Genomic DNA, 57,671 nt, shown 5'->3' with positions numbered 1-57,671 from the left:
ATCAAAGGGAGAAGACAGTCATGAAGATGATCGCACTCAGTGCTGCAGTCCTTTGCATCGCGGCATCCGGCGCAATGGCCAAGGGCCACGATCAGGGCAACACGGCGGTTCCCGGTGCAGAAGACGTCGGCTCAGGGACTGTGGCCAACGCCCAGGCCCTCGGTGGAGCGAAGGGCAACCGGCCCAATGACAAAGGCCCGTCGGCGGCCAACCTGGCGGCCGAAATAGCCGGCCGCTGATCGACAGTCGCCGCGTAACAACAGCAAAGGCCCGGTTCAAAACCGGGCCTTTGCACTTAGGGCTCAATACCAAATGAGAGCGACGCCCAGTGACTTTGCCAGACGACGCTGCCCGGCCCGTCCGCAGGTTCGATTCTCACGGCGTTGAGAAGATATTGACCCGCCCCAGGCATCGGAACCTCCGCGTAACCCTCGCCGTCCGTTTCAACCAGGGTTCTGGTCGTGTCACTCGGTGCCGTTCCGCCGCTTGGCAGGTGGAACAGCGCGATCTGAATGTGCGGCGCGGCGGCGCCTTGCCACGTCAACCGAACGGTGAGGGTTCTTTTACCGGCAACGAACGGTGTGCCATTGACGACAATCTCAAACGGCATGCCAGTCGGGCGATCGACATCGCTGTCGCCGACAGGGCCGACCTGGACCAGCACCCGCGCATTTCGTAGATACTCTTCGGCGATGCCGGAACCTGGCAATCCGCGTTCGCGATGGCGGTCCGCGATTTCGGAAAGACCTTCATAGGCGAGGTAGTCCTCGAACTCCGGCATCGTGTCGAAAACGATGTAGGCCGGGTGCGTTTCAACGGTCAGGACATGCAGACCGCTGCTGGCGAACGTCACATTGTTGATGGCCGGACGGTCGCCCAGCCTCGATGCAAGTGGTTTTGAGTCCCTGGGCGAGAAGTGCGTCATCGATCTGATGGTCGTGTCGAGATAGGGCAGGGCGGCACCGGACAGATCCTGCCCGACCCTGAGGTCGGCGGAGACGCTTTCGCCGATCACGGGCCCGCCCTGACCGGCGTCGATCCAGAACTCATGTGCATCGAGCGGTTGCGATGTCGCAACAAGGGCGATCAGGGCAAGCTGCGCAACGTATCTGGCGGAAATGGGTTTCAACGCATGGCCTCCGTGTTTCTCGTGGAAGACACGCACAGACAGGCTCAAGAGTTTCAGATGTCAGACGTCGTTGAACTGCGCCGCGGCGACGATCGGCCCGGTCGGCGCACCTGACGGCGATCCCCCGGGTGGCTCCTCGGAGACGGCGATGGTGCCGGTCCGGACGCCCGGCGCGATGTCGTCCGGCACGCGAATCCGCGTAATCCCCTGGTTCTCGAGGAGGCCCAGCGAAACGGGTGCGTCGGCCCCCTCCGCGATCAGCCAGAGTTCGTGCACACGCCCCTCCGGAACTGTGCCCGAGACACGCTCGATCACGATCTCATGGGTGGCGGGAATTACGCCGGCCACCATCACCTGCGAGCCGTCTTCGGAGGCAAGCTCCGCCTGGAAGGCCACGGTCAGGTTCGCTTCCGGACCGAACGTCTCACCGAACAGAACGAACAGGAGCAGCCCCGCCGCCACGGCCCCGCCGGCAAGCCAAGCCCAGAACGCCTGTGCGGGGCGACGTGCCGGCGGTTCGCCGACGGACTGAAGGACGCGGTTCCGAAGCGTCTTCGATGGCTCTACCGCCTCAACGGTATCGGACAATGACGACAGTCGCGCTTCCCACGACCAGACGAGCACCTGAAGCTCGCGATCCATCGCGAGCCGCGCCTCGAAAGCCCGCCGCTCGTCGTCGTCGAGCAGATGAAGGACGTACTCCGCCGCCAGGGCATCATCGTCATGTTCGTCTTCGGACTCGCTCATCGCGTCAGACAGTCTTTCAGTTTCATCAGGCTGCGCCGCAGCCAGGTTCTGATCGTGTTCAGCGGCACGTCGAAACGCGCCGCCAGATCCTTGTAGGTCTCCCCCTCCAGATAGGCCGCCCGAACGGCGTCGGCCCTGTCGCTTTCCAGTTCGCCCATGCAGGCCTCGATGCGCGCGCGCTCCGAGCTGGCGATCGCCGCGGCCTCGGGGCCCGGCCCATCGTCGGCGACAAGCGCCATCGCGTCGTCGCTGCCGGTCTCAGGCCGTCTTTTTCGAAGCCGGTCGATCGACATGTTCCGCGTCACGGTAATCAGCCATGTCATCGGGCTGTGTCCCGTCACCGCGTAGGTATCGGCCTTCTGCCAGACCCGAATGTACACGTCGTGCAGGACATCCTCCGCTTCGCTTCTGTTATTCAAGACCCGCAGGCAGACACCGAAAAGCTTCGCGCTGGTGGCATCGTAGAGCAAGGCGAGCGCGTCCCGATCGCGCAACGTGATGCGCGCCATCATGTTTTCGATATCGGCGCTCGTGGTCATGGTGTCTCGATGTGGTCTCTCGCCACCACCATTTGGCAGTGCGACGTGAAAGTCAAACAGGCGAACGCCGCGCCGACGGAATTGCTTCCGCGACGCGGCGCCACTCGCCACCCAAAGATCAGCGCGCTACTGCGCGGTGATCACACTCATCACGAGCTTATCTTCGACCCGGATCGGCCCGTCCTCTTTCGCCCCGAGGGTGTACTCGAAGACGCCGGTCGCCATGCCGCCGGCTTCGCTGTGCACCATCAGCATCAGCATGTCGCCCGGCGTCACGGCTTCGGTCAGGATCGCCGCGACATCGGTGTTTTCACCGGCACGCAGCGGCGCGTATCCGACAACCGGACCAGGCTTCATGTCGGCATCCGTCCGATGCACGACCAGCCAGCCGTTCTCACCTGCTGTCACCTTCTCGGCGGTGACAATGCCGCTTTCGACGGACTGGTCGGAGGCCATGACCATGGGCGCCATTCCATGACCGCCCGCGATTGCGGCGCTGACGGTCATGGTCGAGGAGACAAGGATTGCAAGGAAAGTGCGTTTCATGTGGTGTTTCTCCGTTTTGGACAGACGAAGCCACGATTGGTCGTGCGGAGAAGTTTCGCGGAGAGGAAGAATTTTTCCGTGCCGGTGACAGCAGTATATTTCCGCCGGTTCGCACACGCCTGCGAAGTTCCGCAACTGGCGCGCGAACCCTCCGCTTCGCACTGGTCCAAAGTGACCGCCCAATGTGCTGCCACTGGCCCGAACAAGAACGGGGTGATCGTCGGCGGGTTGCTGGTTCTGGCCAACTCCAGAGAACCGAAGCCGCAGGATCTTCTGGGTCTCACTGTGATTCCAGTGTTCCTGTGAGTCTTTTTTGAAACCTTTGCGCCTGACGTATCGTGTCTCTTCTTGAAGCCAAAGGGAGAGACCCAGATGCCCGGAAATAGAGACAAGTCCAATCGTCTTCCGCCTGACAAGACAACCCGGCAAGAATATGAAGCGCTCTTTCGTCGAGACCTTCTGGAGAAGACCGATACTGTGGCGAAGCGGAACGAGGAAATCCTGAGCCATGCGCATTAAGACGTTTTCCCGAACAATGGCGAGGGTGATTTGCTCGGCTCTTGCATCGGCGTTTCTTGCGGCCTCTGCTGTGCAGGCGCACGAGGTCCAGCCGGTGGTTATGGACATGACCATCGGTGCCGAGACCGTCAAAATATCAGCGGATTGGATGATCGAGACCGCAATTTCGGGTCTCGATCTGACCGATCTTCAGAACACCGCCGAGGCACAAAACGACAGTGAGTATGACAGGCTTCGGGCACTGCAACCGGACCAGCTCGCTGAGGCCGTGAAGGCCGCCTGGCCTAGATTCGTATCGCAGCTCGAACTCTCAACAGGAGGCGAGCGCCTTCCACTGACGCTCGAGGACATCGAGGCCGGCGATGTTGGCAATCTGGAGATAGCCCGGCTCTCCACGCTTCGGCTGTCAGCCCCATTGCCTCCCGGGGACGCGCCCCTCGAATTCCGCGCTGCGCCTGAACTCGGACCCTTCGTGGTCCGACTGGCCGGCGTGGAGAGTGGCTATGCGGAGTTTCTTGCGCCGGGCATGTCATCGGGCGCGATCCCGCGCACGGGTGGCGAAGACCAGACGGCCAGCGCGGCGTTCGTCGATTACGTCGCCGTGGGTTTCGATCACATCGTCCCGAAGGGACTCGACCACATCCTTTTCGTGCTGGGCCTCTTCTTCCTCTCGACCCGCATGGGGCCGCTCCTATGGCAGGTCTCCGCCTTCACCCTGGCCCACACCGTGACGCTTGCCCTCGGCGCACTGGGCATCGTGCGGATCCCGCCCTCGGTTGTCGAGCCGCTGATCGCGGCCTCCATCGTCTACGTGGGCGTCGAAAACGTGTTCTTGCGCAACCTGTCCCCATGGCGCCCCTTCGTCGTGTTCGGCTTCGGCCTGTTGCACGGTCTCGGGTTTGCATCGGTTCTCATGAACTTCGGTCTCGGCGGTACAAACTTCGTGCCGAAGCTTGTCGGCTTTAATGTTGGAGTGGAGGTCGGGCAGCTTGCGGTGATCGCCGCCGCTTGGCTTGCGCTGAACTTCTTCTTCGGCCGGTACGAATGGTACCACCGCCGGATCGCCGCACCGGTGTCCGTTGCGGTTGCAATCATTGCCGCTTTCTGGGTGTTAGAACGTACGGGCATTGTCGGCACCGACGGGCCGTGGGCGCTGTTCAGTGCTCTGACAGAGGGTGGATTCAATCCGATCTTGGTCACGGCGACTGCAGTCATTCTTGCGGCGGGGCTTGCCGGAATTCAGATGCTTTCGGTAACCATGCAAAAGTTCCGGGCGTTCGCCGGAATGCTCACCTCGTTCATCATGTTCCTCTCGCTCGTCGCGGCCTTCACATCCGGCGCATGGACCATGTGTGTTGTTGCAGCCTTGGCATGGGTGTTGGCGCTTCGGGTCCATTCACTTGCTGGACGATATCAAGCCGTCGCACAGATTTTGTGCGACTTCGCAAGCACAAGAAAATAATGCACCGGGTCCAGGCTCATCGCTTCCCCGGGATTAGGCAGGTGCCATCAATGCAGTCTTTCGCATACATCCATCCGAACTCGGCCAGCGGCTTACCGATCAAGATAATGGGACGCCCCATCGCTACTTCGGGAGATATCGCGCGTAGGTTCTGCTGTTCGCCCCGGGCAAATTGAGCTTAAAAAGGTAGACAAAGCGCTAATTCACCTGATCTGCGCCAAAACGGCTCAGAGCGGCCATTCGGTCGTCGGCGCAGCATTTTCAAGTCTCAGGCAACCGCAAGGCGGGACGAAGCCGCCACTTGCACTTGGAACTCAACTCTTCCGAAAGCTGCTGAGCTGCCCTTCTGGCGGTCAGCGATCATAGCGCGCGAACATGCTATTCTGGCTTCGAAGCAATGTGGCGGTTGTCTGAGAACGTGGTTAGCGACTGTGGGGAGGCGGCGATGGATAGTAAGATTCCGAGTTCAGTTGAAGAGACACTAGACCCACGCGATTGGGAGGAACTGCAAGGGCTGGCGCATCGGGTCATTGACGATGCGATCGCGCATGTACGGGACGTGCGCGATCGCCCGGTCTGGAAAGATATGCCCACTCAGGTACGGGAAGCGTTTGCGGCGCCGCTGCCAAACCAGCCGCATCCGCTTTCCGAGGTTTATCGGGAACTTCAGGAAGAGCTGATGCCCTATCCGATGGGCAATATCCATCCGCGGTTCTGGATGTGGTACATGGGGGCAGGCAGCTTCAGCGGCGCCTTGGCTGAGTTCATTGCTGCTATCGATGGCTCCAACCTCGGTGGCGGAAACCACGCGGCAGCCCTGATCGACCGGCAGGTCGTGGCTTGGCTGAAGCAGATGATGGGCTTTCCTGAAAGCGCCGGGGGGACACTGGTCAGCGGCGGTTCGATGGCCAATATCATCGGGTTGACCGCCGCGCGCAACGCAATGGCAGGCATCGATGTTCGAACCGAAGGGGTAGCCGCGATGCCTCAACAGCTTCGCTTCTACGGCTCCGATCAGATACATAGTTGCCATCAAAAGGCGGTGGAGCTTTTGGGGCTGGGCAACAAGGCGCTGCGGCGGGTGCCGGCCGGACCAGATTTCCGGATGGATATCAGCGCATTGCGTGAAATGATCACCGAGGACCGCCAATCCGGCCACCGTCCTGCCTGCGTCATCGCGACCGCCGGTACGGTGAACACAGGCGCCATTGATGACCTTCGCGCGATCAGCGAGCTCTGCAGAGTGGAGGGGCTTTGGTTCCATGTGGACGGCTGCATCGGCGCGTTGGCCGCAATCGCGCCAGAGAACCGGCACTTGGTCAGCGGGTTGGAAGCAGCCGATTCAATCGCTCTCGATCCGCACAAATGGCTCCACGTGCCCTTTGAGGCCGGTTGCGCGCTAGTTCGGGACGCAAACACGCATCGGAACACGTTTGCGGTGCATCCAGAGTATCTTGAGGAAAAACCGCGCGGCATCGCGGCGTGCGAGTATCTGCATGACTATAACCTCCAAACCTCCCGTGCGTTCCGGGCGTTGAAAATATGGCTGACGCTCAAGGAGCATGGAGTCGAGAAGTTTGGCCGACTGATCGACCAAAACATCGCGCAGGCCCGCTATCTCAGTAGCTTGATCGAGCGCGCACCAGATCTGCAACTGATGGCGCCAACGACAATCAACATCGTCTGTTTTCGCTACTCCCCCGGGAAAATGCAGGAGCCGGCGCTGCGTGAATTGAACACCGAGATCATGCTGCGGATGCAGGAAACCGGCATCGCCGCAGTTTCTGACACCTATGTTTCAGGACATCACTGCCTGCGCGCGGCAATCTGCAATCATCGCACCAAGCGCGCTGACCTCGATCTGCTGATTAGAGAAGTATCGCGGATCGGTTCCATTTTGACGAACTGCGATGGGGTTGATGCGATGCGGGAAAAGTGAAGGAAAGTAGCCGAATGAACTGGCCGGTATCGCCTGGCCCCAAGCTGCCGTTAGTGAGGTGGCACCATTTGCTGCGGTCCGGACCTTCTTTTCGGACATTCGCTGCGCCAACACTCCCGGTTGGCATTGGCCCGGAGGCAGGGAGGTCACCAACCAAGATCTCGCACTCAGTTCGGGCGATTTTCTTGGGGTAAAGACCAGCCAGATCTCACGGGCGCTGTCGATGCCGGCCCAACGACGTATCCCAAGACGTCAGGAATTCCTCGCGCTTGAGAGCGTCTAGGAAGGTCAGAAGACCGGGCGTCAGGCGGATCGGCAGGAAGGTGCCACGTGTGTCGCGAATATGTCGTTCGATCTGCGAGTGCGGCACCTGTGACGGGATCAGGGGCAGCAGTGGCGTCTCTTCCGCAATGATGCGCTGCCCCTCTTTCGACAGCAGAAAGGCCATGAACTGTTCCGCAAGATCGGCGTGCCGAGCTGTTTTCGGGATGAACGCCGTTCGCGACATCACAAGATTGTAGTCGTCGAAGAAATGCAGACGCAGATGGGATGTGTCCTCTGTCAGATCAGAGGCGTAGGACCCGATCACGTTGATGGCAAAGGCAAGATCGCCTCGTGCCGTGGCCGCGACCATGTCCGAGGTGCAACAGTATGTTTTCAGGTCTGCGCGCCCCAGCACTTCGAACAGGCGAATGGCCTGAAGCCCCTGCAGGCTGTCCTGCGTGGAATAGAGATAGCCGACGCCGGATTCGCGGATGTCATAGCTGCCGATGCGGCCACGAAACCTTTCCTCGTTCTCGCGCACGAATGTTGCCAGATCGCGGTGGCTTCTGGGCAGTTCCTCATCTGAGACGGCTCTGTGGTCGTACACGACGACGGCGGGTTCGAACGTGAATCCAAACAATTCGGATCGCCATGTCGCCCATGCGGGCAAAGACACGGAGGAAGGAAGGCTTATGCGCCGCGCCAGCCCCCGGTTGACCAGATCAACCTGAAGATCCATCGCCGAGGAAATGACCACATCGGGCCAGTTGGCCCGGTCTAGTTCCAACATCGACCTGTAGAGGTCGACGGTCTGGAACTCGGTGTACTCAATCTTGAGCCCCGGCATCCGCGCCTCAAACGCTTCCAGAAGCGGCGTCATCGCGGGTGTGTCCGTGGCGCTGTGGATCGTCAGGGTCTGCGCCTGCGTCGCGCCCGCCGAAAACACAGTGCAGAGCAGCACGAGCAGGAGTGGGATAATCCGTCTGAAGATCAGCGTCACATCCAGGCCGCCGAGGGTCGAGCGTCTCAGTTGAAGGTCTGCGGAATGGCCTTCGGCGACCGCCTTCACGATCGACAGGCCAAGGCCCGACCCCTTGGTCTTTTCGGACAGAGAGGTGAACCTTTCCATCGCTTTTGGAATATCCGCCTCAGCGATACCTGGTCCTGCGTCCTCCACACTGAGGCGGACGTTCTGGTCGTCGGCGTCGAGCGTGATGGCGATCGTATTGTCCCTGGGACCATGAAGAAGCGCGTTTTCGATCAGGTTGCGCAAGGCCTCGCGTACTGAGAGGGGATCACCTTCGACAATGTCATCTCCCTCGGCGATCCCATCGCCGTTGAACGACAGCGTGACATTGCGCATTCGGCTGTCGCGCAGGCTTTCCGCGAGGGTGTCACGCACCAATGGCTTCAGCGCGAGCGGTCGGAGACTGGTCCGGTCCGAGCGGTGAATGACCATCGCGTTGGCAAGAAGCTGGTTGGTCAGCCGCACGGTGCGCAGAGCCTGACGGTCGGCCTTGATCAGGCGCGCACGCATCTTGTCGAGGTTCTCCGCATCCGCCGCGAGCGACAGATGACCCTGAAGCGCGGACAGAGATGTCCGGGTCTGATGCGCGACATCCGCGATAAACGTCTCGGTCAGGGCACGGCTGCGCTGCAGCCGCGCGATAAATCCGTTGATCGCATCGAAGAGTCCGGAGATCTCGCGCGGGGGCGTGCCACCGACCGGCGCCAGATCTCCGGGTTCCCGGCGGCCAAGGTCGGATGCGATCTGTCTCAACGGGGCGAGGGACGTTCGAATTGCGACCCAGACGAAGCCCAGTCCGATCAGCGAAAGCCCGGCGAGCCCGGCAAGTCCGGCGGCAAAGAAGGACCACTGTTGCGCATTGCGCGACTCAACGGTTTGGCCGATCTGCACCGCGACCCATTTGCGCCCATCGGGCGCGTTGAGCTGGCGACCCTGAAGCACGAACCTGAAGGCGGCATCCGTGTAATCCACCTCATAGAAGATCGGTTCAGCTGAAAGTGTTGCGTCCGATGGAAGGGGAAGGTCCGGGGTGCCGGTGATTTCGCGCTGGCCCGGAACGAAAACCCGGTACTGCACGCGATCCAGGGGGTTGAGAGACAGGATGTCCATCGCCGAATTGGGCAAATCCACCGTGGCCCCTTCCGGGCCGACGGACATGCGCTCGAGGATCGACAGCGCCGCACCGGCCAGAAGCAGGTCATGCGTCCGATTGGCTGCCTCGCGGGCGTAAGTCCAGAGCAGAACCGAAATCAGCAAAAGCAGGATCACGAACCCAGCCGCCATCGTGATCAGAAGCCGTCGTTGCAGCGAATGGCCGAACCGATCAGTCGTCATCCGCTACATACGCCATATACCCGAGTCCGCGGGCCGTCTTGATGACCAGCGGAGAGCCTTCGAGCTTGCGCCGAAGCCGGGTCACGAGTTGCTCGACCGCGTTCATGCTGGGCGCTTCCTCAAAGGTGTAAAGCCGGTCCGCAACCTCCTCCTTGGTCAGCATTCGGCCCATATTGTCGATCAATATTTCAAGAAGCTGGACTTCGCGCGCGCGCATTTGGGCATCCTGACCATTGATCGTGGCGCGTTTGGCCGCGCGGTCAAAGCAAAGCGGTCCGGCCGAAAAAACATTGCTGGCGCTGCCGGCGCGCCTTCGGGCCAGAACGCGGCACCGCGCCGACAATTCCCGAAAGTCGACCGGCTTGACCATGTAATCGTCAGCCCCGGCGTCCAGGCCGATGACCCGGTCGTCGATTTCGCTGCGCGCGGTCAGGATGATGACAGGGGTTTCGTCCGCGCGCGTCCGAAGCGAGCGCAGGACCTCATAGCCGTTCCGTCCGGGTAGGTTCACATCCAGCAGGATGATGTCGAACTTGAAGTGACGCAGAAGCTCGTTCGCCTCGTTTCCATCCCGTTCGCGGTCGACCGAATGTCCCTCTGCCCGGAGCCGATCAACGATCGTCTCCGCCAGCTCGTCATTGTCCTCTACCAAAAGCATTCTCATCAGAACAGGATAGCAGTGCCGCCCTGACGCGGGAAGCGTGCGTGCGCGCGCCGGCGGGCGAGTCAGCGTCAGGTCAGTTCTGCGTCAGCGACTTCTCAGACTGGTTCGCGATACAGCAACAGCCGGGTGAGGACCCGGAGGACACTCATCCTGGGAGGAACACCATGTCATTCGCACGTCTCGGTGCCGCGCTTTGCGTCGCTGCATCTTTCGCGGCACCCGCATTCGCACAAAGTGAAATCAACAAGCCGGAGTGTGTCGCGCCGGCCAATCCCGGCGGCGGCTTCGACCTGACCTGCCGCATCGCGCAGACCGGATTGACGCCCCATGTCTCCGAACCGATCCAGGTGACCTTCCTGCCAGGCGGGATCGGCGCCGTCGCCTACAACCAGTTCAACACCACCCGCACGGACGACGGCTCGGCGATCGTGGCCTTCTCGACCGGGTCGCTTCTGAACATCGTGACCGGGAAGTATGGCGAGTTTACTGAAAAGGATGTCCGTTGGGTCGGGACGGCAGGTGCCGATTTCGGCGCGGTGGTCGTAAGGGCCGACAGCAAGTACCAGGACCTCAAGCAGCTGATGGACGATTTCTCGGCCGACCCGGCTTCTGTCGTCGTCGGCGCCGGCGGTTCTGTCGGCTCGCAAGACTGGATGAAGGGCGCATTGCTGCTGCGCGAGGCCGGGGCTTCGCCGACGGACATGCGCTATGTCGCCTTTGATGGCGGCGGTGACGCGATTGCGGCGCTGCTCGGCGGTTCGATCGAAGTCTATACGGGTGACGTGGGCGAAATGGTGCCGCATATCGAGGCCGGCCAGATGCGCATTCTCGCGGTCATGTCGCCGGAACGCCTCGACGCCCCCTTCGCGGACATTCCGACCGCCATCGAAGAAGGCTACAACGTCGAGTGGACGATCCTGCGCGGCTTCTACATGGGCGGCGACGTGTCGGACGAAGATTACCAGAAATGGGTCGACGCGTTCAAAGCGGCCTACGCCACCGAAGAGTTTGCGCAAGTGCAAAAGGAAAAGGGCCTGCTGCCGCTCAACATGGCCGGCGATGAACTGCAGGCCTCCATCGAAGAGCGCGTGCAGAGGCTGCGCGACATTGCGACCGAGGCCGGTCTGATCAACTGATCCAACCTCCCCTGCCGGCCCGTTTCGTCACAGATGCGGGCCGGATTACAGTTTCACGCCCCAGAAAAACGAGGAGGCCTCGATGGTCGACCGCATTTTTGCCGGGGTGCTTCTGGTCGTGTCGCTGGCGTATGCCGTCATCGCCTTCACCACTATCAAAGCCCCCTTTCAATACGATCCGCTCGGCCCCGAAAGCTGGCCGCAAATCCTGTCGCTGGTCGCAATTGCCTGCCTGCTCGTGATCCTGTGGAAGCCGGACGCAACCGAGATGGGCGTGGCCCGCGCGACCTGGTTCAGACTTGGCGCGACCATCGTGATGCTTCTTGCCTACGCAGAGCTTTACGAGCCCCTGGGGTTCATCCTGTCGACGATCCTCTTCGGAGCCGCCCTCTGCTCGATGCTGGGCGCGGGAATGGCGCGGTCAGTAACCTTTGGCGTTGCCGCGGGCATCGCGGGCTATCTTCTCTGCGTCACGCTGCTGGACCTCAACCTGCCCGAGGGCGAGCTGATCGAGTGGCTGCTCGAACCTGCCCCACAATCTGAAGGAACCTCGTAATGGAGACCGTCCTGACAGGCCTTGCGACGGGTTTTAGCGTCGCACTTGATCCCTTCAACCTGTTTCTCGTCCTTGCGGGGTGCTTCGCCGGCACGCTGATCGGAGCGTTGCCGGGTCTTGGCCCCATCAACGGCGTCGCGATCCTTCTTCCCATCGCCTATGGGCTTGGCTTCAGCCCGGAATCTGCACTGATCCTGCTGGCGGGAATCTATTACGGTGCCGAGTATGGCGGGCGTATCTCCTCCATCCTGCTGAACGTTCCGGGGGATGCGGGCGCAGTGATGACAACACTCGACGGCAACCCGATGGCCCGCGCCGGAGAGGCAGGGCGCGCATTGTCACTATCGGCAGTGGCCTCGTTTGTGGGCGGGACTTTCGCAGTGATCCTGCTTTCCCTCTTCGCCCCGGTGCTTGCTGCCTTTGCGGTCACCTTTTCGCCTGCCGACTACGTGGCGCTGATGGTGTTCGCCTTCGCTTCGCTCGCCTCACTGGTGGGCAAGAGCACGGTCAAGACGCTGCTTGGCGCGACGATCGGCCTTATGCTGGCCACCATCGGAATCGATGCCAACACGGGCGTACCGCGCTACACGTTCGGCATTCCCGACTTTCTTGCCGGCATCGATTTCCTGATTGTGGTTGTGGGCCTCTTCGGCATGGCCGAATTGCTGACGCTGGTCGAGCATCAGGTTTCGGGCAAGCTGAACTCGCTGCCAGTCGACAAGAGCTTCGTAAGACTGGCCGACCTGGCCAAGTGCAAATGGGCGATCGCCCGGGCCTCGGTCATCGGGTTCTTCATCGGTGTCCTTCCGGGCACCGGCGCTTCGGTGGCTTCGGCGGTGGCCTACGGCACCGAGAAACGCATTTCTGACACCGAGAAGACCTTCGGAACCGGTGACCCAAGGGGCCTGGTCGCGCCTGAAGCGGCGAACAACGCGGCCGCGGGCGGTGCGATGGTGCCGATGCTGACGCTCGGCATTCCCGGCTCGGGCACGACTGCGATCCTGCTCGGCGCCCTGCTGATGTTCAACATCCAGCCCGGCCCGACGTTGTTCAGCCAGCGCCCTGAAGTGGCATGGGGCCTTGTGGCCTCCATGTATATCGGCAACGTGGCCCTGCTGGTCATCAACCTGCCACTGGTCGGGCTGTTCGCAAGAATGCTGACAATCCCGCAGCACTACCTGACGCCATTGATTGCAATCCTCGCCTTCATCGGCATCTACACCATCGTCGGCAACCCGCATGACCTGTTCCTGATCACACTGCTCGGCATCTTCGGCTGGTTCCTTCGAAAGCTCGACTTCTCGCTTGCTCCTGTCATCCTGGGTTTCGTGCTGGGAAGCCTGTTCGAGAACAACCTTCGTCGGGCGTTGTCGATCTCGGGTGGAGACTGGGGCTACCTAATCGCGGATTACAAAAGCGTCACGCTTTATGTCCTGGCCGCGCTGATCGTGATTGCGCCGATCTGGCTGGCGCGGCGGGCGCGGCTGATGGAAGGCGACAACCCCTTGGACCAGGGTTGAGCTTTCTGCGCGAAACGCAACCCTTCGTCACCACGTTGGTGGCGGGGGCGGCGGGGGCGGCCTTGGCCGCCCTCGCTGGCATTCCGGCGGGGGCTCTGATCGGCAGTACCTTGGCCGTTGTGGCGGTGTCCGCCCTGAAGTTCCGCGTCGGCCTTCCCAATTCGCTCCGCGACCTGGCCTTTGCAACCATCGGCGTTTCTCTTGGCTCCGGCGTGGACGAACGGTTGATCGGTCAAATCGGAACCTGGGGCATAAGCCTTGCCGTCCTGATGTTGTCACTGATTGCGACGCTTCTCGTTGGGCGGCTGATCCTGGCGCAGTTCTTCGGCATGGACAAACAGACGGCGACGCTCGCCAGTTCGCCCGGCACCATGTCAAACGCGATCGCCATCGCGGTAGAAGGGCATGGCGACGCGACAGCTGTTATGTTCCTGCAACTGACACGGCTTCTCGTGCTTGTCATTGCGGTACCACCGCTCGCAACCATGCTTGGCGACGCGCCAACCGCAGGGGCCGTGGGGGCGGCGGAAGTGACGCTGCCCGTACTTGCCTTGCTACTGGCTGCAGCAATCCTGCTGGGCAGGATCGGGGGGCACCTTGGGCTGCCTGCTGCCAGCCTCCTGGCCGGAATGGTCATTAGTGCTGGAGGCCACGCGGCGGGCTTGATCCACGGCACCGCGCCCGGCTGGATCACCTTTGTTGCCTTTGCGCTGACCGGCGCCGTGCTTGGAACGAGGATGAGCCTTGTCACGCTCCAGCAAACCAAACGCTTTGCCGTGGCGGGTCTGGCGGTGGTCGGCGGCGCGATCCTCTGCTCCCTGGCCTTTGCGGCGCTGACCAGTGCAATGACCAACCTATCCTTTGGTCAGGTTTGGATCGCCTACGCACCCGGCGGAGTCGAAGCCATGGCCGCCATCGGCCTTTCGCTGGGTTATGATCCGGCTTATGTCGCGGTGCACCATTTTGCCCGGATCTTTGCGCTTGTCGTCATCGTTCCAGTCGTCCTGAAGTTGGCGGACAGGTGACGGGTCATCCACGGGGACTTTGCCTGCTTGCCCGCAGTGGATTGCTGCTTCATCCCGCATAGCGGCCATTTCGACCGAGCGCAGCGAACGTCCGCTTCCCGCCCGTTCTTGGCAGGTGCCAACTACGGCAGTCCAATTAACCGCAAACTGGGGAGCGGTTTGGTCCGGGGGCTAACAGCGATGTAATATCCACCCACCGTAGCTGCGCACTTGTGCACTAGCAATCAGGGCGCGAAGATCGGCAAAGCGGACATCGCACGCGTCGATTTCAGCCTGAAACTCCACGGCACGTTCGCGAAAGTGCTGCTGCATGACCCCGTCGCGCGCTTCCTTCGCTGGTCTCAGTTTTGTCTCGTAGATGTCGTCGAGCTCGTCCTTTACATCGACGATTTGCTCTCCGATGCTGTCGCGTCGGGCCTTGAGATTGTCTCGCCGATCGAGCGTCTGTGCTAGGCCCAGCGAGCCTAGGAAGCTGTTTTTGGGGATTTTCTTGGACTTTTGGAAAAATCCTGGCGCGGCATCATCATACCAGTCGCCAAGTTTATCCATGACCTGCTCCTGGTCATCCTGCAGTTCAGCTTTTAGTTCCTTTAGCGGCTTCATTTCTTCGTGAAACGCTCGCACGATCGCTACCGCCTCGTTCAGTTCGGTCCGCAGATCTCGGTCGAATAGTCGCGCTTCCCACTGAACTTGGTCGCGATCACGCACAAGCTCCGCGCGGCGGACGGTCTGTGCTTCAATCTCGGACTCGAGGGGCTTGATGAACTTCTTTTCGAACGCGCGCCATGCCGCGCCCGAGACATAGATTAGAATAACCCGCGGACATTCTTCTTGGCCGCGTCATTTCTCGTGATCGCTCAGGAATGCAAATGGCAGCGGCGAGCGGCCGGTCTGTGTCCGTGTTCGATCCGTTAAAATGGGGACAGAACACGTCGTCATTGTTTTGACGCCGACGCCCCAATTTTCATTGACAATGGCTTTTCGAATGTGAAGTCGTCGTCATATCTCGCGCGGAGGAAGTTCATGAAGCGGTCATGGAACTGCCTCGTGTGATCGTGCGCAAGGATGTCGGCCCTTTCGACGTCCTTTTCCCTGATCGCCTCAATCATGTCGTAGTGATCCGAACTGAGAAGACGGTCCGTCGTCGAAGACTGGATGTAGTCGAAGTGCATGTGAAGGATACGGCGCCCCTCGTCGAGCAACTGACCATAGCACTTGGCGAGATAGGGGTTCTTTCCCGCCTCGGCGATGGCCATGTGGAAATCGCGGTTGCTGGCGGACATGGCGAGGTAGTCGTTGGCGAGGCAAGCGTCATCGAAGGACTTGGCCAGCACCAACATTCGCTTGATGTCCCGATCAGCACGGTTTCGCGCTGCAAGCCGAGTATTGATCCGCTGGAGGAAATCCAGCGCCTCGACGTAGCGCGGGAAGCCCGCAAGGTCGATCGGAGCAACAAGGGTGGATCGATTTGACAACATCTCCACGAGGCCATCGGCCGAAAGGCGGACCAGCGCCTCGCGGATCGGTGAGCGCGACATCCCGAATCTCTGCGACAGCACGGTCTCGTCAAGCGGGGATCCGGGCTCGAGCGCCAGCGTCAGGATCTCTCTGCGAAGTTCATCGTAGACGTGGCGGGCACCCAAGCCTTTTGCCTGTTTCGGGGCAGTTTTCGGATTTCCGTCCATTATTTCAGACCTCTGCCAAGGCTCCGGTTGTCCCAGAATAGCGCCGAAGTATCGCCACCCCAAGCCTATTGACATGTCGGCAAGTTGTCGACACCATTCTTGCATACAACTTGTCGACACAGGGAGAATGACATGAAGCTCGCGTTGAAGGCACTTCTGGTTTCAACAGCTCTGGTGGCCTCATCACAGGTCGCGCACGCGCAAGTTGCCGGCGACAGCCGGCTCAAGACAGTTCAAGATCGCGGCAAACTTCTTTGCAGCGGGCACAATGGCTCGTTCCTCGGGTTTGCGGAAGTCGATGATCAGGGCAACTGGAAGGGTGTCGACATCGATCTGTGCAAGGCCCTGGCCGCCGGTCTCTTTGGCAAATCCGAGGGCGCCCTCGAGATTGTGCCGATCAGCTGGGCGCAGCGGTGGCCGGCGCTTCAGTCGGGCGATATCGACGCCGTCATCAAGGTTTCGGGTTGGACACAGAGCCGCGACACAGAGCTCAACCTCGCCTACAGCCAGCCCTACTTCATCGGCGCGTTCCAGGTCATGTCACATGCGAGCCTCGGCGCACAGACGCTCGCAGATCTCGACGGGGGGTCGATCTGCGTGGCGGCGGGCACTTCGACTGAGCGCGCGCTTGCGACCTATCTCGAAACCAAGGCCATCCAGGCCGAAGTCCTGACGTTCGAGAACGGCGACGAACTGCGCAATGCCTATTACGAGGCCCGCTGCGACGGCATGGTCGAATGGGCGCCGAGCCTGGCCGCGTCCCGTGTCGACGCGCCGGACGGCGCAGATGCGCACACCATCCTGCCGGACGTGCTCGACCTCGAGGCGGAGGGCATCATCGTGCCGGAGAATGACGCCGACTGGCTCGACGTGCAGAACTGGATGCTGAGTTCACTCTGGTTCGCGGAAGCGAACGGCATCACTTCGGCGAATGTCGACGAGATCAAGGCCAACCCGCCTTCGGCCACGATCGAGAAGTTCCTCGGCGTGACGCCTGGTTACGGCGAGCGGCTCGGCCTGTCCGATGACTGGGCCTACAACATGATCAAGGAGGTCGGCAACATGGCCGAAATCTACGATCGGAACTTGGGATCCGGATCTCGCTACAACCTGCCGCGCGGGATCAACGCGCTTTATTCCGATGGCGGCGTTTTCTACCCGCTGATCGTCGACTGAGGCTGACGGCTTCTTCGGCGCGGGCGCCGCTCGGGGCCCGCGCCACTTAGTCCAGTCACCGCGCGTGCAGATCAGGGAGAGTGGATCATGGCTGCCATTCTGAAGAACAGGCGCATTCGCGACAGTGTCCTGCAAGTCGCTTTCGTCGCAACGATCCTTCTGACGATTGTCGTCGCCGCGATCACGGCGCGGGCCAATCTCGATGCGCAAGGCCTCACGTCCGGTTTCGGTTTCCTGGAACGCTCCACGGGCTGGCGGATCAGCTTTTCGCTGATCGAATACAGCACCTCCTCGCCCTACTGGAAGGCCATTCTCGTCGGCATCCTGAACTCGCTGTTCCTTGGCGCCATTGCCCTGCCTCTGGCCACTGTCATTGGCGTCACGGTCGGCGTGATGCGGACATCTGGCAATGGAATGGCCGAGCTAGTGGGAGTGACTTACGTCGAGACGTTCCGCAACGTCCCGCTGATCCTGCAGCTTCTGTTCTGGTATACGCTCCTGCTTGCCCTGCCGACGCCGAGGGACGCAACGCTGATTCTGGGCGGCATCGCGTTTACCGGACGCGGCATCTACATTCCCGGCCTGAACGTCACCGGTGGGTCGGCCTTCGTGGCAACGGTCGTTGTGATTGCCGGCGCGGCATTGGCACTGTGGCTCAAGGCGCGGCGCTGGCCCGACCTCAATCTCGTTCATGCTCGCCGTGAGCGGCGGGTTCTCTGGGGCGGTGTCGTCGGGCTCGCGGTCGTCGCGATGTGGATCGGCCGCATTCCGGAAACCTCTCTCATGTCCATTCCCGAGCAACGCGGACTGAACTTCCGTGAAGGTATCCGTATCTCGCCGGAACTCATGGCCTGCATCATTGCCATTTCGATCTACGGCGGCGCCTATATCGCCGAGATCATTCGCGCCGGCTTCAACGCCGTCCCGAAGGGACAGAGCGAAGCCGGCCGCGCACTGGGTCTGACGAACTGGCAGATCTTCAGCCGCATCCGCCTGCCGCTCGCAGTTCGCATCGTCATGCCGACACTGATCAACCAGTATGTGTGGCTATTCAAGGCAACGACGATCGGCATCGCCATCAGCTTCACCGACTTCTTCATGGTGATCTCGACCGCGATCAACCAGAGCGGCCAGACACTTGAACTGATCGGTATCCTCATGGGCGGCTTCCTGATCATCAACTACTCCATCGCCTGGGTGCTGAACCGCGTGAACGACGCGATCAAGCTCAGGGGCACGCAGCTGAGGATCTGACGCCATGTCGTTTGCAGCCGATTTTCCCAAAGACTCCGCCTTCAACAAGGCGAAGGCGCGCTACTTCGCCACCCCGACGGATGCGGTCGTAAGCGCTCTCTTCGCGGCATTCGCGGTCTGGATCCTCTGGTCGCTGGCCAACTGGGCGCTGTTGCACGCCGTCTTCGGTGCGAACCAGCGCGATGCCTGCATGGCGACCGAGGGCGCCTGCTGGTCGGTCGTCTCCACCCGCTGGCGTATCGTGCTCTTCGGCCTCTATCCGTTCGAGGAGCAGTGGCGCTCGGCGATCGCCTGCGTGGTCATGGTGGTCGTCGCGGCTCTGTCCTGCGTGCCGTGGTTCTGGTCGGCGCGGCGCCTGCCGCCGCTCTGGATCGCGGGCTTCGCGATCTTCTATGTCCTCATGCGCGGCGGCTGGTTCGGGCTCAGGGAAGTCACCGAGCAGAACTGGGGCGGGCTGTCGCTGACAATCTTCATCTTCGCCGCCGTCAGCCTTCTCGGGATGCCGCTGGCCATCGTCTTCGCCCTGTTGCGCCGCTCCGATCTGCCATGGATCGCCCGCACGATGGCGCTGGTGATCGACGTCATCCGGTCGCTGCCGCTCTTGTCGATCATGTTCACCTTCGCGATCGTCATGCCTTTCGTCCTTCCGGACTGGGCCATCGGCGACAAGCTCTACCGGGTGATCGTCGGCTACGCGCTCTTCTTCGCCTGTTACCAGGCCGAGATCATCCGGGGCGGCATGCAGGCCCTACCGGCCGGCCAGGAAGAAGCCGCGAAGGCGCTTGGGCTGACCTACTGGCACCGCATCGGCTACATCGTCCTTCCGCAGGCGTTCCGCAATGCACTGCCGCCGACGATCAACCAGTTCGTCATAACCTTCAAGGAGACCTCGCTGGTCACGATCATCGGCTTCTTCGACGTGATGGCCTCGGGCCGCGCCGCCTCGGGCAACGCCGATTGGAACTTCGCGACGATCGAGATGTATGTTTTCGTCGCGCTCATCTTCTTCGTCTTCGTGTTCACGCTGTCGCGCTACGGCGCCTATCTCGAACGCCGACTGGGCGTCGGCCGTCGCTGAAGGAGCAATCTCATGTCCGAACCGGCAATCCGCATCGCTTCGATGAACAAGTATTACGGCAATTTTCATGCCCTGAAAGACATCGACCTTACGGTAGCGCCGGGCGAGAAGGTCGTCATCTGCGGCCCCTCGGGCTCCGGCAAGTCGACCCTGATCCGGTGCATCAACCGGCTTGAGGAACACCAGTCCGGCACCATCGCGGTCATGGGCACGGTGCTTGACGACAATGTCGATCATATCGACGAGATCCGCCGCGACGCGGGGATGGTGTTTCAGAACTTCAACCTGTTCCCGCACATGACGGTTCTCGAGAACTGCACGCTCGCGCCGGTCCTTGCGCGCAAGATCGACCGCGCCGAGGCCGAGGCGACCGCAATGAAGTATCTTGAGCGCGTCAAGATTCCGGAACAGGCGCACAAGTATCCGGGCGAACTGTCCGGCGGGCAACAGCAGCGGGTCGCCATCGCGCGAGCGCTCTGCATGTCACCCAAGATCATGCTCTTCGATGAACCGACCTCGGCACTCGATCCGGAGATGATCTCGGAAGTCCTTGACGTGATGGTCGGCCTCGCGCAGGAGGGCATGACCATGGTCTGCGTCACGCACGAGATGGGCTTTGCACGACAGGTGGCGGACCGCGTGATCTTCATGGCCGATGGCGAGATTATCGAACAGGGGTCGCCGGCGGAGTTCTTCAACAACCCGCGGAACGAGCGCGCCAAGGCATTTCTCAGCCAGGTTCTGGGACACTGACGATGACCGACCGTCCCAATATCCTGCTCTTCATGGTGGATCAGCTGACGTCCTTCGTGCTGAGCGCCTACGGCGGGAAGGTCTGCAAGACTCCTCATATCGATGCCTTGGCAGCGCGCGGAACGGTCTTTGAAAACGCATACTGCGCCTATCCGCTCTGCGCGCCCTCGCGCTTCGGAATGATGGCCGGAAGGCTGCCTTCGCGGATCGGCGCTTACGACAACGGTGCGGAGTTCACGGCCTCGACCCCGACCTTCGCCCATTACCTGCGGCTTCACGGCTACTACACCTGCATCTCCGGCAAGATGCACTTCGTCGGGCCGGACCAGTTCCACGGATTCGAGGAGCGGCTGACAACGGAAATCTATCCGGCCGACATGTCCTGGACGCCCGACGCCGATTTCCGCGATTTCAACAAGGACGAGGAGCGCGCCTATACCTTCGGCGTCAGCACCATCGACACGGTGCGCGATGCCGGGCCGGTCGCGCGGTCGATGCAGATTGACTACGACGAGGACGTCATCCACCACGCGATCCGCGAGCTCTATACCCGTGCGCGGGGCGAAGACGCGCGGCCCTTCCTGATGACCGTGTCGCTTACCCATCCGCACGATCCGTATGTCATCACGCGTGACTATTGGGACCGGTATGAGGATGGCGAGATTGACGCGCCCCGCGTGCCGCACATTCCGGTCGAAACACGCGACCCGCATAGCCAGTCGCTCTACTATCACTACGGTCAGGACAAGTGCGACTTGAGCGAGGCGGATTACCGCAACGCCCGTCGCGGCTATTACGGCATGATCTCCTATGTGGACGATCTGTTCGGGCGGTTGATGAAGGCGCTCGCCGACAGCGGCTACGCCGAGAATACCGTCATCATCTTCGCCTCCGATCACGGCGACATGATCGGCGAGCGGGGCATGTGGTTCAAGAAGACACTTTTTGACCCCGCCATTCAGGTGCCGCTCATCATCGCGCATCCCGGCTGTGAGGCGCGCCGGATTGCCGCGCCAGTGTCATTGCTCGATCTCTTCCCGACCATCCTCGACATGGCCGGGATCACCGGCGAACAGATCAAGACGCCGCTGGATGGCAGGAGTCTGACGCCGGCTTTGCGCGGGGAGGAGATCGACGGGCCGGTTTACGTCGAGCATATCGACGGCGGCACCTCCGCGCCGCGTGTCTGCGTGCGCGACGGGATGAAGAAGCTGGTCATCTCGCGGGCATATCCGCCGCAGTTCTACGACTTGTCGAAAGACCCGCTCGAGCGCCAGAACAACGCAGGCAAGGGCGATCCCGACGAAGCGCGACTTGCCGCAATGGCGGAAGCAGCCTGGCCGCTGGATACGCTTCTCGGCAACGTGATATCCTCGCAAGTCGCCCGGAAGCTGATCGACACGGCCCTCGCGACCGGACGTGAAGAAATCTGGGACTTCACGCCGAGACCCCTTCGCCAGAACTCCAACTACGTGCGCCGGGGCGATGCGTTCCCGACCGTCGAGCGGCGCGGCTACCTCCACTACAAGCAATGAAGGATGTTCCCATGAAACTCACCGGCGTCATGCCCGCACTCGTCACGCCGTTCGACACGAACGGCAACATCGACTTCAAGGCCTTCGAGACCCACCTCACCAACCTGCGCGCGGCAGGGGTTTCGGGCTGGGTGCCCTGCGGGTCCTCGGGCGAATACAACCTGATGAGCGACGAGGAACGTGTCGAGGTTCTGAAGTTCGTCAAGGACTTCGCACGCGAAGGCGAGATGCTCATTGCCGGCACCAACGCCCCGCATACGAAAGGCGTGATCGCCAATACGCTGAAGGCCAAGGAACTGGGCTATCAAGCGGTGCTCCTGGCGACACCGTTCTACACCAAGCCGACCGATGCCGAACTTCTCAACCACTTCCGCGCGGTGCTCGATGCGACGGACATGAACATCGTCCTCTACTCCTATCCTGACAAGGACGGGATCGAGATCTCCTTCGATCTGATGGATGAACTCGCCGACGATCCGCGCATCATCGGCATCAAGGAAAGCTCCGGCTCGCTTCAGCGCGCCATCGGCATCGCGACCCGCTATCAGGACCGCATCCAGCTCGTGTCAGGCTCGGACGATATCGCGCTCGACTTCATGCTCTGGGGCGCCGACAGCTGGATCTGCGGTCCCGCGAACTGCATGGCCAAGGCGGTCTGCGACCTCGATCGCACATACCGGGCCGGCGACCTTGCCGCTGCCAAGGCGAAGATGGCGACGCTCTACAAGGCGATGAACATCCTCGAATCCGGCAAGTTCGTGCAGAAGCTGAAATACGGCTGCGAACTGCAGGGCACGCCCGTGGGCGAATGCCGAATGCCGCTCGGTCCGCTGACGGACGCGGAAAAGGCCGCCTTCCGGCAGGCGATGGAGCCGATTCTCAACTGGGCTTGACACAACTCCGAGGGCGGTGTGCCGCCCTTGGTCCCGCATCCCTTCAATGAGGCACTCGGTGGTCCAGCCATCCAACTCTCCCAGAACACTCGTAGTCGGTGCCGGCGTGATCGGTGCCGCCATTGCCTACGAGTTGCAAAAACGCGGCCGTTCGGTGACGCTGATCGACCGGGACGCACCCGGCCGCGGCGCGTCCTTCGGCAACATGGCCTCGATCGCTGTGACGGAGTTCATGCCGGCCTCACGCCCCTCGGTCTGGCGGCAGATGCCCGGCTGGATGCTGGATCCCGAGGGGCCGGTCTGCGTGCGGCCTTCCTACCTGCCGAAACTCGTGCCGTGGTTCTTGCGCTTCCTCGCAGCGAGCCGGCCCGCGAAGCTGCGTGAACTGGAGGCGCAAGGGGCGGCGCTCTGCAAGCGCGCGCTTGGCGATACGCAGACGCTTCTGTCCGAGATCGGTGCGGCGGCTGAGCTTACCGAAACCGGATGCCTGTCGCTCTACGCCAATGAGGCCGAGTTCCGCGCCGACCGTGACCACATCGAGATACTCGAACGCTTCGGCTTCGACCACGAGATCCTGGGCGGCAACAAGCTGCGCGACCTCGAACCCGAACTGGCCAAGGGCATCGAAAAGGCCGTCCTGTTTCCCGACAACCGTTCGCTGCGTGATCCTTACGCCTTCGTGTTGAAGCTCGTCGCGCGCTTCTGCTCACTTGGCGGCATCGTCCGACGCGCCGAGGTCACGGGTTTCGAACGCGGCGCGGGCATCACGGGTCTGCGCCTCGCGGACGGCGAGATGGTGGAGGGGCAGGAGGTGGTGCTCTGCGCCGGCGCCTTCACGGCGAAGCTCGCGAAACTGCTCGGCGAGCCGATCCCCCTTGAGACGGAACGCGGCTATCATACCCAGATCATGGCACCGGGGATCACGCTTGCGCATTCGATTATTTGGCCTGCACGCGCCTTCATGGTGACGCCGACCGCGGGCGGAATCCGGGTGGGCGGCACGGTCGAGATGGCCGGGCTTGGCGCCGCGCCCAACTACAACCGCGCCAAGATCACCGTGAAACGCGCGAAAGAGGCGCTGCCGAAACTGCGTGTCGAACAGGCGACGGAGTGGATGGGGCACAGGCCCGCCTTGCCGGACACGGTGCCGATCATCTCTGCCTCGGCCAGGACGAAGGGCGTCTACTACGCCACCGGCCACGGTCATCTCGGACTGACCTATGCCGCCACCACCGCGCGGCTTATAGGGCAGCTCATTGACGGGGAGCGGCCCGATCTGGACCTTTCCCCCTACCGCATAAACCGGTTCTGAAAGGAGCAATATCATGGCCGAGAAGGTTTGCCTGATCGTCGGCGGAGGTCGCGGCATGGGAGCCGCCACCGCGAGAGAAATGCACGCGAAGGGCTACAAGCTCGCTTTGATGTCGCCTTCCGACAGTTGCGAGAAACTGGCGGCGGAGCTTGGCGGTGTGGCGCGCCGCGGCGTGGCCGAAAGCGCCGAGGATATCCAGGGCGTCTTCGATCTGGCCATGACCAGCTACGGCCGCATCGACGCCGTTCTGGTCCATGTGGCCGGCCCGCCGAAGGGTGACCTGCTCGAGATTTCCGAGGAGGACTGGGATCGCGCCAATGCGATGATCCTGAAGCCGGTGATCCGCATGGCCAAGCTCGTAACCCCGGTGATGGAGAAGCAGGGCGGCGGCTCGATCGTCTGCATCACCACCTATTCGGCGTTCGAGCCAAGCCTGATGTTTCCTACATCGAGCGTCTACCGCGTCGGGGTATCGTCCTTCGCCAAGCTCTATTCCGACCGCTACGGCCCCGCGAACATCCGCATGAACTGCCTTCTGCCGGGCTTCACCGACAGCCTCGACCTGCCGGAGAAATACGCCAAGATGTCGGCGCTCGGCCGCCTCGCCCGCGCCGAAGAACAGGGCAAGGCCGCCGCGTTCCTTCTCAGCGAAGATTCCAGCTACATCACGGGCCAGAGCCTTCGGGTCGACGGCGGCGTGACGAGACATATGTGAGTCACGATGAACGGCCAGATATTCGTTGATGGCGATTATGTCGCTTCCGCTTCCGGTGCGATGTTCGACGTTGTCGATCCGTCTAACCGCGAAGTGTTCCACCGGGTGCCGCGCGGCAATTCCGAGGACATCGACCGCGCCGTGCGGGCCGCGCGAAGGGCTTTCGACGAAGGCCCCTGGCCGCGCATATCCGGCGCCGAACGCGCCGCGGTCCTGCGCCGGATGGGCGACCGGATCGCCGAACGCCGCGACGAACTTGCGCGGCTCGAAGTCAGGGACAATGGCAAGCCGCTGCCCGAGGCGCTCTGGGACGTCGACGACACCGCCGGCGTTTTCCACTTCTACGCCAACCTGGCCGAAAGGCTGGACAACCAGACCGTGCAGGAGATCAAGCTCGGCGCGGAGGGCTTCACCTCGAAAGCGGTGAAGGAGCCGATCGGCGTGGCGGGCGCGATCATCCCGTGGAATTTCCCGCTCCTCATGGCTTCCTGGAAGGTCGCACCCGCGCTGGCGGCCGGCTGCACGGTGGTTCTGAAACCCTCTGAGCTGACGCCGATCACCGCACTGGAACTGGGCGGGATCGCGCAGGAGGCTGGATTGCCGGCGGGCGTTCTGAACATCGTCACCGGTTTCGGCCCTGAGGCCGGGCAACCGCTGACGGAGCACCCCGGTGTCGACAAGCTCGCCTTCACCGGCTCGGTGCCGACGGGATCGCGGATCATGGCGACCGCCGCGAAGGACATCAAAACGGTGAGCCTCGAGCTTGGCGGCAAGTCGCCTCTGGTGGTCTTTGCCGATACGCCGATCGACGAGGCAGTCGAGTGGATCATGTTCGGCATCTTCTGGAACCAGGGCGAGGTCTGCTCGGCCACCTCTCGGGTGCTGATCGAAGAACCGATCTACGAGACGCTCATGGCACGACTGGCCGATGAGGCACGCAGGATCAAGATTGGCCACGGTCTGGACGAAGGCGTGCTGCTTGGCCCGCTTGTCAGCCCGTCGCAGCACGACAAGGTTCTGGCCTGCATCGAGCGCGGCAAGTCCGAGGCGCGGCTCGTCACCGGGGGAGGCGTTCCCAAGGGCCTCGAAGGCGGCTGTTACGTCGAACCGACGATCTTCGCCGACATGGACGAGGATGCCTGGATCTGGCGCGAGGAGATCTTCGGACCCGTCGTCTGCGTGAAGCCCTTCAAGACCGAGGACGAGGCGATCCGCATGGCCAACGATTCGCGCTTCGGACTCGGCGCAGCCGTGATGTCCGCCGATCTCGACCGCGCCGAGCGCGTGGCCCGCGCTTTTCGCGCCGGGATCGTCTGGATCAACTGCTCGCAGCCGACCTTCACCGAGGCGCCCTGGGGCGGCTACAAGCAATCCGGTATCGGCCGCGAGCTCGGTGAGTGGGGCCTGATGAACTACCTCGAAACCAAGCAGATTACCACGTTTGACCGATCAAAGCCCTGGGGCTGGTATCTGAAGGATTGACGTCGTGGCGACGCTGAAGGGTAAGACGGTCCTCGTGACCGGTGCGACGGGATCGATCGGACAGGCGATTGCCCGCGAACTGGCGCGCGAAGGGGCGCGTGTGCTGCTGCAGTTTCGCAGTGACGTGAGGGCCGCCCAGTCCTTGGCCGCAGAAATCGGTCGCGGCGCGACGTGCTTCGCTGCAGATCTCAGTGATCCGCTGGCACCCACGCAGCTTTGGTCGGAAGCCGAGGCCGCGGCAGGCCGGATCGACGCGCTGATCAACAATGCCGGCATTCTGACACCATCTTCCGTCGAAGATCCGCTGGAGGACTGGCACCGGGTCTGGCATGGCGATCTTCAGATCAACCTGCTAGCCGCCGCCGATCTTTGCCGCGCTGCCATCCGTCATTTCCGGGCCCATGGCGGCGGGCGGATCGTCAATATGGCCTCGCGTGCGGCCCAGGGCGGCTACCGGACCGAGGCGATGTCCTACGGTGCGACCAAGGCCGCGCTGGTGAACCTCACTCAGAGCATCGCGCGGGGCTTCGGCGCCGAAGGCGTTCAAGCCCTCGCTATCGCGCCCGGTTGGGTGAAGACCGAGATGTCCGACGCCTACGTCGCCAAGCACGGCGCGGCCGCCGCGCTTTCGGGCATACCCATCGGACGCATGGCCACGGTGGAAGAAATCGGCGAGCTGGTGGCCTTCGCGCTCCGCCCCTCGCAAGCATCGCTGTCCGGCGCGGTGCTCGACGTCAACGGCGCAAGCCAGATGAGGTAACCGCATGACACGCTTTCAAGGAAAGACCGCCATCGTGACCGGCGGCGCGGGCGGGATCGGAGAGGCGATCTGCCGCCGTTTGGCCGCCGAAGGGGCACTTGTGCGCATCGTCGACACCGCCCATGCGGCTGCGCAGAGCCTTGCCGCCGAGATCGGCGGGACCGCGCACGATGTCGACCTCACTCAGCCCGACGCGATCCATGCCTTCGTCACCGGCATCACCTCGGGACACCAGCGTATCGATGTGCTGTGCAACAATGCCGGTCTGATGCGGCGCGGGCCGCTGATGGAGCTGTCGGCCGAGGACTGGCGTCTCTCTTTCGCGGTGAACATCGACGCGCTCTTTCACATGTGCCAGGCCGTCGTTCCGTTCATGCAGCGCCAGGGCGGCGGTGCCATCGTCAATACGGCTTCGCAATGGGGGCTGCATCCCGCGCCTGGACACATCGCCTACAATACGACCAAGGCCGCCGTCGTGGCATTCACCCAGAATCTTGGACGTGACTATGCCCCTGACAAGATCCGCGTGAACGCCGTCGCACCCGGTGAGGTCCGAACCCCGATGCTGGAGAGCAATCTTGCGCGTAGCGGACGCTCCCTTGCCGATCTGAATCGGCTGGTTCCATATGGGCGCATCGGCGAGCCCGAGGAGATCGCGGCTCTTGTCGCGTTTCTGGCAAGTGATGAGGCTGGCTATCTCTGCGGCTCGGTCGTCGAGATCACCGGCGCACAGGCCGTCGCATAGGAGGAAATGATGCGCTGGACCCGTAGTCTGCAGACCGTTGATGTGCACTGTGCAGGTGAAATCGGCCGCGTGGTGACGGGCGGCGTGTTGAACATCCCTGGGGCGACGATGGCCGACAAACTGCGCCATCTGAACGAGGTCGACGACAGCCTGCGCCAGTTTCTGTGTTCCGAGCCGCGCTCTGCGCCGGCAGGTTCGTTCTGCCTGTTGGTTCCCGCGTGCGACCCGGCGGCTGATGTGGGCTTCCTCGTCCTGCAGCCGGATCAGGCGCACGCCATGTCCGGGTCGAACGCAATGTGCGCCGTGACGGCAATGCTGGAAACCGGCATGAAGCCGATGGTGGAGCCCGAAACGATTGTGACGCTCGACACGGCAGCAGGTCTGGTGAAGGCGCGAGCAACCTGTGCGAACGGTAAGGTGACGAGGGTTTCACTGGACATGCCGCCTTCGTTCGTCGCCAAGAAGTCGGCCACAATCGACACAGAAGCGTGGGGAAGGATCACCTACGACCTGTGCTTCGGTGGCGTGTTCTATGCACTGGTCGACGTGGGCCAGGTCGGATTGACGATCACGCCCGAGAACGCACGAGAACTGGCCACACGCGGGGTCGCCCTTCGAAACCTGATCGCCGAGGTCGAGCAAGCGCCTCACCCTACCACGCCGGCGCTCAACGGGCTCGCCTATGTCATGTTCCGTTCCGAAGAGCCGGATGGCGCGCTCCGCACCTGCACCACGCTCAGGCCCGGACGCGCGGATCGCTCGCCCTGTGGCACCGGGTCGAATTCGAACATGGCCGTGCGACACTTGGATGGCCGCGTGAGACCCGGAGACGTCGTCGTCTCGCGCTCGATCATCGGGGGAGAGTTCACGACCGAGTTTTTGGAGGAGACGCAAGTCGGTCCATACCGAGCAACGAAGAACCGCGTCTCGGGGCAGTGCTGGATCTATGCGATCACCCAGATCGGGCTGGATCCGACCGACCCATTCCCGACCGGGTTCACTCTGTCGGATACGTGGGGCGGGTAATCTGGGTTCCGCCGCACGGCGCAAATCTGTCGTAAGTCTGTTGTTGCTCGAGAGGGACCATCGGCAGCTTGCTACACATTCTGCGGGACGAACAAGTGTCCGAAAACAGCTTGCCGCATCGCAGCAACCGATATCCTCATTAGTATCCGCGAAGGGACGAGTGCCCCCTTCCATGGCTCCTCCCCCGCAACGTCGCCGATTGCGCAACGACCTTTCAGAAACTGACCTTTCTCGGCGTCGAGATGATCACCCTTCCGGACGGGCGCCTCAACACCTTGCAGCTGGGCATGCGCTCCATCCTGAGCGAGCAGTTCCTCGACGACCTCGCCGACAAGACCCGGCGCGGTCTGAAGGGGCGCGGTGAACGGCAAGTCCGCGGGCGGCAACGCCTACGGCTACACGGTCCTCCGCCGGTTCACTGACGCGGGTGACCCGATCCGGGGCGACCGCGAGATCAACGCGCGCGAGGCCGCGATCGTCCGGCGGATCTTCAAGGCCTATGCCAGCGGCGTCTCGCCGAAGAAGATCGCCCAAGAGCTGAACGAGGAGCGCATTCCCGGGCCCCGCGGGGGTCCCTGGGGCACCTCGACGATCCACGGCAACCGGGAGCGCGGCACCGGGATCCTGAACAATGAGCTCTACATCGGGCGCCTCGTCTGGAACCGCCTGCACTACCTCAAGGATCCCGACACCGGCCGTCGGGTCTCGCGCCCGAATGCGGAGGACGAGCTTGTGGTCAGCGAGGTGCCGCAGCTGCGGATCGTCGATGTGCGGCTCTGGCAGGCCGTGAAGTCCCGCCAGGGCAAGCTGATCTCCAAGGGGAGCGGCGTGCCGATCTGGGACCGCCGCCGCCCGCGTACGCTGTTTTCCGGCCTGATGGAATGCGGCTGCGGCGGCGCGGGGTTTTCCAAGGTCTCGAAGGACAGCTTCGGCTGCTCGGCCGCGCGCAACAAGGGACGGGCGATCAGCACCAACCGGACCGTGATCCGGCAGACGGATCTCGAGGCCCGCGTCCTCGACGCGCTTCAGCATCACCTGATGGACGAGGAGGCCCTGCGAATCTTCTGCGAGGAATACGCGGCCGAGCGCAATCGCCTGGCCGAAGCGGCCAGTGCCGGGCGCGCCGGCCTCGAGAGGGAATTGCGACAGGTGACGACCGATCACCGCAAGCTCGTCGATGCGATCATCGCCGGCGTCCCCGCGGACCAGGTCAAGGACCGGATGATCGAACTCGACCAGCGGCGCAAGGATCTCGAGCGCCGCCTCGCGGTCGCCCCGGCCCCCGACCCGCTGCGGTATCACCCGTCGATGGCGCAGGCCTACCGCGCGCGCGTCGGCGCCCTCGTGCGCGGGCTGACCGACCCGGATCGGATGGAGGAGGCGAAAGAGGCGCTGCGGGGGCTGATCGAGAAGATCGTGCTGGTGCCGATGGCGACGCCGGAGGGCGGGACCGCGCTCGGGATCGACCTCCACGGCGCGCTGGCGAGCCTGTTGCGGCTGGCGTCGGGCCTGCCGGTCGTGGCGGGCGCAAATGCCGGAGGATCCGCGGGAGCGGATTCTCAAGGCATTGATATTTCGGAAGAATTAGTGTTGGTTGCGGGGGCTCGCATTGGCCTTGACCGAACATACGCACACCTTAACTTGCAACTTCCACTCGCTAAAGAAGATTCTTAGCGACCCCATCAATGATGGCCTTAAATTCGTTCTCGTGAGCCTTGACAACAAAAGAAATCAAATCCATTCGCGCCTTCTCCTCGCTTAGATCGACGGCCAAAGCCAAATCCCTAAATTCACTATGCTTCTCGGCGGCTGCGGCTTCATTCAAGCACTCCGCGAGAACTGCTCTGTCAGCGATACCCCAATTATTTGCCAATTCTTCGGCTCTGCCATCCTTTAAATCAGAAACAATGGCCTGAGCTTGTTCAACGATCCATTTTTCTGGCCACACACCGCCAGGAAGATAAAATACACGATCCAAGATCCAGGACTTCACATCGTTCTTTTCAACTTCAGTGCTTACTTCACATGCCGCTTGAGCAACCTTGACTGCATTGTCGATTTCTCCATTTTGGTCTCCGTCTAAAACGCAAATACAATTGTGAATATCCTCAAGCCTGCGTGATGAAAGCTGACGAATGACCGCAGAATGAGATCCAATCGACTTGAGTCGAACTCGCTTCCGCAGGCTTGCGGGCAATACTGACTGAATAATTTCAACGGCCACACGGTCTTCAACAAAGACATCTAGCTCGTGCGCATCCGGGCGCCCCATTTTGCCACAAGCAAACTCCGCTGAAGCGCCGGAAGTTATAAAAGTCTTCCCCAGAACATTTTCTATATGAAAGCGGGCCTCTGGCGGAACGCTTCTCAATACACTGTAAGAATGCGTCGAGCATATGATCTGACATTTCAGCTTGTAACAGAGTTTCTTTAGCTCGTGGATCAGACGAACCTGCGCTTGCTCATGCAATCCGAGTTCAATTTCATCTACAACCAACAGCGCCCCTTCGCCTGCCGCAAAAAGTGCAGATAATATCTCAAAAACAGACCCTTCCCCAGCACCCATATTGAATCCCGAGTAAGTTATTCCGTTAACGGAAGCCACCGGAAGCGTATACTTGGTGTGCACATATGCATCAAAATCCGCGTATGGCTTCCCGACTATCCTACCGGCAATTTCAGCTATCATCTTTCGATCCGGCTCACCCATCTTCCCCGGCTTAAACTTGCTACGATACGACTTGTGCGTACTGCGCTCATAATGTGGAACAACTCTCTGTACGCCAAAGTAAATGACATTTCGCCGCACCCTACTATCGTAGTCGTTCCACTTTCCGCCTTTTTTCTTATTTCTAGATTGCCTCTGCAACCCAGGTTTTGCCCCCTTCCAGTTATTGTGTCTAATAGCGTAATATATATTTACTCCGTCCACGGGGCTTTCAGCGCTTGATTGCACAAAAAAGTCGTGAAATGTATAATAACTCTTGTTCCGAAGGGGAGGAATAAACCCCTTCCTCTCATTGTGAAATGCACAGGCTGCCAGAGCAAGCATTGTCGATTTACCCGAACCATTACCGCCAGAGAAGACAGTAATGGGATACCTAAATTCCACAGAAAATTCCGTGAGCCCTCGGATATGACCCTTCTCAAGGGATATGCTGCATAGAGACGCCCTTGTATTGTCGCTCTCAAACCAATTAAAATTTTTTTTATCTAATTGTGAGATCTTGTATGCCATGTACGTTGCCGGAATCTACAATACAACGTCAATGTTCCCCGTGATCGCAACCCTGTCAAGTATGCGTCTCCACATGCCTCATTCTCTCAAGGCTCTCTCCTTGGCCGAACTGCTCATCAGGCAGATTTCTGCAACAATCAAGTTTCATCGTGGCGACCATTCGGGTCGGAGCATTGGTAACGGGGACGCCCGGGTCGAGAGTTATTGAGCGCGCGGCCTCGTCCGTGGAAGAGTGGTCCCGATTGTTTGCGCTTTCTGTTACGCGCTGCGGTTTCTGTCATCATTATGTGACATCGCCGCGGCTGCATGCTTCAGTCTGCGGCAAGCGCCCCGGCAGCCAACATTATCCTGGTCGGTGCAAATCCGACTTGCCCATCTCTCTGGAGTGCTCGATCTTGGTAGCCTACATCAGTCCTGACCGAGACATCATCGGAACCACTTCCCGAGTGGACCCGAAGGACGAGGGTTTTTTGGGCAGCGGCCGGTGTTTCACGACTTCATGCCAGATGGGATTCAGTCGCTGCCCCTAGCTAAGGCCCGGGGCAGCGACCCACATTCTATAAGGATCACGGCAAGCCGCCGCGCCAATGCGACGATGGCACGCCTCCTACCGCGGCAACCAGCACCCTGTGCAGTCTATGTACTCAGCCATGTTGAGCGCCCAACGCTCATTATGACCGTAGCTGTCAGGCACAACGCGCGGCGGGACGAGTACTGCTCTGGAGCGTGGCGCCGCTGGCGAGGGAGGAGGTTTTGTTCAAAGCTCTCAGAATCGTTCTTCGAATACCGACTTACATGGCACTGGCGTTTTTCTTCGGGCGCCCTAGGTTAGCGGGATGACAGATCCGCTTTCAAACGATCGCCAAGAACAAGCATTCTTTGGATGTAGCAGAGAACGGGCCAGGCTCGGACGAACCGTTGCTGCATTGTTGAGTCGTGGCTTCGACAGTGAGACCGCGAAGCGTATCGAAGACGAAGGGTTAAGCTTGGCGGCGCTTCAGCGAATGAACGACGTCGAACTCCAAAGTGTAGGTCTGGACCAAGTACAGATACAACTGCTTAGAAGCGGCCCTCGTCCAGCAATTCCGACTGCGAATATCACGCGTGCCCTTTGGCAAAACCGCTGGACCTGCTGCGTCTGTCGTAGCCCAAACTTAGCAGTAATTGCCCATCACATTGTGCCTTGGGCAAGAAGCCATGATCACTCTGTGGACAACCTTGCCGTACTATGCCTCGAACACCACGCCCGAGCGCATTCAACGGGAACCCTCGAACAGAACCTGACGCCAGAGAAAATTCGCGATGCAAAAAAAAGGTGGGAAGTAGAGGTCAGTAGGTTTGACGCGAATGCCATTTTGAACGCATCCCGCTTGGAGAACAGCCATTGGCTCTGGTTTAATCATTCTCGGATTTTCGAAGCAGCAAGACGCGCAGGTGTTGAGATCACGAATCTGCCAATGTTCAGTTTTGCAAATCGTCAGGGACTGATTTCGTCAAATGGAGCACTAACAGACAAACAAAACGGCGAGGCCTACCTTTATGCAGGTGGGGAAACCGCTCAGCTACTCCAAGTCACTGAGCAAGCCTTGAAAGCAACGCTTTCGAGAACGGCGATCTTCAATATTAGCGACGACCTCGACCCCGGATTGATCAATGCAGTGGCCGAACCAGGAGACCTAATTTTCGTGCAAGGGCGTTACGTTTTCAAATCGCTCACCGGGCGTCGTTTAGGACCTGGGCAAGCCTCATTAGTACAACGGCAAGCCAATCGCGTCCGCATTAGCTTCACGGCAGATCTTTGGGAAGCAGTTGCAACATCTGCTTGGGCAAGTTGGCTTCGCGGGACACAGCGTGTTTCCGCGATTCTTCGGATCGCAACCAAGGAGAAGGATGGCAAGTGGCTTCACCTCAAATGCACAGGAATCGCCTTGGCTACATCATTCGAAGGGATGTCAACGAGATCTTACGTTTGGCCAAGTTGGTCAGAGCAGACGGAAGACGAAGAAGAGGACGACGATTGGTTAAGCGGTGACAACTACGGCCTGCCTTGATTCATTGCAGCATTTCACCCAGGGCTTGAAACCGATGTCCTAAAATTCCTGCCGCACTACGCACAGGGAGCCTTTGCCTCTGTCGCCGTCACGGCAGACACGCACGTTATCTTTCTCGAAGACGAAGGATATAGGACGGTAGCTTGAGGTAACAGTTTCTGCCGCCACGTTATCTGCCACGAATAACGCCCGTCACGGCCTTTGCGCCAAGCATCTTACTTCTGCGGCCGAGACCTATCGACCGAGATAGTAATGGACCTAGGTCAATAAAAAGGTCGAGGGCGGAACTAGCACCTTTTACTAAATCGTAAATACTCAAGAAGAACTCGCAGCTGAATGCTTTTCCCAACAACGAGCCGCAGCTGCGGGAAAACACCGATCCCCGCCCGCCGTTTGTCAGCGATATGGATGTTGGCAACAATCGGCGCGAAGAGATACGTGAACATGGGTCAAGACGACTTTGAGCGGGGGCGAGTAGCAGACACTTAGCGTCTATTGGGTGCGGGTGAAGACCATGACAAGGCCCTTGGCTAGATCCAGTGGCACCGTGTTACCAAGCCCATCGGCGAGATTTCCGCGCCGTAGAATTTTGCGATCTCTCCAATCACCGCTTACCGCTCTATTGTCCCAATATACATGATCTGTGTCCCCTACCTTGCCAATTGGATTCTTGCAGTAGAATCAAGAGGATTCGAGGAGTTGGCCAGAGGCGAAGCTCGGGCTGCTATGACCCCGAACATTGCCGGTATTTGTCCGGCAGCTCCGGATAGTGGATGCCTCGGAACCGTGGGAAGTCGGCGTATCGGCTGGCGCGCTCCTCGACTGTTGGTGGTGCACCTCCGGGACGAAGGATCGCACGGTCGCTACCGATCCATGAAGATATGCGCCGTTCCGGATTTTCGCGCCAAGTCAGGTTGAACGCCGCCCGCTTGGGAAAGAAGAAGACCGCGTGAAAATTCAGGTGATCGTAGAGCCACCATGCCAGATCAAGCCAATCGCGGCCCTTTTCGTACTGGTCTGCAAACCATGGAATGACGACCGAAGTACAGGCACCACAATTTCCGTTCGCATCTCGTTGATCCCAGATATGTGCCGCGCGATTTGCCTCATTCGAAGCGCAGCCAAGGTTATGCTCCGCGCCATAGCCATTTACCAACGGGGACCGATATGCAGATCGCACCGCGATCGGTCCGAACGTCTCCACCAGTGGGTCGAGGAGTTCGGATGCGAGTTTTTGTCCCGTGTACAGAGCGAGGTTCGGATCATCGGGAATGTTCTGGATTTGAAAGAAGTTACCGATTTCCGAGTAGAGAAAGTCGCGCATGAAGAAATGCCGGGATAGGCGTTCCCGGCCTAGCGCTTCCAGACCTCTTACGCTGCCGGGCTTGCGCTTCTTTCCCGCGGAATCGTCTTTGTGATCTGTCATTTCTTCTCTTCAATCTGAACCCAACATTGCGCACCGCAGGCTAACGATTGCCTTCGCAGGCACAAGCGCCTCCCGCAACTGTTGGTTCATCCGACAGTTTCCAGTTCGACCTTCCGCCCCGTCGACATCTCCCGCCACCGCACGGCGGCGTCGCAGTAAACCGGATCCAGTTCCGCCCCGCAGCAGCACCGCCCGGTGCGTTCGGCGGCGATCAGCGAGGTGACCCGGCGACTAGTCCCCTAGACCTCGCGCAGCGTCTGCGGTTCAGGTTGCTTCGGTTCTGATTTCAGATAGCTTTCCTCGCACCAATGCGGGCTTTCCCGACACAGGTTGGATAGCGGACGCAGCCGAGGAATTTCCCATACATGCCGCTGCGCTCGACCAGCCAGCCATCTTCGCATTCCGGACAACTGGGATAGCTGGCTCCGCAGCCACATCGAACCTCAGTCGTCCCCTCTGCGTGGCATGGCAGTGCGGTTCCACAGGATTGGCAGGCGGGCAGAAGGTTTCCGCAGTGCTGGACATGCTCGCAGCGATACCAAATGCGGCCATCCTTCCCGGTGACGCCCAAGAGCCGCCCGCCACATTCGCCACAGATGTGGGTTTCCGGCTCCGCTCCGGTGGCTGTCGCAACCCCATAGTCGGGGTCCTTTTTCAGCTCGGTGACAAAGGACGACGGCCGCGCATTCGAGGCAATGATCGTCAGGGTCTGGCGCGCCCGGGTCATCGCGACATACATGACGCGTCGCTCTTCGGCATTTTGGAACGCCTCCTCTTCGGGCGAAACTAGCGACAGCAAGGGGTCGTCAACGATCTCTGACGGGAACCCCATGCGCCCACTATCGGCGTTCAGTAGGATGACGTGGTCAGCCTCAAGGCCCTTGGAGGCATGGATGGTCTTGAAGCTGATTTGCAGCCGAGGAAAGCGCCTCCGCAGATCCTGCATGTCTGGCTCGACGAAGCGGTATCGGCCGAGGAGCAGAACCGTTGCGGACTTTGCATTCGTCGCTGTAGCGACTGTTAGAGCGGTTAGAACCTCGGACAGTTTCTCCGTATCCTCGCCCTTGGCCACTGTCGCGATCCTGATGGCCGGTTCAGTCGCAGTCCCGGCCGGAACGATCTGTTTCTCGATCTGGGCCGGGTTTCGCAGTACGAATGTTCTGGCGGCAAACGCTATCTGGTCTACCGAACGGAAGGTGCGGCCCAGATCAACGGTCCTGTGAACGCCTGCCTCGCCATCGAAGCTGCCCCCAAACTCCCGCCCGAAATAGCGCATCAGGTGAATATCGGACCCGGCGAAGCGGAAGATCGACTGCCAATCGTCACCGACGGCAAAGATGCGCGCATCCGAATGCTGGGCCTTAAGTGCCTTTACCAGCTTGGCGCGGCTTTGCGAGATGTCCTGGAACTCGTCGACGAGGATATGTCGAAACGGGCTTACGTAGCGGCCGCTCTCGGCGTAGTCTGCGGCGCGCAGGATCATGTCCTCGAAGTCGATCCGGCCGCGGAGCCGCTTCTGGTACTCTTCGAAGACCGGCGCAAACACGTCCAAGAACGCCTTGGCCCGCTTGCCTAGATTCATCCGCTCGGATTTGGCCTCGCATCCGGCGAGACTGTAGCCACCGCTCTTGAACTTGCGCAGGAATGTTCCGAGCAACTTGGAGAAGTCATCGACCTGGTTCATTTCGACGATCCGGTCATAGATCGTTTCGACCGGGCGGGGCTTCAGGGTGACATGCGGCGCGAGCTTGTCGGCAAGCCCGGTCAGCAGACGTCCTTCCTGTCGCTCATAGCTGTAGGTCTCTATCAGGGTGGTTTCGTACTCAACGTGGATTTGCCGTTTCCACTCCATGCCAGCAAGGTATTCATCGCGATTTACGAAGGGAGCTGTGATCAGCCTCTCATTGCCGTCGGCCATTTTCTGGCGTCGTACACCGAAATGCTCGATGTAAATGCCGCTTTCGGTCAGTCGGAAATCCGGTTGGTAGTCTCGCCTGCCGGTCTCAGGGATCTTGTGCTCGTAGACGGGTTCGTATTCGTAATCGAGGCCATTCTTGTATAGCCAATTTGCGATCTGAAGCTCTTCGTAGCTCTTGACCTTTTCGCCCTGCAACGTGCGCAGGTCCTGGCTCTCCATATGCGTGTAGTACTCGTGCTTGGTCTTGAAGTCCCATTCGGTTCTCGACTCGACGAAGAAATGCGCGAACCACTGGATGATCGCCACGGACACTTCCGACAGCCTGTGGACCAGGTCTCTCAGGATCTGCTTGATCAGGTTGGTGAAGGCAATGTCGTCGGTCGCGTGGTCGGCCAGAGCGGGCTTCGACCCCTCGACGATCCCAATGATGTCATAGGCAATCGCGTGGAAGGTCCGTGCCACGATGGGCACGCCGGATCGGGCCTCGACCCGTTCCGACATCTCCTCTGCCGCATTCTTCGCAAAGGCCAGAAGAAGGATCTCTTCGGGCTGGCGGACGCCCGCCTTGACCAGATAGGCAGCCTTGGCGGTGATGACGCTGGTCTTTCCCGATCCTGCCCCGGCGAGGACGAGCGTCGCATCCTCATCGACAACGACAGAAAGGCGCTGTTCCGGCGTCAGCGGCTTGCTCTCGATTGTGTCGAAGAAATCCTTCCAGCGGTCTAGTTCAGCGGTGACGAAGGCGGCGACGCCACTAGCCCGTGCCGTTCGCGGACCGCCGGCAAACTTTTGGACAGTCGCAACGCGCGCGCTGGCTTGGGGACCGATGGCTTCGGCATTCAGCTTCGATAGCAGCGTCGCATCAAGAGCACGAGCGTCATCCAACAGCGGCGCAATCTGACACGCGGCGGGGTATCTGGAAGGTGCCGCGAGAGACCTCACTCCGGCGAGTAGCCTGTCCAGCCGCGCCGCTTCTTTCTCAAGAGCTGCGAGATTGAATCGGATCCACGCCTCCTTGACACGCTCCGAAAAGTCTTGGGCATCCCGGTGGTTTGCTCCCCTCAGAGCAACATCTGGATGGTCGCCCGAACTGATAGTCAGGGCAGCTCCAAGCATCCCTTTCCGGAGGGAAGGTGCGCGCGCCAGTGACTGCAACGACATGGACGCAACCTTGCCGCGGAACGTGATCCGTATGTCATCTCCGTCCAGCTCCATTGTGCTGGCGGATTTCCCAAAGGGATCAATCAGGAGTCCAAGAAAAGGTCGTTGTCGCAGTCGAATCAATGGCTTGAGCCTTGCATCTGGTCGAATGAGCTTGCGAAATGACTGAGACGGCTGGCAATATCCAATCGCAACGACGTCCTTGCACTACCGACTCTTCTCTCTTAACAACTCCAACTGCGTCAGGAGCAAGCAGCCGGTCCAGCGGTCGGCCTTGTTTATGTGTCCGCGCGCTTTGCGCGTGCGGGGAACACTGGTTGCTCCTGACGTCACTGGTTAATGATCAGACTAGAATGGGATTTGACCGCCCAAGGTGTAATCACAAGTACCATCAAACTGCCTTTCGAAAGCCGACGCGGCTAAGATCCTCTCGGTCCAATCATCCAGGCCCATCGCGCTAACCAGCTTCGCGAGTTCTCTGTCTGCGGGATCGACGCCGTGCCAGAAAGCCAGGTAGCCGCAGACTCTTGAGCGATGCCGCTGCATCTTGTCAGGATACCTGACCGACATCCGCACGAGTGCGGCGGTCTTCTTTCGAAAGGTACGTGTAGGACGAATGCGTTCTCCGCCAATATCAAGCCCTGTAACGGTCTTGCGGTGGAGCGGGCCTAAGTGGCGGGTCTTTTCAGGGTTCACCTGCATAGCAAGGGCGCGGAGACCTTCCGCGACAACGCTTGCGATGTGCCTTAGGGTCTCCGCGTCTTTTGCAGAGATACTAATGTCATCAGCATATCGCGTGTATACTGCCCCCAGTCTGTCACAAAACCAGCTACAGCGCTCATCAAAGTCGAACATTACGAGGTTGGCAAGGTGCGGGCTGGTGGGCGCACCCTGAGGAAGACGTCCTTCGTCAGTGACCAAGTCGATAATCTCCTTGATGGCGTCAGAAGAAAGATGGCGGAAGCGTTTCTCGAACATTGGGCTCAAATGCGCCGCTGTAATCGAGGGAAAGAAGGAACAAATGTCGGTCGTGAAGATGTGCGTGGCCCTATGATGGCGACGAGCGTTCGAGGCAATTGATCTACCCCGCACAAAAGCCATCGCTGCATCGTGAGGCGCGACATGACAAAGGATTCTGTCGAGAAGCGCGCGCTGCATCAATTTCAGGTGCTGGCACGGCGCGCTGATTGCCCGCGCCTTACCAGTGCCTCGCGACTTGAGTTCAAAAGTATTGTAGCGCTTCTGGCAATCGCATGATGCAGATTCCTTGGACACACCCAACACCGCAGACAAAATGGGAAAATCGTCAAACCCGGCCCGCATTCTCTTCCTCATTGCTTCGAACGCATCTGCCATCTCGCAGCTTCACCCGTTGCCAGCAACCCTTTGCAGTAGCTTGAAAGCCCCTGAGCTCATCTCCTAAGCCTATGAGCACGAAGTGTGGCGCATCAGCCGCCCCCAGACTTCGCGCTGCAGGATGAGAAAGGATAGGATTGTCAGCGAACCAGCGCTGATCTCCGACGAGTGCGCGCCATCAATGTGCCATCGTGTCCCATCAACTTCCTGACCATCAGCAACACATCGACGCCGTTCCGCGCAGCATTGGCGGTTGACCGCAAGAGATTGGCCAGTTCCCAGCCATTCGCAGTGGGAAAGTTGATCAAGTCCTAGTAATAGCTAGAGAAACCTGTCACCGTTGCCGCAATCACAGTTGAGAGGCGTTTAGTCACATGAGCAAGTCTGGTTCCCTTTGCCAACGGTCGTCGTTTTATTGAGGATTCCAAAGAAGACGGTCGACGCGATGGCGCAAACGGGTCAGTTCGCAGCTTCTGCCGCAGTTGAAACACGGCTGTTGGATGACTAGGCCACATTTCCGTGGATCGGCCATTTCCGGTCCGTTTTGAAAGCGATCATACGTGAAGGCGCCAAGGATGTCTGAGCAGTTCTTTGAAAAGCCGATCCTGAACTCTCCTTACGAGTATCCTGGCCGCCATTGGGAACTGGATGCAGATGGCCAGCCGACGAACCGCATAGTTGAGACAAGGCGCCGTTCTGACCTGATTACGCCGGTCCCCAAGACGAAGAAACAGCGCCAAAGCCAGAAGCAGGGCGCTCTGCTGCTCGGTGCTGATGACGATCTTTCGACAGCAGATCAGGAATACAATCCCACCCCGATCATCAACGAAGTCCGGGGATATGTCGAAACGTGGCGCAACCTTCCGAACCCCGACCAGTGGCTGGTTACTCCGGAAACTGCCCGCCTGCTGCAACATTGGCGGCACCACAAGTTCGAGGGCGTCCGCCCATTCTTCTGCCAGATCGAAGCCGTCGAAACCGCGATCTGGTTGACCGAGGTCGCGCCAAAGATGGGGCCGCGCGTCGCCAAGTTCTGGGCGCACATCAAGGGTGCCAACGAGCAGGCCAATCCCGAACTGATGCGCCTTGCGCTGAAGCTCGCGACCGGGGCGGGCAAGACTACCGTCATGGCGATGCTCATCGCCTGGCAGACGGTGAACGCCGTGCGCCACCCAAACAGCAAACAGTTCTCCAGCCGGTTCCTGATCGTCTCACCGGGTATCACGATCCGAGACCGGTTGCGCGTCCTCCTGCCTAATGACCCCGAAAGCTATTATCGCTCGCGCGAGATCACGCCGCCCGACATGCTGCGCGACATCCAGGCCGCCAAGATCGTCATCACCAACTATCACGCTTTCAAGCTGCGCGAAAAACTGGTGATCGCCAAAGGCACCAGGCAGGCGCTTGAGGGCTGGCGCGGTGACAAGGTCCAGACGCTGGAGACCGAAGGTGAGATGATCCAGCGGGTCATGGGCGACCTTATGGGCCAGAAAAACATCGTCGTTCTGAACGACGAAGCGCACCACTGCTATCGTGAGCGAGTGAAGGACGCCGTCGGCGAAACCGAGGACGATCTGAAGGGCGACGAGAAAAGCGAGGCCAAGGAGAACAACGAGGCCGCCCGGATGTGGATTTCCGGTCTGGAAGCGGTCAAGCGGAAGCTCGGCATCAGCCTCGTCTACGACCTGTCGGCCACGCCGTTCTTCCTTCGGGGGTCAGGTTACATCGAAGGCACGCTGTTTCCCTGGACGATGTCCGACTTCTCGCTGATGGACGCCATCGAGTGCGGAATCGTGAAGCTACCGCGCGTGCCGATTGCCGACAACGTGCCGGGTGGCGACACGCCGAAGTTCCGCAATCTCTGGGACCACATCGGCAAGAAGCTCCCCAAGAAGGGCCGCGCCGCGGGCAAGGCGCTCGATCCGCTCAGCCTGCCGGTCGAGCTGTTGACCGCGCTGGAAGCCCTCTACGGTCACTACGAAAAGACCTTCCAGCTTTGGCAAGACAAGGAGATTGGCGTCCCGCCGGTGTTCATCGTCGTCTGCAATAACACTGCAACATCGGAGCTGATCTACAAGTACATTTCGGGCTTTGATCGGATTGGCAATGATGGCTCCAGCAGCAAGCTCGAGTTTGGCCGCCTTGCCCTGTTCCGCAACCACGACGAGCACGGCAACCCGCTCGCCCGGCCGAACACCATCCTGATCGACAGCGCACAGCTCGAATCCGGCGAGGCGCTCGACAAGGATTTCCGCGAAATGGCCGCTGTCGAAATCGAGCAGTTCAAACGCGAGATGGTCGAGCGAACGGGCGACATCACCGCGGGGAACAAGATCGACGAATCCACCCTGCTGCGCGAGGTCATGAACACTGTCGGCAAGAAAGGCCGCCTCGGGGAACAGATCCGCTGCGTGGTCTCGGTGTCCATGCTGACAGAAGGGTGGGACGCGAACACCGTCACCCATGTTCTAGGCGTGCGCGCCTTCGGCACGCAGCTCTTGTGCGAACAGGTGATCGGCCGCGCGCTGCGACGCCAGTCGTACGAACTGAACGACGAGGGGCTGTTCAACGTCGAATACGCCGACGTCCTCGGCATCCCCTTCGACTTCACGGCGAAGCCGGTGATCTCACCCCCGGCGGCCCCACGCGAAACCGTCCGCGTCCATGCGGTCAAGCCTGATCGGGACGCGCTGGAAATCACCTTTCCCCGCGTCGAGGGTTACCGCGTCGAACTGCCAGACGAACGGCTTGAGGCCACCTTCGGCCCCGATCACGTTCTGGAACTTACGCCGCAGCTTCTTGGCCCCTCCACGACCACCAATCAGGGTATCGTCGGCGAGGGCGTGGACCTGACGCTAGAGCATCTGGAGGACATGCGCTCCTCCACCATCCTGTTCCATCTGGCGCGGCACCTCCTCTACACCAAGTACCGCGACCCCGGCGAAGAGCCGAAACTGCACCTCTTTGGCCAGTTGAAGCGCATCACCCGGCAGTGGCTGGACGGTGGCTACCTGAAATGCTCCGGCGGCACCTATCCGGCGCAGCTGGTCTACAAGGAAATCGCCGACATGGCTGCCGAACGGATCAAGGCGGCCATCACCGAAACCCTGAACGGCGAAAACCAGATCAAGGCGATCCTCGACGCCTACAATCCCACCGGCACGACTGCCTACGTCAACTTCACCACTTCCAAGGCGCTGCGCTGGCAGACGCGCCCCGACAAGTCCCATGTCAACTGGGTGGTCTGCGACAGCGATTGGGAGGCCGAGTTTGCTCGCATCGCCGAAGGCCACCCCCGGGTGCTCTCTTACGTCAAGAACCAGGGGCTCGGGCTCGAGGTGCCCTACCTCTCCGGCTCCACCCCGCGGAAATACCTGCCCGACTTCATCGTCCAGGTCGATGACGGCCGCCGCACCGACGACGGCAAGCCCGACCCGCTAAACCTGATCGTCGAGATCAAGGGCTACCGCGGCGAGGATGCGAAGGACAAGGCGAACACCATGCGCGCTTATTGGGTGCCGGGCGTGAACAACCTTGGCAAATTCGGGCGCTGGGAGTTCGCCGAGTTCACGGCGGTCTACGAGATGGAGCAGGAGTTTGCCAAGTTGATAGAGGGCTTCGCGCCTCAGGAGGTTGCGTGATGCGCTGGACGGTTGACGGATTCGCAAGAAAAACTATATACCAAAGCATCCGCCCCTTGGCAGTACGCTGTGTTCCTAGCGATCATGAACGCAGCCGACCCCTTGGGGCTTATGTCGTTCTGGGAGCCACCGCATGAGCAAGGTGGCGATCCTAATCGACGGCGGATACTTCCTCAAACGCCTCCCGACCGTGTTCAAGAGCGCGAAGCCAGGCGACCCGGAGTCGGTTGCCTGGGCGCTACGCCGCCTGATCGCCGCGCATCTGAAGTCCCGCAACCGGATCGAGAAGCTGCCACATGAACGCGCGCTGCTCTACCGGTCGTTCTTCTACGACGCGAAGCCGTATCTCGGGAAAGAACATCGCCCCGTCTCCGGCAAGTCCATCGACTACGCCCGCAGCGACGAGGCGAAGTTCCGTCTCGCGCTCCACGACAAGCTGCGACGCATGTCGCACATGGCCGTCCGGCTGGGCGAGGTGCGGCGTGAACGCGGCTGGATCCTGCGCGAAGAAGCCCAGAAGCGGCTGCTGAAGGGCGAGATCAAAGTCGCCGACCTGACCGACGACGATTTCACCCCCGGCCTGCGCCAGAAGGCGGTCGACATGCGCATCGGCACCGACATCGCCTCGCTTACGCTCAAGCGGCAGGTCGATACCATCATTCTGGTCGCCGGCGACTCCGATTTCGTCCCTGCCTCCAAGCTTGCGCGGCGCGAAGGGGTCAAGGTCGTGCTCGACCCCCTGTGGCGCAGTGTGGCGCCTGAGCTTTTTGAACATATTGACGGGCTGCAAAGCGGCTTCCCCAAACCGGGGACGGCCGCGGCGAAAAAAGCCGAAAAGGATGAGGACGTCGAGTAATGGCCCGCACGCCCAAGAAACCGCTCGAGGTCGAGGCGCTGAAGCATGACGACGCCACGCGCAAAAACATCCCGACGGCCGAGTTCGAAAGCCTGATGCGCGATCAGGACAAGACGCCGATCCAGCTTGCCTACGAACGCCGCAACCGCGACCTTGACCCGCAGCTCGTCTGGCGCGGCAAGGATGAGCAGGACTGGTCCGACCTGATCGTCCAGGCCCCGCCGCTGTATATCCAAGAAAAGGTCCACCCCAAGGTCATCATCGACGACCTGAAACGCGAATCCGCGAACCGCGCAAAGGCGGCCAAGGACGCCCCGCAGTTCGACATGTTCGCCGATTTCAACGGCCTGCCCGATGCCGAGGCCGCGACCGAGTTCTATCAGCACGATCAGCACTGGTCGAACCGGATGATCTCGGGCGACAGCCTGTCGGTGATGGCGTCACTGGCGGAACGTGAGGGGCTGCGCGGTCAGGTGCAGTGCATCTATTTCGACCCGCCCTATGGCATCAAGTTCAACTCCAACTTCCAGTGGTCCACCACCTCGCGCGACGTCAAGGATGGCGACAAGACCCATGTGACGCGCGAACCCGAACAGGTCCGCGCCTTTCGCGACACCTGGAAGGACGGCATCCACTCCTACCTGACCTACCTGCGCGACCGTCTGACCGTGGCGCGCGACTTGCTGAGCGACAGCGGCAGCATCTTCGTGCAGATCGGCGATGAGAATGTGCACTTAGTACGGTCATTGATGGCTGAGGTGTTCGGGGTTGATAATTTCGTAAGCGAAATCGTCTTTGCAAAAACAGTTGCCCAGACTTCGGAGTACTTGCCAGGGGTCAACGATTTTTGCCTATGGTTTGCTAAATCGAAGCCCAAATTGAAATTTCGGCCTTTGGTGCGGATGAAGGAACTTGGCGGGGAGGGCACCACTGGCTATCGCCTCTCTGAAAGTGCTCCCTTCGACTGGCGCCCGCTGACGAAAGCCGAAAAGGATGGCACTGCTAAGGTTCCTAGTGACCAGAGGCTTATCGCTATCGGCGATCTTTCATCGCAGCGGCAAGGACGTTCTGCGGGGGAAGACTCAGCTATGGGTTTCCCAATTCAAGTTATGGGCAACAGCTTTACTCCATCCGGTGCTCGGGGGTGGTCAACGACACTCGCAGGAATGAAACGGCTTCGACGTGCAAATCGGGCATATAGTTCCGGAACGGGCGTCGGATACGTCCGCTATTTAGATGACTACCCAACCATGCCGTTCTCAAACATTTGGACGGACACAGTGGGACAATCGCAATACGGCGGTGATCGGCTATATGTCGTGCAAACTGGAAACAAAGTCATCGAACGCTGCATCCTGATGACCACCGACCCCGGCGATCTGGTGCTCGATCCCACCTGCGGCTCGGGCACCACGGCCTATGTCGCCGAACAATGGGGGCGGCGCTGGATCACCATCGACACCAGCCGCGTCGCCGTGGCCCTCGCCCGATCCCGCCTGATGGGCGCGCGCTATCCCTATTACCTCCTCGCCGACAGCAAGGAGGGGCAGCAAAAGGAAGGCGAGATCACCCGCACCCCCCCAAAATCCACCGCCACCCACGGCAGCATCCGCCAGGGCTTCGTCTACGACCGCGTGCCGCACATCACGCTGAAATCCATCGCCAACAACGCCGAAATCGACGTGATCTGGGACAGGCTCCAACCCGCCGTCGAAGACGCCATCACCGCCCTGAACGCCGCCCTTGCCGGCCACGCCACCCCCTTCAAGGTGGAAACCGGCGGCCGCGCGGGCGCGAAGATCGACTTCTCCGCGACAGGCGAAGTAAAACTCCCCTCCGGCGAGATGGCCCCGGCGAACGGCTTCATGGAATGGGAAATCCCGCGCGAGGCGCCCGCAGGCTGGCCCGCCCCCGCGCAAGCCGCCCTGAAACAGTTCTGGGAGGCCCGCATCGCCCGCCAGCGCGAAATCGACGCCAGCATCGCGGCGAAGGCCGAGTTCGAATACCTCTACGACAAGCCCTTCTCCGACAGTGGCAAAACCCGCGTGGCTGGGCCGTTCACTGTGGAAAGCCTGTCCCCCCACCGCACGCTCGCCGTCGGTTGGGATGACGAGCTGATCGACACCTACGAGGCCGCCGAGGGCAAGCGCAAGGCCGCCGAGGCCCCGCGCGACTTCACCGACTTCGCCCACATGATCCTGGAAAACCTGAAAGCCGCGGGCGTGCAGCAGGCGCACAAGGAGGACCGGATCACCTTCACCAGCCTCAAGGGCTGGCCCGGCAACTGGATCGCCGCCGAGGGCGCCTTCATGGAAGGCGACACCCAGCGCCGCGCCGGTGTGTTCATCGGCCCCGAGTTCGGCACCGTCTCCCGCCCCGACCTGGTGGCCGCCGCGCGCGAAGCTGGCGACGCCGGTTTCGACGCGCTGATCGCCTGCGCCTTCAACTATGACGCCCATAGCTCCGAGTTCGACAAGCTCGGCCGCATCCGCGTCTTGAAAGCCCGGATGAACCCCGACCTGCATATGGGCGGCGAGTTGAAGTCTACCGGCGCGGGCAACCTGTTTGTGATCTTCGGCGAACCGGATATTCGCATCACCGAGGCTGGCGACGGGATGGTGCAGGTCCAGGTCTTCGGCGTGGACGTCTTCAAGCCCCAGACCGGCGAGGTGCAAAGCGAAGGCACCGACGGCATCGCCCTGTGGATGCTGGACACGGATTACAACGAGGAGTCCTTCTTCGTCCGCCACGCCTACTTCCTGGGGGCGAACGATCCCTACAAGGCGCTGAAAACGACCTTGAAGGCCGAGATCGACGAGGAGGCCTGGGAGAGCCTGTATTCGGACACCTCGCGCCCGTTCGCCAAGCCGAAATCGGGGCGCATCGCGGTGAAGGTGATCAACCACCTCGGCGACGAGGTGATGAAGGTGTTTGCGGTGGAGTGACAGAATGACAATTGACGAAGCAGCCAAGCGACTGGCGGAAATGTACCGGAAAGGCGCGGCGCAAAAGGAGCAGGTGGCGCACATCCACCTGTTCGCGATCACCTATGCTGATCAGATTTCAGGAATGTCCCTGCCGGAAATCCTCGCGCGGGCGGGATTGCCCGAGTCTTACAAGACGGAACTGCGAAAGGGCATCAATCTTGCCAAATATGTCAGGCTGCGCGACTGATGGAGTTCCGGGTCGCCGACACCTTCACCGACAGCCTTGGCCGCCTGACCGCGCAAGAACAGAAGGCGGCCAAGACCACCGCCTTCGACCTGCAACTCGACCCGACCTCGAACGGGCTGTCATTCCACAAGCTGGACCGAGCCAAGGATTCGAACTTCTGGTCGGTGCGGGTAAATGCCGACATCCGAATCATCGTCCACCGCACGGCAGCAAGCATCCTGCTGGTCTATGTGAATCACCACGACGACGCCTACAAATGGGCTGAACGGCGCAAGATCGAACGCCATCCGACGACCGGCGCCATGCAGCTGGTCGAAGTACGCGAGAGAGTTGAAGAGGTCCAGATCTTCAAGCCGCGCAGCGATGCCGCCACGCCAGCGCCTGCTGCCAAACCTGCGGCCCGCCTGTTCGACAACCTGCGCAAGTTCGAGTTGATGGCCTTCGGCGTGCCCGAGGAATGGGTGAATGATGTTCGCTCGGCAACGGAAGACACGCTGTTCGACATTATCGAGCACCTGCCGCAAGAGGCGCAGGAAGCGCTGTTGAAACTGGCCGTGGGCGAGAAACCGCAACCGCCGGAGCCTGTGCCCCCAGAGGCTGATCCATTTGCCCACCCCGACGCCCAGCGCCGGTTCCGAGTCCTGACCAATGCAGAGGAACTGAAGCAGGCGCTGGACTACCCATGGGACAAGTGGGCGGTGTTTCTGCACCCAGCCCAAGCCGACCTTGTCGGGCGGTCATTGTCCGGCCCGACCAGGGTTTCGGGTTCGGCCGGGACGGGGAAAACCATCGTGGCGCTTCACCGTGCGGTCCATCTTGCGCGTGAAAATCTTTCCGCCAAGGTCTTGCTGACGACGTTCTCGAAGCCGCTTGCGAATGCCCTGCGAACCAAGTTGGCCTGCCTTGTGGGCAGTGAGCCCCTGGTCTCCTCGCGCATCCTAGTGAAGGCGGTCTCAGCAGTCGGGTATGACATTCACTCCGAACGTTTCGGACAGCCTCAGATCGCCTCTGCAGCGATGGTGAGCTCGCTGATCACAAAGGCAGCGGCGGAGGTCGAAGGGCACCGGTTCTCTACGCAGTTCCTGATCGGAGAGTGGAACGACGTCGTGGACGCCTGGCAACTTCGGTCGTGGGAGGACTACCGCGATGTCTCGCGGCTCGGGCGGAAGACCCGGATCGGCGGCAAGCAGCGCGAGACCCTTTGGGCCATCTTTGAACGCGTCCGTGCGGGGCTGAGAGACCGCGGCGTTGTGACGTGGTCAGACGTCTTCGGTCGGCTGGCAGATGGTTTCACCCAAGGCGGCAGTCGGCCTTACGATTTTGCTGTGATCGACGAGGCGCAGGATCTTGGTGTGGCTGAGGCGCGGTTCTTCGCCGCCTTGGCTGCAGGCCGCAGCGATGGTCTCTTCTTCGCCGGTGATCTCGGCCAGCGTATCTTTCAGCAGCCATTTTCCTGGAAGGCGCTTGGCCTCGATGTCCGCGGCCGCTCCTACACACTGCGAATCAACTATCGAACGTCGCACCAGATCCGCACACATGCCGACCGACTTCTGCCGTCAACCGTTTCGGATGTCGACGGGAATACGGAAGGACGGCGTGGCACGGTGTCGATGTTCGACGGTCCTTCGCCCATGGTATTGGCCTGCAGCGACGAGGATCACGAATGTCGCGCGGTTGCGGGATGGATCACGGATCGACTGAAGGAGGGCTGCGCACCGCGCGAGGTTGGTATCTTCGTCCGGTCTGAAGCGGAACTTAAACGTGCGCGTGCTGCCGCGAAAGCTGCCGGCGTTCGTTCGGTCGAACTTAGCGAAAAGGTCGAAGTGGAAGACGGAGCAGTCGCCATAAGTACGATGCACTTCGCTAAGGGGCTCGAGTTCCGGTCGGTGGTGGTCATGGCCTGCGACGACGAGGTGATCCCCCAATCCGAACGGATCGAGTCAGTGGCCGACGATGCCGACCTTGAGGAGGTTTACAACACCGAAAGGCACCTGCTTTATGTGGCCTGCACAAGGGCCAGAGATCACCTGCTGGTGACAGGCATTGCCCCTGTTTCAGAGTTTGTCGACGACTTCCTCAAGGCGAGCTGTCCCTAATTCTTCGCGTGGCTCGAAGGCCCAACTTTTGGGAGCGCTACTCTTCAGGGCGCAGGCCGCTAGATGAACTTGTTGCACATTGAGGTCCGTTTCCTCTATCGAGAAATAGATCAACCTCGAACCGTTGAGGAACCAAGGGATTGGGTCGGCAATAGCCGGCCCCCGCTCCTTCCCCCCGCATGCAGGGGAAGGCCCTTCGTTACAGATCCGTATCCGCGCGATGCCTATTCTCGGTGGCCTGCCGCTTCCCCGCGGGCTTTTCTCCCGCCCCGCACGTTTGGTGCGGTCCCCGATCCGTCACATCGCGCCGTAGCCTCGATTTCACCGGCCGGTGGGTTCCGTTGTCGCGTTTCTGCGCCAGTCCAGAAGGAGCCGATCTGGCGCGGGTTGGGGTAGTCCCCGGATCATAGCCTGGCTTGGTTAGCGGCGCTCAGACAACCGTGGCGGCAATTTTGCTGGCGACACGGGGCAGAAAACAGCCGGTCCAAACCACCCCGCGCGACCTGCGAGCAACGCCGACATGAGACGGAGCGCGCAGGCCCGGCGGGAGAGCCACATTCGACGGCCAACCCCACCGACGCGCATCGGGCTTGCTGCCAACTCCTTGGGCTGCACCCACACGCGTGCCGCCTGAATGTCTGTCAGTCCGCAGCCTCGATTTCTAAGTGTCACGGTTTCGAAATTTTCGCGGCTTCACATGACCTTGTGGCACATGATCCCTGGACCGCGGTTCGACGGTTGCATGGGTCTTCGTTTCATGCAGTTGTCCCAGGCGAAGCAGTCGAAAGGCAGTCGAGCAATGACAGATGCACCCCGTCGAGAGCGTGGAGGACCACGCACGGTCACCCGCGACAGCGTTAGTTGGAAAGTCTTCACGGAAAGAAGTGCTCAAACGGGTGCGCTGGAGGAAGAAGACATCCGACGGCTTTGTCAAAGTCACGATATTGATGAGCAGCATATGCGCCAGTTGTCGAGGGAGCTCTTGAGCACCTTCGGCCCGGAGCTCCATCTTTATCAGCCCGAACTTGCCACTGACCGCCAGCGCGTTGGGCAAAAGAAGCTTTCTCGGGCCATCGACCTGGTACGTAGCGCGGAGGGCAAGCTTCACGAAGCATCCAGGCTTCTCAGCGACATTGGTTTTGCCAATCCCTTCGCGAATGCCGGGGTGCCCAATCCTCGTGACCAACGGCTCCAGCAGTTCGATGCCGCCATCGCAACCATAAGCGAATGCAACGAGTTCTACGTCCGCATGGAACAAGCCCGAAGTGCACGCTATCGGGCGACTCCGGATGCGCGGAAGGCTGCTGACGTAAGACGCGAGATCTTGTGCGTGACGCTATTCAACCTTTGGCAGACCCTTGGCCGTAATCTCACCTACACGACCGACCCGCTTTCAGGCGTGAGGTCGGGCCCTCTGATCGAGTTCGTCAATGATGTGGTTCAGTGTCTCACGGATCCCCCAGCAAGATTGAACGGCGAGGCCATCAAGCGCGAGCTCGAAGATTTTCGCGCTTGATGTTGAGCCTTTTGGGCGGCCCAATTTCGCGTTGAAGAACTGATCCGCTGCATTTTCTCGGATCGTGACACTTAGACCCTCTGGAAGGGGCGCGTCATGGTCACGGCATGACACGCGTTCCCGCCCCTTCCTGCAAGAGTGATGCCGCCGAGGTGCAGATCGAGGCCGCCTTTGGGCGCCTGATCAAGCTCATGGCGCAGCAGACCGCGCGGGAACTGGCGGCGAGCGCTCCTGAAGCCAAGGAGCCCGTTGATGCCGCCCAAGACGTTCTCGAAGACTGAGACCCTTCGCCCACTCCTGACCGTGAAGCAGGTCGCCGAACTCGACCAGTGCTCGGAGAAGACGGTGCGTCGCGCGATCGCGGCGGGCCTTCTTGAGGTCAGCCGAGTGGGCCCTGGCGGGCGTCTGGTCCGCATCGATCCCGCGGCACATGCGGCCTACCGCGCCCGCTGCCTCTGGTAGGTTTCACGGGTAACAATGTCTATTTATGTCAATGTGTTAGGTGTCATTCGGGAAGAGGCCGCCTCCGTAATTTTCTAACTTTCCATGCTATGTTTTTCCCGAATCGGGCGGTGTGCCCCGCCCTGTCCACCCGAGACCAACCGTGACAATGAGGTCAGTTCCCGATGAAGCTTGTTGACCCGAAACAGATCGACTTCGCCTTCGTTCCGAACGGAACGCCGATGTTCTCCGAGCTGATCGAGAAGCTGGAGACCACCCTGGATCTGTCGGAGACGCGCCGCCGCGACATGATCTCGGGGCTGCATCGCGTGGCGCATGCCCTGGGCCGTCCGCCACAGGACGTACCCTGCTTCGGACGGTGGCTGCAGCCGCGGCTCGCGAAGATCGCGCCCGCCGCGTTGAACCTCAGCACGAAGAGCTGGCAGAACGCCGTGAGTGATGCGCGGGCCGCGATGGCCCATTTCGGTATCGTCGAGCGCCGCCACCAGCGCACCTCGGAACTGTCGCCGGAATGGCAAACGCTCTGGCGGATTGTTCTCGCCTCCAACGAACGCTCGATACGACCGGCGATCGGAGGGTTAGTCTACTTCCTGAACAACCGCGGCGTTCCGCCGGAACAGGTCCGTGAGAGGGACGCTGTCGCCTATCGCGAGGCGCTGGAGCGCAATGAGATCAGCAAATCGCCTGAGCGGGCTTTCCGCGCTGCGGTCAATGGCTGGAACCTTGCGGTCAGACGCATTCCGGAGTGGCCGCGCACCACCCTGCCGTTGGCCTCGCGCCAGAAGGTCATCAAGCTTGACGAGCACGCCTTCCCTGCAACCTTCCTGGAGGAGGTTGACGCGCTGATGATGCGCCTCGCCGCACCGGACCCGCTCGCTGAGCACAGCCGCAGCAAGTCTTTGCGTCCCGTGACTCTGGGTCAATACCGTCGTCAAATTATCCGCATCGCCTCGGAACTTGTCCATTCCGGCTTTCCGGTCGAGGCCGTGACCGGGCTTGATGCCATTCTGGATCCGAGGAATGCCGAGCGTGGGCTGCGCCACATGCTCTCGCGGACCGGAAACCAGACCACGAAGATTATCAGCGAAGTTGCCGCTCTTCTGCGCAACCTCGGAAAGATCACCAACCAACCGCCCGAAGTTCGGAAAGGTCTGACGGCATTGGCCGGCAAGTTGGCCGCTACCCCTCAACGGGGAATAACCCGCAAGAACCGGGACCGTCTCCGCATCTTGCAGGATGAGCGGCAGGCGCTGCGCCTGCTGAACCTGCCTGAACGGCTCTTCAGCCACCCGCCGAACGGCAAGTCGAATGAGTTCACCAAGGCCCTCGCTCGGGAGGATGCGCTCGCCATTGCGATCCTGCTTTTCTGCCCGGTTCGGATCAGGAACCTCGCGGGGATCCATGTGGAGGATCATCTCCAGCGCCCCGGGCATGGGCGGGTCTATCTTGTGTTCACCGAAGGCGAGGTGAAGAACGGACGTCCTCTGGAGTTTGACCTGCCCGGCGATCTGGTGCGCATGATCGACAGGCACCTTGCGACCCGCACGCCTGAGCTCTGTCCTCCGGGTACTCCATGGCTCTTTCCGCGCCGTGACGGCTCGGGACCGATCGAATCCGGCCAGCTCGCGTCGCGCATCTCCAAGAGAATCCGCAAGGAGATCGGCATCGAGATGAACGCGCATCTGTTTCGCCACTTTGCCGTGATGAACTGGCTCGACGCCAATCCCGGGGCCTACGAGGTGGCCCGCCGTCTGCTCGGTCATTCGGAAGTCAGCCACACGATCAACATGTACTCGGGCCTTGAGACCAAATCCGCGACCCGGAGCTTTGCCGAGTTGATGCAGACCCGTAAGAAAGGTCTTCGCAAATGAGCCTGGTTCTGCCCCTGGACGCATGGCCTTCTGCAGACCGGAACATGTGGGCTGCCCTGCAAGCGAAAGGCGGGCCACTGGACGATTGTGGTGGCTTGGCCCATGTGCGCGAGACCACGATCATCTCGCTGCAACCGCGCTACGGTCGCTGGTTGCGCTGGATCGAAGCGAATGCCCCGGAAGCACTGGCGCTCGCTCCGGTCGAGCGTGCCACGCTTCCACGTCTGCAGGCATGGCTGCGCGATCTGGCCAGCATTCGTCCGATGACGCGCCTCGCCTTCGTACAGGGCGTGGTGCGGATCCTTCGCGCGGTGGATCCTGACGGCGACTGGCATAGCCATCTTCGCCTGATCGGCGCGCTCAAACGCGAGGCGGGGAACGGTGATCCGGCTCGCAAGCGCGGACGGATCCTCTCAAGCAAGATCTTGCTGGAGATCGGCCTTCGGCATGCAGGGTCGTTCGCAGACGAAGCGACGACCCCGCTTTCGCGGATGTTGCGGCGTCGCGATGGCGCGATGGTCGCGCTCCTCTCCTTGATGCCGATGCGGCGCAGGTCCTTCTGTGAGCTTCGTCTCGGACACTCGATTTTCGTGAGCGAGCGCGAGATCTTCATTTCGCTTGCCGAAGAGATGACCAAGACTGGCGTGGCGTGGGAAGCGGTTGTTCCGCAGCAGGTCGAACCGCTCCTGCGCCGATACATCGGCGAAGTGCGTCCGAAGCTGATGTCCCGCGGCGATCAGGACCACGACATCCTTTGGGTGGGCAAGAAGGGTGAGATCATAGGCATGAACTACGTCGGCAAATTGGTCGGTGACGTGACCCTTGAGCATGCGGGCAAGAGGATCCCGCCGCATTTCTTCCGGGATGCGGCTGCAACAACGCTGGCGAGGGAGTCTCCCGAGGCGGCGCGGCTGATCCGCCCGGTTCTGGCGCACTCAGGCTTCAGGACCGCCGAACGCCACTACATTCACGCGCAGACCATCGAGGCCGGCAGGGACTATGCTGCGCTGGTCAAACGGTTGAAGGGAGGCGAGTGATGCCCAGGGTTGCCATCTACGCCCGCTACTCGTCCCAGATGCAGCGCGAGGCCTCCATCGAGGATCAGGTTCGTCTCTGCAAGGAACGCGCCGATCGTGAAGGCTGGACGGTGGCGGAGGTGTTTTCCGACATGGCGATTTCGGGGGCGAGCATGTTGCGCCCCGGCCTGCAGAGTCTCCTCGACCAGGCTGGTCGTGGCTCGTTCGACATTGTGATTGCGGAGGCCCTGGATCGCCTTAGCCGCGATCAGGCGGATGTCGCGACCCTCTACAAGCGCCTCAGCTTCCATGCTGTGCAGATCGTCACGCTCGCTGAAGGCGAGATCAACGAGTTGCATGTCGGGCTCAAGGGCACGATGAACCAGCTCTTCCTGAAGGATCTTGCCGCCAAGACACGTCGCGGGCTGCGCGGCCGTGTGGAGAGCGGGCACTCGGGCGGAGGCAACAGCTATGGCTATGAGGTCGTGCGTCGTCTCGGGCCCGACGGAATGCCTGTGACCGGGGAGAGGCGGATCATTCCGGAAGAGGCCGCCATCATCCGCCGCATCTTCAGAGAGTTCGCATCCGGGCATTCGCCCAAGGCCATCGCAAAACGGCTGAACTCGGAGAAGATCCCAGGGCCTCGGGGCGTTCTCTGGCGGGATACCGCCATTCGGGGCCACAGGATCCGGGGCACTGGCATCCTCAACAACGAGCTCTATATCGGGCGCCTGGTCTGGAACCGACTGCGTTACCTGAAGGACCCCGAGACCGGTCGGCGCGTCTCGCGTCTGAACGCCAAGGAGGAGTGGATCACCACCGAAGTGCCCGAGTTGCGCATCATCGACGATGCCCTCTGGGATGGGGTCAAGCATCGGCAGGGTGAGATCGATGCGGACCCGAGGGTCCAGTCGATCAAGGCAACACGTTTTTGGGAGCAGCGTCGTCAGACGCATCTGCTTACCGGTCTCCTGCGCTGCGGTTGCTGTGGCGGGGGCTTCGCCGCCGTGGGCAGGGACTATCTCGCCTGCTCGGCAGCCCGAAAGCTTGGAACCTGCACCCAGAAGCGTTCCTACCGGCGCGCGGATCTCGAAAGCCTGGTGCTCGACCTTTTGCGGCAGCGGCTGATGCAGCCGGAAGCCGTTGCGGCCTTCATCACGGCCTATGGCGAAGAGATCAACGCGGGGCGCGCCACTCAAGCCGCGGATCGCGCGCGCCTGGAGGCAGAGCAAGCCACGGTCATGCGCCGCCTCGACGGCCTCTACGACGCGATTGCCGATGGCCTGCGTACGCCCGGATTGAAAGAGAAGCTCACCTCTTTGGAAGACCGCCGCGCAGAGCTCGATGCCGCACTGTCGGCCCCGGCACCCTCGCCGGTGCGGCTGCACCCCAATCTGAGCGAGATCTATCGCCGCAAAGTCATGGCCTTGGCCGAGACGTTGGCCGACCCCGAAATCCGAACGGCTGCGTTGGATACGATCCGCGGACTGATCAACGCCGTCACGGTGCACGAACGGAGCGACGGGACGACTGTGGAGCTTGAGGGGGCAATCACCGCCATGATCGAACTCGCCCAGCCCGAGGCTGGCAAGTCTCTTGATCCGTGTTCGGTGAAAGTGGTTGCGGGGGCAGGATTTGAACCTGCGACCTTCAGGTTATGAGCCTGACGAGCTACCGGGCTGCTCCACCCCGCGCCAGTGAGAAGCGAGCGGCGCTTCTCGGCGTATACTTTTCATCGTCATGAGAGTTTTTTGTGTTTCTTTCTAGGTTTGGCGGTGACCTACTCTCCCACGTCTTGAGACGCAGTACCATTGGCGCGGCGGCACTTAACTTCCGAGTTCGGGAAGGGATCGGGTGTTTTGCTCGCGCTATGACCACCAAACCGAGGAAGAAACACTACAATCAGGGATTGTCCAAGTCATGTATCTGCTTTTGATCTGAGCCTAGCTTTTACTGGATCAAATCAAGCCAATCGGGCAATTAGTACCGGTCAACTGAACGCATTGCTGCGCTTACATCTCCGGCCTATCGACGTGGTGGTCTACCACGGCCCTCAAGGGAGACCTAGTTTTGAAGGGGGCTTCCCGCTTAGATGCCTTCAGCGGTTATCCTGTCCGCTCATAGCTACCCAGCACTGCCGTTGGCACGACAACTGGTCCACCAGTGGAGCGTTCACCCCGGTCCTCTCGTACTAGGGGCAAGTCTTCTCAAGTCTCCTACACCCACGGCAGATAGGGACCGAACTGTCTCACGACGTTCTAAACCCAGCTCACGTACCTCTTTAAATGGCGAACAGCCATACCCTTGGGACCTGCTCCAGCCCCAGGATGAGATGAGCCGACATCGAGGTGCCAAACGATGCCGTCGATATGGACTCTTGGGCATCATCAGCCTGTTATCCCCAGCGTACCTTTTATCCGTTGAGCGATGGCCCTCCCACTTGGGACCACCGGATCACTATGGCCGTCTTTCGACTCTGCTCGACCTGTCAGTCTCGCAGTCAGGCTGGCTTCTGCCATTGCACTCAACGAGCGATTTCCGACCGCTCTGAGCCAACCATCGCGCGCCTCCGTTACTCTTTGGGAGGCGACCGCCCCAGTCAAACTACCCACCACGCAGGGTCCCGGACCCGGATAACGGGCCGCGGTTAGACATCAAGAGTGCGAAGGGTGGTATCTCAAGGGAGGCTCCACGGAAACTGGCGTTCCCGCTTCAAAGCCTACCACCTATCCTGCACATCACAATCCTGATGCCAGTGCGAAGCTATAGTAAAGGTGCATGGGGTCTTTCCGTCTAACCGCGGGTAGTGTGCATCTTGACACACAGTTCAATTTCGCTGAGTCCACATTTGAGACAGCGGGGAAGTCGTTACGCCATTCGTGCAGGTCGGAACTTACCCGACAAGGAATTTCGCTACCTTAGGACCGTTATAGTTACGGCCGCCGTTTACTGGGGCTTCAATTCGGAGCTTGCACCCCTCCTTTTAACCTTCCAGCACCGGGCAGGCGTCAGACTGTATACGTCGCCTTACGGCTTCGCACAGCCCTGTGTTTTTAGTAAACAGTCG

The 57,671-nt window shown here is 60.8% G+C and carries 45 protein-coding genes, 1 tRNA gene and 2 rRNA genes (1 of these 48 only partly in view); 33 read left to right on the top strand and 15 right to left on the bottom strand.

All coding sequences use genetic code 11. The features are described 5' to 3' along the window. Window positions 1–20 precede the first annotated feature (20 nt). Window positions 21–239 (top strand): hypothetical protein, encoded by a 219-nt coding sequence (locus OEW28_RS02365; protein WP_263733115.1) that lies wholly within the window; start codon window positions 21–23, stop codon window positions 237–239. A gap of 56 nt (window positions 240–295) precedes the next feature. Here OEW28_RS02365 and OEW28_RS02360 read toward each other — a convergent pair whose 3' ends face one another. The 4 genes from OEW28_RS02360 to OEW28_RS02345 form a co-directional block, all read right to left on the bottom strand. Further along, window positions 296–1,129 carry a DUF4198 domain-containing protein gene (locus tag OEW28_RS02360; protein WP_263733114.1) on the bottom strand — a complete coding sequence of 278 codons (834 nt, stop codon included), beginning with the start codon at window positions 1,127–1,129 and terminating at the stop codon, window positions 296–298. A gap of 60 nt (window positions 1,130–1,189) precedes the next feature. Beyond that, the gene (locus OEW28_RS02355) at window positions 1,190–1,876 is read right to left on the bottom strand and encodes an anti-sigma factor (protein WP_263733113.1); all 687 of its coding nucleotides are present in this window, start codon (window positions 1,874–1,876) and stop codon (window positions 1,190–1,192) included. Further along, a complete protein-coding gene (locus tag OEW28_RS02350; protein WP_263733112.1) occupies window positions 1,873–2,415 on the bottom strand; it encodes a sigma-70 family RNA polymerase sigma factor in 543 nt (180 codons plus the stop codon). Before OEW28_RS02350 ends, OEW28_RS02355 begins: the two co-directional genes overlap by 4 nt. Before the next feature lie 126 nt (window positions 2,416–2,541). Then, window positions 2,542–2,961 (bottom strand): DUF7282 domain-containing protein, encoded by a 420-nt coding sequence (locus OEW28_RS02345; RefSeq protein WP_412174771.1) that lies wholly within the window; start codon window positions 2,959–2,961, stop codon window positions 2,542–2,544. 78 nt (window positions 2,962–3,039) lie between these two features. Here OEW28_RS02345 and OEW28_RS02340 point away from each other — a divergent pair, with 78 nt between their 5' ends. From OEW28_RS02340 to OEW28_RS02330, 3 genes are all read left to right on the top strand, one after another. Beyond that, complete coding sequence (locus OEW28_RS02340; RefSeq protein WP_263733111.1) at window positions 3,040–3,267, top strand: hypothetical protein; 228 nt, start codon at window positions 3,040–3,042, stop codon at window positions 3,265–3,267. A 202-nt stretch (window positions 3,268–3,469) separates the two neighbouring features. Then, a complete protein-coding gene (locus OEW28_RS02335) occupies window positions 3,470–4,942 on the top strand; it encodes a HupE/UreJ family protein (RefSeq protein ID WP_263733110.1) in 1,473 nt (490 codons plus the stop codon). Window positions 4,943–5,387: 445 nt separating this feature from the next. Further along, the gene (locus OEW28_RS02330; protein ID WP_263733109.1) at window positions 5,388–6,881 is read left to right on the top strand and encodes a pyridoxal phosphate-dependent decarboxylase family protein; all 1,494 of its coding nucleotides are present in this window, start codon (window positions 5,388–5,390) and stop codon (window positions 6,879–6,881) included. Window positions 6,882–7,089: 208 nt separating this feature from the next. Here OEW28_RS02330 and OEW28_RS02325 read toward each other — a convergent pair whose 3' ends face one another. Next, on the bottom strand, window positions 7,090–9,507 hold the full coding sequence (locus OEW28_RS02325; protein ID WP_263733108.1) for a sensor histidine kinase: 2,418 nt from the start codon (window positions 9,505–9,507) through the stop codon (window positions 7,090–7,092). After that, the gene (locus OEW28_RS02320) at window positions 9,497–10,171 is read right to left on the bottom strand and encodes a response regulator transcription factor (protein ID WP_263733107.1); all 675 of its coding nucleotides are present in this window, start codon (window positions 10,169–10,171) and stop codon (window positions 9,497–9,499) included. The genes OEW28_RS02325 and OEW28_RS02320 overlap by 11 nt, the downstream gene beginning before the upstream one ends. Window positions 10,172–10,335: 164 nt before the next feature. Here OEW28_RS02320 and OEW28_RS02315 point away from each other — a divergent pair, with 164 nt between their 5' ends. The 4 genes from OEW28_RS02315 to OEW28_RS02300 all read left to right on the top strand — a co-directional run bounded on the left by OEW28_RS02315 (window position 10,336) and on the right by OEW28_RS02300 (window position 14,408). Then, window positions 10,336–11,307: a Bug family tripartite tricarboxylate transporter substrate binding protein gene (locus OEW28_RS02315; RefSeq protein WP_263733106.1), complete on the top strand. Its 972-nt coding sequence runs from the start codon at window positions 10,336–10,338 to the stop codon at window positions 11,305–11,307. 82 nt (window positions 11,308–11,389) lie between these two features. Continuing rightward, window positions 11,390–11,863, top strand: coding sequence for a tripartite tricarboxylate transporter TctB family protein (locus tag OEW28_RS02310; RefSeq protein ID WP_263733105.1), 474 nt, complete (start codon window positions 11,390–11,392; stop codon window positions 11,861–11,863). Next, complete coding sequence (locus tag OEW28_RS02305; RefSeq protein ID WP_263733104.1) at window positions 11,863–13,383, top strand: tripartite tricarboxylate transporter permease; 1,521 nt, start codon at window positions 11,863–11,865, stop codon at window positions 13,381–13,383. Before OEW28_RS02310 ends, OEW28_RS02305 begins: the two co-directional genes overlap by 1 nt. Then, entirely contained in the window at window positions 13,380–14,408 is a 1,029-nt protein-coding gene (locus OEW28_RS02300; protein ID WP_263733103.1) for an AbrB family transcriptional regulator, read from the top strand. The genes OEW28_RS02305 and OEW28_RS02300 overlap by 4 nt, the downstream gene beginning before the upstream one ends. A gap of 171 nt (window positions 14,409–14,579) precedes the next feature. On the opposite strand, the gene OEW28_RS02295 is transcribed toward OEW28_RS02300, so the two are convergent. Next, entirely contained in the window at window positions 14,580–15,116 is a 537-nt protein-coding gene (locus OEW28_RS02295) for a hypothetical protein (RefSeq protein WP_263733102.1), read from the bottom strand. A gap of 227 nt (window positions 15,117–15,343) precedes the next feature. Continuing rightward, on the bottom strand, window positions 15,344–16,051 hold the full coding sequence (locus tag OEW28_RS02290; protein ID WP_263733101.1) for a GntR family transcriptional regulator: 708 nt from the start codon (window positions 16,049–16,051) through the stop codon (window positions 15,344–15,346). A 174-nt stretch (window positions 16,052–16,225) separates the two neighbouring features. On the opposite strand from OEW28_RS02290, the gene OEW28_RS02285 reads away from it, so the two are divergent. From OEW28_RS02285 to OEW28_RS02225, 13 genes are all read left to right on the top strand, one after another. After that, complete coding sequence (locus tag OEW28_RS02285; protein ID WP_263733100.1) at window positions 16,226–17,269, top strand: transporter substrate-binding domain-containing protein; 1,044 nt, start codon at window positions 16,226–16,228, stop codon at window positions 17,267–17,269. Between the two features lie 87 nt (window positions 17,270–17,356). Beyond that, window positions 17,357–18,523 (top strand): amino acid ABC transporter permease, encoded by a 1,167-nt coding sequence (locus OEW28_RS02280; RefSeq protein WP_263733099.1) that lies wholly within the window; start codon window positions 17,357–17,359, stop codon window positions 18,521–18,523. Window positions 18,524–18,527: 4 nt separating this feature from the next. After that, entirely contained in the window at window positions 18,528–19,601 is a 1,074-nt protein-coding gene (locus OEW28_RS02275; protein WP_263733098.1) for an amino acid ABC transporter permease, read from the top strand. A gap of 12 nt (window positions 19,602–19,613) precedes the next feature. Beyond that, window positions 19,614–20,354 carry an amino acid ABC transporter ATP-binding protein gene (locus OEW28_RS02270; protein ID WP_263733097.1) on the top strand — a complete coding sequence of 247 codons (741 nt, stop codon included), beginning with the start codon at window positions 19,614–19,616 and terminating at the stop codon, window positions 20,352–20,354. A 2-nt stretch (window positions 20,355–20,356) separates the two neighbouring features. Beyond that, window positions 20,357–21,889, top strand: a complete 1,533-nt coding sequence (gene betC, locus OEW28_RS02265) for a choline-sulfatase (RefSeq protein WP_263733096.1) — start codon at window positions 20,357–20,359, stop codon at window positions 21,887–21,889. A gap of 11 nt (window positions 21,890–21,900) precedes the next feature. Next, window positions 21,901–22,782, top strand: coding sequence for a dihydrodipicolinate synthase family protein (locus tag OEW28_RS02260; RefSeq protein WP_263733095.1), 882 nt, complete (start codon window positions 21,901–21,903; stop codon window positions 22,780–22,782). Window positions 22,783–22,840: 58 nt separating this feature from the next. Further along, on the top strand, window positions 22,841–24,094 hold the full coding sequence (locus OEW28_RS02255) for an NAD(P)/FAD-dependent oxidoreductase (protein ID WP_263733094.1): 1,254 nt from the start codon (window positions 22,841–22,843) through the stop codon (window positions 24,092–24,094). A gap of 13 nt (window positions 24,095–24,107) precedes the next feature. Beyond that, window positions 24,108–24,809, top strand: a complete 702-nt coding sequence (locus OEW28_RS02250; protein ID WP_263733093.1) for an SDR family oxidoreductase — start codon at window positions 24,108–24,110, stop codon at window positions 24,807–24,809. A gap of 6 nt (window positions 24,810–24,815) precedes the next feature. Continuing rightward, window positions 24,816–26,291 (top strand): aldehyde dehydrogenase family protein, encoded by a 1,476-nt coding sequence (locus OEW28_RS02245; RefSeq protein ID WP_263733092.1) that lies wholly within the window; start codon window positions 24,816–24,818, stop codon window positions 26,289–26,291. Window positions 26,292–26,295: 4 nt separating this feature from the next. Beyond that, window positions 26,296–27,051, top strand: coding sequence for an SDR family NAD(P)-dependent oxidoreductase (locus OEW28_RS02240; protein ID WP_263733091.1), 756 nt, complete (start codon window positions 26,296–26,298; stop codon window positions 27,049–27,051). A gap of 4 nt (window positions 27,052–27,055) precedes the next feature. After that, the gene (locus OEW28_RS02235) at window positions 27,056–27,796 is read left to right on the top strand and encodes an SDR family NAD(P)-dependent oxidoreductase (RefSeq protein ID WP_263733090.1); all 741 of its coding nucleotides are present in this window, start codon (window positions 27,056–27,058) and stop codon (window positions 27,794–27,796) included. A gap of 9 nt (window positions 27,797–27,805) precedes the next feature. Then, window positions 27,806–28,822: a proline racemase family protein gene (locus OEW28_RS02230; protein ID WP_263733089.1), complete on the top strand. Its 1,017-nt coding sequence runs from the start codon at window positions 27,806–27,808 to the stop codon at window positions 28,820–28,822. Between the two features lie 360 nt (window positions 28,823–29,182). Next, a complete protein-coding gene (locus OEW28_RS02225) occupies window positions 29,183–30,496 on the top strand; it encodes a recombinase family protein (RefSeq protein ID WP_263733088.1) in 1,314 nt (437 codons plus the stop codon). On the opposite strand, the gene OEW28_RS02220 is transcribed toward OEW28_RS02225, so the two are convergent. Further along, entirely contained in the window at window positions 30,480–32,060 is a 1,581-nt protein-coding gene (locus tag OEW28_RS02220) for an ATP-dependent nuclease (RefSeq protein ID WP_263733087.1), read from the bottom strand. The two genes, OEW28_RS02225 and OEW28_RS02220, sit on opposite strands and share 17 nt — an antisense overlap. Window positions 32,061–32,896: 836 nt before the next feature. Between OEW28_RS02220 and OEW28_RS02215 the strand changes: the two genes are divergently transcribed. Next, window positions 32,897–34,111 carry an HNH endonuclease signature motif containing protein gene (locus OEW28_RS02215; RefSeq protein WP_263733086.1) on the top strand — a complete coding sequence of 405 codons (1,215 nt, stop codon included), beginning with the start codon at window positions 32,897–32,899 and terminating at the stop codon, window positions 34,109–34,111. A gap of 724 nt (window positions 34,112–34,835) precedes the next feature. Here OEW28_RS02215 and OEW28_RS02210 read toward each other — a convergent pair. From OEW28_RS02210 to OEW28_RS02200, 3 genes are all read right to left on the bottom strand, one after another. Then, on the bottom strand, window positions 34,836–35,537 hold the full coding sequence (locus OEW28_RS02210) for a hypothetical protein (protein ID WP_263733085.1): 702 nt from the start codon (window positions 35,535–35,537) through the stop codon (window positions 34,836–34,838). 286 nt (window positions 35,538–35,823) lie between these two features. Then, window positions 35,824–38,670 carry a UvrD-helicase domain-containing protein gene (locus OEW28_RS02205; RefSeq protein ID WP_263734354.1) on the bottom strand — a complete coding sequence of 949 codons (2,847 nt, stop codon included), beginning with the start codon at window positions 38,668–38,670 and terminating at the stop codon, window positions 35,824–35,826. Between the two features lie 294 nt (window positions 38,671–38,964). Next, on the bottom strand, window positions 38,965–39,972 hold the full coding sequence (locus OEW28_RS02200) for a reverse transcriptase family protein (protein WP_263733084.1): 1,008 nt from the start codon (window positions 39,970–39,972) through the stop codon (window positions 38,965–38,967). A 575-nt stretch (window positions 39,973–40,547) separates the two neighbouring features. Here OEW28_RS02200 and OEW28_RS02195 point away from each other — a divergent pair. The 11 genes from OEW28_RS02195 (at window position 40,548) to OEW28_RS02145 (ending at window position 56,265) form a co-directional block, all read left to right on the top strand. Next, on the top strand, window positions 40,548–43,613 hold the full coding sequence (locus OEW28_RS02195) for a BPTD_3080 family restriction endonuclease (RefSeq protein ID WP_263733083.1): 3,066 nt from the start codon (window positions 40,548–40,550) through the stop codon (window positions 43,611–43,613). Between the two features lie 133 nt (window positions 43,614–43,746). Further along, on the top strand, window positions 43,747–44,469 hold the full coding sequence (locus tag OEW28_RS02190) for an NYN domain-containing protein (protein WP_263733082.1): 723 nt from the start codon (window positions 43,747–43,749) through the stop codon (window positions 44,467–44,469). Then, entirely contained in the window at window positions 44,469–47,414 is a 2,946-nt protein-coding gene (locus OEW28_RS02185) for a site-specific DNA-methyltransferase (RefSeq protein ID WP_263733081.1), read from the top strand. The genes OEW28_RS02190 and OEW28_RS02185 overlap by 1 nt, the downstream gene beginning before the upstream one ends. 4 nt (window positions 47,415–47,418) lie before the next feature. Next, entirely contained in the window at window positions 47,419–47,643 is a 225-nt protein-coding gene (locus OEW28_RS02180; protein ID WP_263733080.1) for an HTH-like domain-containing protein, read from the top strand. Next, window positions 47,643–49,739, top strand: coding sequence for a 3'-5' exonuclease (locus OEW28_RS02175; RefSeq protein WP_263733079.1), 2,097 nt, complete (start codon window positions 47,643–47,645; stop codon window positions 49,737–49,739). The genes OEW28_RS02180 and OEW28_RS02175 overlap by 1 nt, the downstream gene beginning before the upstream one ends. Window positions 49,740–50,538: 799 nt before the next feature. Then, window positions 50,539–51,255 carry a hypothetical protein gene (locus OEW28_RS02170; protein WP_263733078.1) on the top strand — a complete coding sequence of 239 codons (717 nt, stop codon included), beginning with the start codon at window positions 50,539–50,541 and terminating at the stop codon, window positions 51,253–51,255. A 107-nt stretch (window positions 51,256–51,362) separates the two neighbouring features. Next, window positions 51,363–51,536 (top strand): hypothetical protein, encoded by a 174-nt coding sequence (locus tag OEW28_RS02165; protein WP_263733077.1) that lies wholly within the window; start codon window positions 51,363–51,365, stop codon window positions 51,534–51,536. Then, on the top strand, window positions 51,508–51,717 hold the full coding sequence (locus OEW28_RS02160) for a helix-turn-helix domain-containing protein (RefSeq protein WP_263733076.1): 210 nt from the start codon (window positions 51,508–51,510) through the stop codon (window positions 51,715–51,717). Before OEW28_RS02165 ends, OEW28_RS02160 begins: the two co-directional genes overlap by 29 nt. A gap of 164 nt (window positions 51,718–51,881) precedes the next feature. After that, on the top strand, window positions 51,882–53,588 hold the full coding sequence (locus tag OEW28_RS02155; protein WP_263733075.1) for a site-specific integrase: 1,707 nt from the start codon (window positions 51,882–51,884) through the stop codon (window positions 53,586–53,588). Continuing rightward, on the top strand, window positions 53,585–54,625 hold the full coding sequence (locus tag OEW28_RS02150; RefSeq protein ID WP_263733074.1) for a site-specific integrase: 1,041 nt from the start codon (window positions 53,585–53,587) through the stop codon (window positions 54,623–54,625). The genes OEW28_RS02155 and OEW28_RS02150 overlap by 4 nt, the downstream gene beginning before the upstream one ends. Next, window positions 54,625–56,265, top strand: a complete 1,641-nt coding sequence (locus OEW28_RS02145) for a recombinase family protein (RefSeq protein WP_318527508.1) — start codon at window positions 54,625–54,627, stop codon at window positions 56,263–56,265. The genes OEW28_RS02150 and OEW28_RS02145 overlap by 1 nt, the downstream gene beginning before the upstream one ends. Here the strand turns inward: OEW28_RS02145 and OEW28_RS02140 are convergent. From OEW28_RS02140 to OEW28_RS02130, 3 genes are all read right to left on the bottom strand, one after another. Then, a tRNA-Met gene (locus OEW28_RS02140) sits at window positions 56,222–56,298 on the bottom strand. The two genes, OEW28_RS02145 and OEW28_RS02140, sit on opposite strands and share 44 nt — an antisense overlap. Window positions 56,299–56,371: 73 nt before the next feature. Further along, a 5S ribosomal RNA gene (rrf, locus tag OEW28_RS02135) occupies window positions 56,372–56,486 on the bottom strand. Window positions 56,487–56,563: 77 nt separating this feature from the next. After that, a 23S ribosomal RNA gene (locus OEW28_RS02130) occupies window positions 56,564–57,671 on the bottom strand; it runs 1,731 nt beyond the window's last position.

Origin of the sequence: Albidovulum marisflavi (assembly GCF_025751435.1) — a bacterium.
In the GTDB taxonomy this organism is placed as follows: Bacteria; Pseudomonadota; Alphaproteobacteria; order Rhodobacterales; family Rhodobacteraceae; genus Albidovulum; species Albidovulum marisflavi.
Note: the sequence above shows the minus strand (reverse complement) of the source record. Positions and strands in the feature narration are given on the sequence as shown.

Coding starts and splice junctions, on each gene's coding strand:
- OEW28_RS02365 (WP_263733115.1), top strand. CDS start 21: ATGAAGATGATCGCACTCAGTGCTGCAGTCCTTTGCATCGCGGCATCC.
- OEW28_RS02355 (WP_263733113.1), bottom strand. CDS start 1,876: ATGAGCGAGTCCGAAGACGAACATGACGATGATGCCCTGGCGGCGGAG.
- OEW28_RS02350 (WP_263733112.1), bottom strand. CDS start 2,415: ATGACCACGAGCGCCGATATCGAAAACATGATGGCGCGCATCACGTTG.
- OEW28_RS02345 (WP_412174771.1), bottom strand. CDS start 2,961: ATGAAACGCACTTTCCTTGCAATCCTTGTCTCCTCGACCATGACCGTC.
- OEW28_RS02335 (WP_263733110.1), top strand. CDS start 3,470: ATGCGCATTAAGACGTTTTCCCGAACAATGGCGAGGGTGATTTGCTCG.
- OEW28_RS02330 (WP_263733109.1), top strand. CDS start 5,388: ATGGATAGTAAGATTCCGAGTTCAGTTGAAGAGACACTAGACCCACGC.
- OEW28_RS02325 (WP_263733108.1), bottom strand. CDS start 9,507: ATGACGACTGATCGGTTCGGCCATTCGCTGCAACGACGGCTTCTGATC.
- OEW28_RS02320 (WP_263733107.1), bottom strand. CDS start 10,171: ATGAGAATGCTTTTGGTAGAGGACAATGACGAGCTGGCGGAGACGATC.
- OEW28_RS02315 (WP_263733106.1), top strand. CDS start 10,336: ATGTCATTCGCACGTCTCGGTGCCGCGCTTTGCGTCGCTGCATCTTTC.
- OEW28_RS02310 (WP_263733105.1), top strand. CDS start 11,390: ATGGTCGACCGCATTTTTGCCGGGGTGCTTCTGGTCGTGTCGCTGGCG.
- OEW28_RS02305 (WP_263733104.1), top strand. CDS start 11,863: ATGGAGACCGTCCTGACAGGCCTTGCGACGGGTTTTAGCGTCGCACTT.
- OEW28_RS02285 (WP_263733100.1), top strand. CDS start 16,226: ATGAAGCTCGCGTTGAAGGCACTTCTGGTTTCAACAGCTCTGGTGGCC.
- OEW28_RS02280 (WP_263733099.1), top strand. CDS start 17,357: ATGGCTGCCATTCTGAAGAACAGGCGCATTCGCGACAGTGTCCTGCAA.
- OEW28_RS02275 (WP_263733098.1), top strand. CDS start 18,528: ATGTCGTTTGCAGCCGATTTTCCCAAAGACTCCGCCTTCAACAAGGCG.
- OEW28_RS02270 (WP_263733097.1), top strand. CDS start 19,614: ATGTCCGAACCGGCAATCCGCATCGCTTCGATGAACAAGTATTACGGC.
- betC (WP_263733096.1), top strand. CDS start 20,357: ATGACCGACCGTCCCAATATCCTGCTCTTCATGGTGGATCAGCTGACG.
- OEW28_RS02260 (WP_263733095.1), top strand. CDS start 21,901: ATGAAACTCACCGGCGTCATGCCCGCACTCGTCACGCCGTTCGACACG.
- OEW28_RS02250 (WP_263733093.1), top strand. CDS start 24,108: ATGGCCGAGAAGGTTTGCCTGATCGTCGGCGGAGGTCGCGGCATGGGA.
- OEW28_RS02245 (WP_263733092.1), top strand. CDS start 24,816: ATGAACGGCCAGATATTCGTTGATGGCGATTATGTCGCTTCCGCTTCC.
- OEW28_RS02235 (WP_263733090.1), top strand. CDS start 27,056: ATGACACGCTTTCAAGGAAAGACCGCCATCGTGACCGGCGGCGCGGGC.
- OEW28_RS02230 (WP_263733089.1), top strand. CDS start 27,806: ATGCGCTGGACCCGTAGTCTGCAGACCGTTGATGTGCACTGTGCAGGT.
- OEW28_RS02220 (WP_263733087.1), bottom strand. CDS start 32,060: ATGGCATACAAGATCTCACAATTAGATAAAAAAAATTTTAATTGGTTT.
- OEW28_RS02215 (WP_263733086.1), top strand. CDS start 32,897: ATGACAGATCCGCTTTCAAACGATCGCCAAGAACAAGCATTCTTTGGA.
- OEW28_RS02210 (WP_263733085.1), bottom strand. CDS start 35,537: ATGACAGATCACAAAGACGATTCCGCGGGAAAGAAGCGCAAGCCCGGC.
- OEW28_RS02205 (WP_263734354.1), bottom strand. CDS start 38,670: ATGGAGCTGGACGGAGATGACATACGGATCACGTTCCGCGGCAAGGTT.
- OEW28_RS02200 (WP_263733084.1), bottom strand. CDS start 39,972: ATGGCAGATGCGTTCGAAGCAATGAGGAAGAGAATGCGGGCCGGGTTT.
- OEW28_RS02195 (WP_263733083.1), top strand. CDS start 40,548: ATGTCTGAGCAGTTCTTTGAAAAGCCGATCCTGAACTCTCCTTACGAG.
- OEW28_RS02190 (WP_263733082.1), top strand. CDS start 43,747: ATGAGCAAGGTGGCGATCCTAATCGACGGCGGATACTTCCTCAAACGC.
- OEW28_RS02185 (WP_263733081.1), top strand. CDS start 44,469: ATGGCCCGCACGCCCAAGAAACCGCTCGAGGTCGAGGCGCTGAAGCAT.
- OEW28_RS02180 (WP_263733080.1), top strand. CDS start 47,419: ATGACAATTGACGAAGCAGCCAAGCGACTGGCGGAAATGTACCGGAAA.
- OEW28_RS02175 (WP_263733079.1), top strand. CDS start 47,643: ATGGAGTTCCGGGTCGCCGACACCTTCACCGACAGCCTTGGCCGCCTG.
- OEW28_RS02170 (WP_263733078.1), top strand. CDS start 50,539: ATGACAGATGCACCCCGTCGAGAGCGTGGAGGACCACGCACGGTCACC.
- OEW28_RS02165 (WP_263733077.1), top strand. CDS start 51,363: ATGACACGCGTTCCCGCCCCTTCCTGCAAGAGTGATGCCGCCGAGGTG.
- OEW28_RS02160 (WP_263733076.1), top strand. CDS start 51,508: ATGCCGCCCAAGACGTTCTCGAAGACTGAGACCCTTCGCCCACTCCTG.
- OEW28_RS02155 (WP_263733075.1), top strand. CDS start 51,882: ATGAAGCTTGTTGACCCGAAACAGATCGACTTCGCCTTCGTTCCGAAC.
- OEW28_RS02150 (WP_263733074.1), top strand. CDS start 53,585: ATGAGCCTGGTTCTGCCCCTGGACGCATGGCCTTCTGCAGACCGGAAC.
- OEW28_RS02145 (WP_318527508.1), top strand. CDS start 54,625: ATGCCCAGGGTTGCCATCTACGCCCGCTACTCGTCCCAGATGCAGCGC.